General features: G+C 74.9%; 44 protein-coding genes, 1 tRNA gene and 1 pseudogene (2 of these 46 cut by a window edge). 10 read left to right on the forward strand and 36 right to left on the reverse strand.

The window, feature by feature from the left end; genetic code table 11:
* On the reverse strand, positions 1-47 hold the 5' end (the start) of the coding sequence (locus LG324_RS17820; RefSeq protein ID WP_404350106.1) for an NADPH-dependent F420 reductase. It extends 637 nt beyond the left edge of the window; the window shows 47 of its 684 coding nt (coding positions 1-47); its start codon is at positions 45-47; the stop codon falls past the left edge of the window.
* Between the two features lie 40 nt (positions 48-87).
* Positions 88-1,047, reverse strand: coding sequence for a GlxA family transcriptional regulator (locus tag LG324_RS17825; RefSeq protein WP_404350108.1), 960 nt, complete (start codon positions 1,045-1,047; stop codon positions 88-90).
* Positions 1,048-1,129: 82 nt separating this feature from the next.
* Here LG324_RS17825 and LG324_RS17830 point away from each other — a divergent pair, with 82 nt between their 5' ends.
* Positions 1,130-1,420 carry a hypothetical protein gene (locus tag LG324_RS17830; protein WP_030526776.1) on the forward strand — a complete coding sequence of 97 codons (291 nt, stop codon included), beginning with the start codon at positions 1,130-1,132 and terminating at the stop codon, positions 1,418-1,420.
* 24 nt (positions 1,421-1,444) lie between these two features.
* Here the strand turns inward: LG324_RS17830 and LG324_RS17835 are convergent, their stop codons facing one another.
* The 10 genes from LG324_RS17835 to LG324_RS17880 all read right to left on the reverse strand — a co-directional run bounded on the left by LG324_RS17835 (position 1,445) and on the right by LG324_RS17880 (position 10,827).
* Positions 1,445-2,212, reverse strand: a complete 768-nt coding sequence (locus LG324_RS17835; RefSeq protein WP_404350110.1) for an SRPBCC family protein — start codon at positions 2,210-2,212, stop codon at positions 1,445-1,447.
* A gap of 7 nt (positions 2,213-2,219) precedes the next feature.
* Positions 2,220-3,068 carry a xanthine dehydrogenase family protein subunit M gene (locus tag LG324_RS17840; protein ID WP_030526774.1) on the reverse strand — a complete coding sequence of 283 codons (849 nt, stop codon included), beginning with the start codon at positions 3,066-3,068 and terminating at the stop codon, positions 2,220-2,222.
* Positions 3,065-5,545 (reverse strand): xanthine dehydrogenase family protein molybdopterin-binding subunit, encoded by a 2,481-nt coding sequence (locus LG324_RS17845; protein ID WP_404350113.1) that lies wholly within the window; start codon positions 5,543-5,545, stop codon positions 3,065-3,067. Before LG324_RS17845 ends, LG324_RS17840 begins: the two co-directional genes overlap by 4 nt.
* On the reverse strand, positions 5,545-6,027 hold the full coding sequence (locus LG324_RS17850) for a (2Fe-2S)-binding protein (RefSeq protein ID WP_404350116.1): 483 nt from the start codon (positions 6,025-6,027) through the stop codon (positions 5,545-5,547). The genes LG324_RS17845 and LG324_RS17850 overlap by 1 nt, the downstream gene beginning before the upstream one ends.
* A gap of 212 nt (positions 6,028-6,239) precedes the next feature.
* On the reverse strand, positions 6,240-7,406 hold the full coding sequence (locus tag LG324_RS17855; protein ID WP_404350118.1) for an XdhC family protein: 1,167 nt from the start codon (positions 7,404-7,406) through the stop codon (positions 6,240-6,242).
* Positions 7,399-8,535 carry a VWA domain-containing protein gene (locus LG324_RS17860; protein ID WP_404350121.1) on the reverse strand — a complete coding sequence of 379 codons (1,137 nt, stop codon included), beginning with the start codon at positions 8,533-8,535 and terminating at the stop codon, positions 7,399-7,401. The genes LG324_RS17855 and LG324_RS17860 overlap by 8 nt, the downstream gene beginning before the upstream one ends.
* Positions 8,536-8,549: 14 nt before the next feature.
* The gene (locus tag LG324_RS17865; RefSeq protein WP_030526769.1) at positions 8,550-9,440 is read right to left on the reverse strand and encodes a MoxR family ATPase; all 891 of its coding nucleotides are present in this window, start codon (positions 9,438-9,440) and stop codon (positions 8,550-8,552) included.
* A gap of 44 nt (positions 9,441-9,484) precedes the next feature.
* Positions 9,485-9,832, reverse strand: a complete 348-nt coding sequence (locus tag LG324_RS17870; RefSeq protein ID WP_404350124.1) for a DUF202 domain-containing protein — start codon at positions 9,830-9,832, stop codon at positions 9,485-9,487.
* 7 nt (positions 9,833-9,839) lie between these two features.
* Entirely contained in the window at positions 9,840-10,214 is a 375-nt protein-coding gene (locus tag LG324_RS17875) for a DUF202 domain-containing protein (protein WP_404350126.1), read from the reverse strand.
* 7 nt (positions 10,215-10,221) lie between these two features.
* Entirely contained in the window at positions 10,222-10,827 is a 606-nt protein-coding gene (locus LG324_RS17880; protein ID WP_404350128.1) for an NTP transferase domain-containing protein, read from the reverse strand.
* A 90-nt stretch (positions 10,828-10,917) separates the two neighbouring features.
* Here LG324_RS17880 and LG324_RS17885 point away from each other — a divergent pair, with 90 nt between their 5' ends.
* On the forward strand, positions 10,918-12,039 hold the full coding sequence (locus LG324_RS17885; protein WP_404350130.1) for a DNA glycosylase AlkZ-like family protein: 1,122 nt from the start codon (positions 10,918-10,920) through the stop codon (positions 12,037-12,039).
* Positions 12,032-12,670, forward strand: coding sequence for a class I SAM-dependent methyltransferase (locus tag LG324_RS17890; protein ID WP_404350133.1), 639 nt, complete (start codon positions 12,032-12,034; stop codon positions 12,668-12,670). The genes LG324_RS17885 and LG324_RS17890 overlap by 8 nt, the downstream gene beginning before the upstream one ends.
* On the opposite strand, the gene LG324_RS17895 is transcribed toward LG324_RS17890, so the two are convergent.
* The 5 genes from LG324_RS17895 to LG324_RS17915 all read right to left on the reverse strand — a co-directional run bounded on the left by LG324_RS17895 (position 12,639) and on the right by LG324_RS17915 (position 22,225).
* Positions 12,639-13,436 carry an alpha/beta fold hydrolase gene (locus LG324_RS17895; protein WP_404350136.1) on the reverse strand — a complete coding sequence of 266 codons (798 nt, stop codon included), beginning with the start codon at positions 13,434-13,436 and terminating at the stop codon, positions 12,639-12,641. The two genes, LG324_RS17890 and LG324_RS17895, sit on opposite strands and share 32 nt — an antisense overlap.
* A gap of 61 nt (positions 13,437-13,497) precedes the next feature.
* Positions 13,498-14,940, reverse strand: a complete 1,443-nt coding sequence (locus tag LG324_RS17900) for a DUF222 domain-containing protein (RefSeq protein WP_404350138.1) — start codon at positions 14,938-14,940, stop codon at positions 13,498-13,500.
* Between the two features lie 150 nt (positions 14,941-15,090).
* On the reverse strand, positions 15,091-20,616 hold the full coding sequence (locus tag LG324_RS17905; RefSeq protein ID WP_404350140.1) for a carboxyl transferase domain-containing protein: 5,526 nt from the start codon (positions 20,614-20,616) through the stop codon (positions 15,091-15,093).
* A gap of 200 nt (positions 20,617-20,816) precedes the next feature.
* Complete coding sequence (locus LG324_RS17910; RefSeq protein ID WP_404350142.1) at positions 20,817-22,043, reverse strand: AI-2E family transporter; 1,227 nt, start codon at positions 22,041-22,043, stop codon at positions 20,817-20,819.
* A 98-nt stretch (positions 22,044-22,141) separates the two neighbouring features.
* Positions 22,142-22,225 (reverse strand) — tRNA-Tyr (locus LG324_RS17915).
* Between the two features lie 65 nt (positions 22,226-22,290).
* Between LG324_RS17915 and LG324_RS17920 the strand changes: the two genes are divergently transcribed.
* Positions 22,291-22,785 (forward strand): YajQ family cyclic di-GMP-binding protein, encoded by a 495-nt coding sequence (locus LG324_RS17920; RefSeq protein WP_030526761.1) that lies wholly within the window; start codon positions 22,291-22,293, stop codon positions 22,783-22,785.
* A 3-nt stretch (positions 22,786-22,788) separates the two neighbouring features.
* Here the strand turns inward: LG324_RS17920 and LG324_RS17925 are convergent, their stop codons facing one another.
* Entirely contained in the window at positions 22,789-23,595 is an 807-nt protein-coding gene (locus LG324_RS17925; RefSeq protein WP_404350144.1) for a hypothetical protein, read from the reverse strand.
* A 169-nt stretch (positions 23,596-23,764) separates the two neighbouring features.
* Positions 23,765-23,992: pseudogene (locus LG324_RS17930) on the reverse strand (hypothetical protein); the annotation flags it as partial.
* Positions 23,993-24,161: 169 nt separating this feature from the next.
* On the opposite strand from LG324_RS17930, the gene LG324_RS17935 reads away from it, so the two are divergent.
* Together LG324_RS17935 and LG324_RS17940 are read left to right on the forward strand one after the other, a co-directional pair.
* Positions 24,162-25,550 (forward strand): magnesium chelatase, encoded by a 1,389-nt coding sequence (locus LG324_RS17935; RefSeq protein ID WP_030526757.1) that lies wholly within the window; start codon positions 24,162-24,164, stop codon positions 25,548-25,550.
* Complete coding sequence (locus tag LG324_RS17940) at positions 25,543-27,567, forward strand: VWA domain-containing protein (protein WP_404350147.1); 2,025 nt, start codon at positions 25,543-25,545, stop codon at positions 27,565-27,567. The genes LG324_RS17935 and LG324_RS17940 overlap by 8 nt, the downstream gene beginning before the upstream one ends.
* 61 nt (positions 27,568-27,628) lie before the next feature.
* Here LG324_RS17940 and LG324_RS17945 read toward each other — a convergent pair whose 3' ends face one another.
* Together LG324_RS17945 and pepN are read right to left on the reverse strand one after the other, a co-directional pair.
* Positions 27,629-29,155, reverse strand: a complete 1,527-nt coding sequence (locus LG324_RS17945; protein WP_404350149.1) for a S8 family peptidase — start codon at positions 29,153-29,155, stop codon at positions 27,629-27,631.
* Between the two features lie 138 nt (positions 29,156-29,293).
* Positions 29,294-31,777 carry an aminopeptidase N gene (gene pepN, locus LG324_RS17950; RefSeq protein WP_404350151.1) on the reverse strand — a complete coding sequence of 828 codons (2,484 nt, stop codon included), beginning with the start codon at positions 31,775-31,777 and terminating at the stop codon, positions 29,294-29,296.
* Positions 31,778-31,834: 57 nt separating this feature from the next.
* Here pepN and LG324_RS17955 point away from each other — a divergent pair, with 57 nt between their 5' ends.
* From LG324_RS17955 to LG324_RS17965, 3 genes are read left to right on the forward strand one after another with little or no spacing between them, the layout of a single operon-like run.
* Positions 31,835-33,256 (forward strand): glycoside hydrolase family 3 protein, encoded by a 1,422-nt coding sequence (locus LG324_RS17955; protein WP_404350153.1) that lies wholly within the window; start codon positions 31,835-31,837, stop codon positions 33,254-33,256.
* A 10-nt stretch (positions 33,257-33,266) separates the two neighbouring features.
* Positions 33,267-34,055 carry a glucosamine-6-phosphate deaminase gene (locus LG324_RS17960; RefSeq protein WP_404350155.1) on the forward strand — a complete coding sequence of 263 codons (789 nt, stop codon included), beginning with the start codon at positions 33,267-33,269 and terminating at the stop codon, positions 34,053-34,055.
* A gap of 58 nt (positions 34,056-34,113) precedes the next feature.
* The gene (locus tag LG324_RS17965; protein WP_404350157.1) at positions 34,114-34,710 is read left to right on the forward strand and encodes a GNAT family N-acetyltransferase; all 597 of its coding nucleotides are present in this window, start codon (positions 34,114-34,116) and stop codon (positions 34,708-34,710) included.
* Positions 34,711-34,722: 12 nt separating this feature from the next.
* Here LG324_RS17965 and htpX read toward each other — a convergent pair whose 3' ends face one another.
* From htpX to LG324_RS18010, 9 genes are read right to left on the reverse strand one after another with little or no spacing between them, the layout of a single operon-like run.
* The gene (htpX, locus tag LG324_RS17970; RefSeq protein ID WP_030526750.1) at positions 34,723-35,610 is read right to left on the reverse strand and encodes a zinc metalloprotease HtpX; all 888 of its coding nucleotides are present in this window, start codon (positions 35,608-35,610) and stop codon (positions 34,723-34,725) included.
* A 47-nt stretch (positions 35,611-35,657) separates the two neighbouring features.
* Positions 35,658-37,118 (reverse strand): proton-conducting transporter membrane subunit, encoded by a 1,461-nt coding sequence (locus tag LG324_RS17975; protein ID WP_404350160.1) that lies wholly within the window; start codon positions 37,116-37,118, stop codon positions 35,658-35,660.
* A complete protein-coding gene (locus LG324_RS17980; protein ID WP_404350162.1) occupies positions 37,115-38,596 on the reverse strand; it encodes a NuoM family protein in 1,482 nt (493 codons plus the stop codon). Before LG324_RS17980 ends, LG324_RS17975 begins: the two co-directional genes overlap by 4 nt.
* On the reverse strand, positions 38,587-40,464 hold the full coding sequence (locus LG324_RS17985; protein WP_404350164.1) for an NADH-quinone oxidoreductase subunit L: 1,878 nt from the start codon (positions 40,462-40,464) through the stop codon (positions 38,587-38,589). The genes LG324_RS17980 and LG324_RS17985 overlap by 10 nt, the downstream gene beginning before the upstream one ends.
* Entirely contained in the window at positions 40,461-40,775 is a 315-nt protein-coding gene (gene nuoK / locus LG324_RS17990) for an NADH-quinone oxidoreductase subunit NuoK (RefSeq protein ID WP_207022517.1), read from the reverse strand. Before nuoK ends, LG324_RS17985 begins: the two co-directional genes overlap by 4 nt.
* On the reverse strand, positions 40,772-41,290 hold the full coding sequence (locus LG324_RS17995; protein ID WP_404350166.1) for an NADH-quinone oxidoreductase subunit J: 519 nt from the start codon (positions 41,288-41,290) through the stop codon (positions 40,772-40,774). Before LG324_RS17995 ends, nuoK begins: the two co-directional genes overlap by 4 nt.
* A complete protein-coding gene (locus LG324_RS18000; protein ID WP_157577315.1) occupies positions 41,287-41,916 on the reverse strand; it encodes an NADH-quinone oxidoreductase subunit I in 630 nt (209 codons plus the stop codon). Before LG324_RS18000 ends, LG324_RS17995 begins: the two co-directional genes overlap by 4 nt.
* The gene (locus LG324_RS18005) at positions 41,910-42,866 is read right to left on the reverse strand and encodes a complex I subunit 1 family protein (RefSeq protein ID WP_030526743.1); all 957 of its coding nucleotides are present in this window, start codon (positions 42,864-42,866) and stop codon (positions 41,910-41,912) included. Before LG324_RS18005 ends, LG324_RS18000 begins: the two co-directional genes overlap by 7 nt.
* The gene (locus LG324_RS18010) at positions 42,863-43,384 is read right to left on the reverse strand and encodes an NADH-quinone oxidoreductase subunit C (RefSeq protein WP_030526742.1); all 522 of its coding nucleotides are present in this window, start codon (positions 43,382-43,384) and stop codon (positions 42,863-42,865) included. Before LG324_RS18010 ends, LG324_RS18005 begins: the two co-directional genes overlap by 4 nt.
* 104 nt (positions 43,385-43,488) lie before the next feature.
* Here LG324_RS18010 and LG324_RS18015 point away from each other — a divergent pair, with 104 nt between their 5' ends.
* Complete coding sequence (locus tag LG324_RS18015; protein ID WP_404350169.1) at positions 43,489-43,944, forward strand: hypothetical protein; 456 nt, start codon at positions 43,489-43,491, stop codon at positions 43,942-43,944.
* A 287-nt stretch (positions 43,945-44,231) separates the two neighbouring features.
* Here the strand turns inward: LG324_RS18015 and LG324_RS18020 are convergent, their stop codons facing one another.
* The 6 genes from LG324_RS18020 to LG324_RS18045 all read right to left on the reverse strand — a co-directional run.
* Positions 44,232-46,664, reverse strand: coding sequence for a transglutaminaseTgpA domain-containing protein (locus tag LG324_RS18020; protein WP_404350171.1), 2,433 nt, complete (start codon positions 46,662-46,664; stop codon positions 44,232-44,234).
* Positions 46,661-47,860: a DUF58 domain-containing protein gene (locus LG324_RS18025; RefSeq protein WP_404350173.1), complete on the reverse strand. Its 1,200-nt coding sequence runs from the start codon at positions 47,858-47,860 to the stop codon at positions 46,661-46,663. The genes LG324_RS18020 and LG324_RS18025 overlap by 4 nt, the downstream gene beginning before the upstream one ends.
* A 5-nt stretch (positions 47,861-47,865) precedes the next feature.
* Positions 47,866-48,846, reverse strand: coding sequence for an AAA family ATPase (locus LG324_RS18030; RefSeq protein WP_404350175.1), 981 nt, complete (start codon positions 48,844-48,846; stop codon positions 47,866-47,868).
* A 41-nt stretch (positions 48,847-48,887) separates the two neighbouring features.
* A complete protein-coding gene (locus LG324_RS18035) occupies positions 48,888-55,076 on the reverse strand; it encodes an Ig-like domain-containing protein (RefSeq protein ID WP_404350177.1) in 6,189 nt (2,062 codons plus the stop codon).
* A 207-nt stretch (positions 55,077-55,283) separates the two neighbouring features.
* A complete protein-coding gene (locus LG324_RS18040; RefSeq protein WP_030526736.1) occupies positions 55,284-57,338 on the reverse strand; it encodes a PhoX family phosphatase in 2,055 nt (684 codons plus the stop codon).
* Between the two features lie 132 nt (positions 57,339-57,470).
* Positions 57,471-57,671 carry the 3' portion of a DUF2568 domain-containing protein gene (locus LG324_RS18045; protein ID WP_207022508.1) on the reverse strand. Its footprint extends 168 nt past the window's final position, so 201 of the gene's 369 nt are visible here — the last part of the coding sequence; the start codon falls outside the window, past its right edge; the stop codon is at positions 57,471-57,473.

Genomic DNA, 57,671 nt, shown 5'->3' on the forward strand with positions numbered 1-57,671 from the left:
AGGGTGCTCCCGATGTGTCCTGCTCCGACGAGTCCGATGGTGCTCATGGCGAGGAGAGCGACGGCGGGCGCGGGCCCATTCCGACCCTCAGGCACCCTCGGGGCAGCGGTACTGGCTGCGGAAGGCGGTGGGCGAGACACCGGTGCACTTCGTGAAGTGGTGCCGCAGGAGCGCGGCGGTGCCGAAGCCGGCGTCCCGGGCGACGTCCTCGACCGACAGGTCGGTCTCCTCGAGCAGCTCGCGCGCCCGGAGCACGCGCTGCTCGGTGATCCACTGGTGCGGCGTCGTGCCCGTCTCGGCGACGAACCGACGGGCGAAGGTCCGCTCCGACATCGCCGCGAGGCGCGCGAGGTCGGCGACGGCGTGCTGCTCGTCGAGCCGGTCCAGGACGTGCGTGAGCACCGGCCCGAGCGACTCGGCCTCGGTCGTGGGCACGGGTCGCTCGACGAACTGGCGCTGGCCACCGTCCCGGTGCGGCGGGACGACCATCCGCCGGGCGATCCGGCCCGCGACGGCGGCCCCGAGCTCGAGCCGCACCAGGTAGAGCGCGGCGTCGATGCCCGCCGCCGTCCCGGCGCTCGTCACGACGTTGCCGTCGTGCACATAGAGGACGTCGGGGTCGACGCTCGCCCGGGGGAAGCGGGCGGCGAGGTCGGCGGCGTGGCGCCAGTGGGTGGCGCAACGGCGGCCGTCGAGGAGCCCGGCGGCCCCGAGCGTGAAGGCCCCGGAGCACACGGACAGCACCCACGCCCCCCGCTCGGCCGCCGCGCGCACGACACGGACCACCTCGGGCGAGGGCTGGTCGGCGCTCGAGGAGGCGGGGACCGCGACGAGGTCGGCGTCGAGCGCCGCCTCGAGGCCGTGGGCCGCGGTGACGCTCGTGCCGTTGCCCGCGTCGAGGGCCCCGGGCCGCTCGGCGCAGACCCGGTAGTCGACGGGCGGGCACCCGTCGTCGGTGCGGTCGATGCCGAAGACCTCGGCGAGCACGGCGTACTCGAAGAGCTGCACGGGCTCCTGGAGGATCACGGCGACGGAGCGGAGGGGCACCCCCCAAGTATGGCAGGAAGTTGACGAGCAGCGACAGGTCTGCCACTGGTGGCGTGATCTGCATCAGGCACAAGATCGTGCCATGACCATCACGGAGATCCTCGACACCGCCACCACCCTCGCCGTCACCGGCGCGCTCGTCGCCCCGGTCGTCTACCTCCTCGAGCGGACCCACCGCCGCGCGTCGCTCGACGCGGGCGGCCGCGCCGACCGGTGGCTGCGGGCGCACGACGTCGACGACGCGGACGCCCGGCGCCTCGCGGCCGACCTGCGCGCCGCGCACCCGACCGTCGACACCCCGGCCCGGCGGACGAGCCCGAGCCGCGCGCGCCGCGTCGGCCCGCAGCCGGCGTGCGTCAGGCCGGCGCGCTGACCGCGACGCCCGCCGGCCGGGGCCTCAGCGGTTGCCGATGAGCCACCCGATGACGAGACCGATGACCCCGACGACGACGTAGGGCGCGTAGGACTTGACGAGGACCGGCAGCACGGTGGCCCCCAGGTCGATCGCGTCGTCGTCGTTCGCCGCCGGCCGGGGCGCCGGGCGCGGAGCGGGCGTGGGCGCGGGGCTCGCGGCCGCGGGGACCCCCGCGGTCGGCACCGCGACCGGCTCGTCCGTCGTGGGCGGCGCCTCGGCCGAGGCCGCCGCGCCGGCGGTCGACGCGTCGGCGGCCTGGGCCGTCGCGTCAGGTGCCGTCGCGTCCGGTGCGTCGTCGGCGGCGGACGCCTCGCCGAGCACGCCCTCGATGCAGCCGACGAACTGGCCGAGCAGCTTGTCCGAGACGTCCTGCATGACGCCGCGCCCGAACTGTGCCGGCTTGCCCGTGACGGCGAGGTCGGTGACGACCTCGACCCGGGTGCCGGTGCCGTCCGGGGCCAGCTGGATGCGGACCGTGGCGCCGGCCGTGCCGTTGCCGCGCTTGTCCTTGCCCTTGGCCTCGATGACCGCGTGCTTGGCCGCGTCGTCCTTCTCGACGAAGTGGCCGGTGCCCGCGTACTGGAGGGCGATCGGGCCCAGCTTGACCTTCACCGTCCCCGCGAACCCCTCCTCCGAGACCTCGGTGACGGTGGCACCCGGGAAGCAGCTGCCGACCCGCTCGAGGTCCATGAACGTGGCCCACGTCGTGTCGACGTCGGCGGGGACGGTGAAGTCGTGCGTCAGCTCCATGTGGTGATCAGCCCTCCATGGCCTTCTGGACGGCCCGTCGGGTGAGGACCGTGGCGAGGTGGCGCCGGTAGTCGGCGTCGCCGTTGAGGTCGCTCGGCGGGTTGGTGCCCTCGGCGGCGGCGCCGCAGGCGTCGGCCAGGGCGTCGGCGGACGAGCCGACGAGCGCCTGCTCGACCGCACTGGCGCGCAGCGGCGTGTTGCCCATGTTCGTCAGGCCGACCTTCGCCTCGGCGATGCTGCCGCCCTCCACGCGCACCGTCGCGGCGACCGCGACGATCGACCACTGGTGGGCGACGCGCACGAACTTCTCGTACGCGGCGCCCCAGCCGGTGTGTTTCGGGATGCGGATCTCGGTGAGCAGCTCGCCGTCCTCGACCGCCGTCTCGAAGAGGTCGCGGAAGAACTCCGTCGCGGGCACGGTGCGCTCGCCGCCGGACCCCGCGATGACCATCGTCGCGTCGAGCGCGAGGATCGGCGCCCCGACGTCGCCGGCGGGGTCGGCGTGGACGATCGCGCCGCCGACGGTGCCGCGGTGGCGGATCTGCGGGTCGGCGACGGTCTCGACGGCCTTGACGAGCAGGGCCGCGTGCTCGCGCACGAGGTCGCTCGCCACGATGTCGCTGTACGCCGTCATCGAGCCGATGGCGATGTGGTCGCCGCCGTCCCGGATGCCGCGCAGCGCCTCGATCCGGCCGAGGTCGACGACCGTCTCGGGGGCGTTGAGCCGCATCCGCAGGATGGGCAGGAGTGACTGGCCGCCGGCGAGGACCTTGGCGTCGTCGCCGTGCTCGGCGAGCGCCGCGAGGGCCTCGTCGACGCTCGTCGGGGCGAGGTAGTCGAAGGATGCGGGGATCACTGCGCTGCTCCGTCCGTCGTGCCGGCTGCCGGGTCCTGGTTGGGTGCGCCCTCACCGAAGTGGGCCTGGGCGTCGGCCGTCGGGGCCTTGTCCTGCTGGGCGCCGGCGGTCCGGATGGCCTTCCACACCCGCTCGGGCGTGCAGGGCATCTGGATGTCGTCGATGCCCATCGGCCGCAGCGCGTCGACGATGGCGTTGACGACCGCCGGGGTCGAGGCGATGGTGCCCGCCTCGCCGACGCCCTTCGTGCCGAGCGTGTTCGTCGTCGACGGCGAGACCGTGTGCTCGCTGACGTAGTTGATCGTGTCGGCCGCGGTCGGGAGGGTGTAGTCGACGAACGACCCGGACACGAGCGTGCCCTGCTCGTCGTACTCCGCGCCCTCCCAGAGCGCCTGCGCGATGCCCTGGACGAGGCCACCGTGGATCTGCCCCTCGACGATGAGCGGGTTGATGATCGTCCCGATGTCGTCGACGCAGACGTACTTGCGCATCGTGCTCTGCCCGGTCTCGGTGTCGACCTCCATCGCGCACAGGTGGGTGCCGTGCGGGAAGGAGAAGTCGACCGGGTCGAACGTGGCGTCGGCGTCGATGCTCGGCTCCACACCGTCGGGCAGGTTGTGCGCCGCGAAGGTCGCGAGCGCGATGTCCGTGATGCCGATGCCCTTGTCGGTGCCCTTGACCGTGAACTGCCCGGCCTCGAACTCCAGGTCGTCGACGCTGGCCTCGAGGAGGTGGGCCGCGATGGGCTTGGCCTTCTCGATGACCTTGTCGGCCGCCCGGACGAGCGCCTCGCCGCCGACGACGAGCGAGCGGGACCCGTAGGTGTCCAGGCCCTTCGGTGCGATCTGGGTGTCGCCGTGGAGGACCTCGACGTTCTCGAACGGGATGCCGAGGCGGTCGGCGACGATCTGGCTCCACGCCGTCTCGTGGCCCTGGCCGTGCGGGGTGGCGCCCGAGACGACCTCGACGGTGCCGGTGGCGAGCATCCGGATGCTCGCGCTCTCCCAGCCGCCGGCGCCGTAGCTCAGCGAGCCGAGGACGCGGGAGGGGGCCAGGCCGCACATCTCGGTGAAGGTCGAGACGCCGAGGCCGAGCTGGACGGTGTCGCCGGACTCGCGCCGGCGCTTTTGCTCCGCCCGCAGCTCGTCGTACCCGAAGAGCTCGAGCGCCTTGGCCGTCGCGGCCTCGTAGTTGCCCGAGTCGTAGGTCATGCCCGCGACGGTGGTGAACGGGAACTCGTCGTGCGTGATCCAGTTCTTCTCGCGGATGGCGATCGGGTCGACCCCGACCTCCGCGGCGAGCTCGTCCATGATCCGCTCGATGGCGTAGGTGGCCTCGGGCCGCCCGGCGCCGCGGTAGGCGTCGACCCACGTCTTGTTGGTCAGCACCGTCTGGCAGTTGAACTGGTAGGCCGGGAACTTGTAGATGCTGTTGAACATCCACGCGCCGAGGACCGGGACGCCGCCGCCGACGATCGCGACGTAGGCGCCGAGGTCGGCGAGGAGGTCGACCTTGAGCGCGGTGACCGTGCCGTCCTTCTCGGCGGCGAGGGTCATCTTCTGCCACTGGTCGCGGCCGTGGTGGGCCGAGACCATCGTCTCGCTGCGGGTCTCGGTGTACTTGCAGGGCTTGCCGAGCTTGCGCGCGATGGCGATCGTCGCGAACTCCTCCGGCGTCGTCTGCAGCTTGCCGCCGAAGCCGCCGCCCACGTCGGGGGCGATGACGCGGACCTTGGACTCGGGGATGCCCATCGTCGCGGCGATCGCGAAGCGCAGGATGTGCGGCACCTGCGTCGCGGACCAGATGACGACCTGCTCGCCCGTGGGGTCGACGACCGTGGAGCGCGGCTCCATGAAGGCCGGCACGAGCCGCTGCTGGCGGTACTCGCGCTCGATGACGATGCCGTCCTGGCGGGCCTTGGCGATGGCCTCCTCCACGTCGCCGCCGGTGCCGGCCGCCTTGGAGTCCAGCTGCCAGAAGGCCGACTTGTTCGTCCCGGCGTCGGGGTGCGCGAGGACCTCGTCCTTCATCGCCTCCTTGAGGTCGAGGACGGCGGGCAGCTCCTCGTAGTCGACGTCGACGAGCTCGGCGGCGTCGCGGGCCTGGGCGGCCGTGCGGGCCACGACGACGGCGACGATCTCGCCGGTGTGCGCGACGCGCTCGCTCGGGACGGGGAGGTGGGTCGGGGTGACCTGGTCCGGGGTGATCGGCCAGGCGTTGATGTTGACGCCCTGGCTGTCGGCGAGGTCGGCGCCGGTGAAGACGGCGTGGACGCCGGGGGCGGCCTTGGCCTCGTCGGTGCCGATCGAGAGGATCTTCGCGTGGGCGAAGGGGCTGCGGACCATCGCGAGGTGCAGCATCCCGGGCAGCTGGATGTTGTCGGTCCAGCGGGTGCGACCGGTGATGAGGCGCTGGTCCTCCTTGCGGCGGCGGTCCTTGCCGACCTCGGTCGTGGGGCGGTCGTCGACGGCGGTCATCAGGCGTTGCTCCTCTCGCTGCTCATCGAGCCGGCGGCGGCGGCCACGGCCTTGACGATGTTGTGGTAGCCGGTGCAGCGGCAGAGGTTGCCCTCGAGGCCGACCCGGATCTCCTCCTCGGTGGGTTCCGGGTTCTCGCGGAGCAGGTCGACGGCCTGCATGATCATCCCCGGTGTGCAGTAGCCGCACTGGAGGGCGTGGTTCTCGTGGAACGCGGTCTGCATCGGGTGCAGCTCGCCGTTCGTGGCGAGCCCCTCGATGGTCGTCACCTCGTGGCCGTCGGCCTGGACGGCGAGGACGTTGCAGGACTTGACGCTGCGCCCGTCCAGGTGGACGGTGCACGCACCGCAGTTGCTGGTGTCACACCCGACGACGGTGCCGACCTTGCCCACGACCTCACGGAGGTAGTGGACGAGCAGCATCCGGGGTTCGACGTCGTCGGCGTTGGAGACGCCGTCGACGGTGACGTTGATCCGAGTCATCATTGACTCCTTCGCGAGTGGATCCGTGGTCGTGTCCGTGATCTTGCTTCACCCATCGTCGGTCGGCAAGGGGTATGGACGAACCCGCCGACCGGACAGGTCGCTGCGGCTTTCCGCACAGGAAACGGCCGTCGGGGCACGCCGAATCGCGTTGCGCCACAACCGGGTCGCGACGCCACCGCATGGACGCCGCGGATGCGGTCGGATCCGCCTCAGACGGGCGCAGGTGCGGCGGTCTCGGCGTCCTCGCCGTGGTGGTGGATGGGACCGCCGACGTCCTGGAGCCGCTTGCCACCTCCGCCCCACTGCAGGGCGACGATCTCGGCGGCGATGGACACCGCCGTCTCCTCCGGTGTGCGAGCACCGAGGTCGAGCCCGATCGGGCTGGAGAGCCGGGCGAGCTCGTCGTCGGTGACGCCCGCCTCGCGCAGCCGCTCGAGCCGGTCCTCGTGGGTGCGCCGGCTGCCCATCGCGCCGACGTACGCGACCTCGGGCAGGCGCAGCGCCCGCTCGAGGACCGGCACGTCGAACTTGGGGTCGTGGGTCAGCACGCAGACGACCGTGCGACCGTCGACCGCCCCGGCCTCCTGCTCGGCCGCGAGGTACTTGTGCGGCCACTCGACGACGACCTCGTCGGCCGCCGGGAAGCGGGAGCGGGTTGCGAACACCGGCCGGGCGTCGCACACCGTCACGCGGTAGCCCAGGAAGCTGCCGACGTGGGCGACCGCCGCCGCGAAGTCGATGGCGCCGAAGACGAGCATCCGCGGGCGCGGGGCGAAGGCGTTGACGAAGACCCGCATCCCCTCGCCCCGGCGCTCGCCGTCCGGGCCGTAGGTGAGGGTCTCGGTGCGGCCGGAGGCGAGCAGGCCGCGGGCGTCGTCGGCGACGGCGGAGTCGGCCGGCGGGGAGCCGATCTCGCCGACGACCGGCACGTCGGCGTCCTCGGGGCGCACGACGAGCCGGCGGCCCAGCCACGCGGGGTCGGGGTGGTCGATGACCGTGGCGACCGCGACCGGGCGCCCGGCGGCGACGTCGTCGGCGACGTCCCCGAGCTCGGGGAAGGTCGCCTGCGAGACGGGCTCGACGAAGACGTCGAGGATCCCGCCGCAGGTCAGGCCGACGGCGAAGGCGTCGTCGTCGGAGACGCCGTAGCGCTGCAGCACCGGCGTCCCGCCGTCGACGACCTCCTGCGAGAGCTCGTACACCGCGCCCTCGACGCAGCCGCCCGACACCGACCCGACGGCCTCGCCGCCCGGGCCGAGCAGCATCGAGGCGCCCGCCGGCCGCGGGGCCGAGCGGAACGTCGCGACGACGGTCCCCACCCCGACGGTCTCGCCGGCCCGCCACCAGGTCATCAGCTCGTCCAGCACGTCACGCACGCGCGACCACCTCCGTCAGCTCCTCGAACGCCGCCATCGAGTGCCCGGCGACGAAGTCGTCGACGTGCGGCAGCACCGCCATGATGCCCCCCTGGACCGGTTCGTAGCCCGCCCTCCCCCGGTGCGGGTTGACCCACACGACCCGGTGGGCGACCGCGTGCAGCCGCCGCACCTGCTCGCCGAGCGCCTCCGGGGCGTCGCGCTCCCAGCCGTCGCTGAACACGACGACGACCGCGCCGCGGGCCATCCCCCGGCGGCCCCAGCGGTCGAGGAAGACCTTGAGCCCCTCGGCCAGACGGGTGCCGCCGGACCAGTCGGGGATCGCCTCCCCCGCCGCGACGATGGCGCGGTCCGGGTCGCGCTGCTGCAGCGGACGGGTGACGTGCGTGAGGCGCGTGCCGAGGGTGAAGACCTCGGTCGGAACGTCCGACACGCAGTAGGTGTGGCAGAGCCGGACGAGCGAGTCGGCGTAGGCGCTCATCGACCCGGAGACGTCGAGGAGGAGGACGACACGGCGGGACCGGCTTCCGCGCCGGCGCCACGCGACCTCTCCGGGCTCCCCCATCCGCCGGAGCATGGCGCGCAGCGTGCGGCGGGCGTCGACGGCGCCGCGGGGGGACTCCTCCCAGCGGTGCGCCCGGCGGCGCGGTGCACGGGGGCGGAGGCGACCGAAGAGCCGCGCGAGCTCCTCGCGCTCGCGGCGGCTGAGGGTCGTGACGTCCTTGCGGCGCAGGACCTCGGTGGCGGAGGCCTGGGCGTGGACGTCGTCCGGCTCGTCGCGGCCCTCGCCGGGCCCCGGCTCTTCGGCGCCGAGGGACGCGCGAGGGACGAGCCGGCTCAGGGGGTCGCGGGGCTTCGTGCCGGCCCTGGTGCCGCCGAACCACTCGGCGAAGACGAGGTCGTGGCGCTCGAGGTCGGCCGGTGACGCGCAGAGGGTCGCGCGGCCGGCGTGGTAGACGGCCGCCGGGTCCTCGAGCCCGACGGCCGCGACCGCCTCGAGGTAGGTGCGCTCGCGGTCGGCGGTGACGTTGACCCCGGCGGCGCGCAGCGTGCGGGCGAACCCGACGAGGACCTCCTCCGGGGTGCGGACGAGCTCGGCGGCGTCGAGGCGGTGCTGGGCGATGGTCATCGGCGTGGCGCGGGTCAGGGGGTGAGCATGACGTCGAGGGCGCGCTTGACCCGCTCGGCGTCCTCGCGGTACTTGACGGCGACGCCGAGGGTCGCGGCGGCGGTCTCGGTGTCGAGGGTGCGGGTGCCGAGCTCGTAGAGGGCGCGCGCCCAGTCGAGGGTCTCGGCGACGCCCGGAGGCTTGAGCATCTCGCGGTCGCCGCGGATGGCGTGCACCGCCCGGACCACCTGCGCCGCCAGGGCTTCGGGCACCTCGGGGGCGCGGCTGCGGACGATCGCGAGCTCGCGCTCGATGCCGGGGTGCTCGAGCCAGTGGTAGAGGCAGCGGCGCTTGAGCGCGTCGTGGAGCTCGCGGGTGCGGTTGGAGGTGAGGACGACCACCGGGGGCGTCGCCGCACGGACCGGGCCGAGCTCGGGGATGGTGACCTGCCACGTCGAGAGCACCTCGAGGAGGAAGGCCTCGAACTCGTCGTCGGCCCGGTCGACCTCGTCGACGAGGAGGACGGCCGGGGCGTCGCGCAGGGCCTGGAGGACCGGACGGGCGAGGAGGAAGCGCTCGTCGAAGAGGTCGGCCTCGAGCTCACGGACGTCCTTGGCCCCGCCCTCGACGGCCTCCAGCGCGCGGACGTGGAGGATCTGGCGGGGGAAGTCCCAGTCGTAGAGGGCCTGGCTCGCGTCGATGCCCTCGTAGCACTGCAGCCGGATGAGCGGCAGGTCCATCGTCTCCGCGAGCGCCTCCGCGAGAGCGGTCTTGCCGGTGCCGGGCTCGCCCTCCATGAGCAGGGGGCGCCCGAGCCGGAGCGAGAGCCAGGTGACCGTCGAGAGCGCGTCGTCGGCGAGGTAGCCGACCCCTCCCAGCGCGCTCGCGAGGTCGTCGGCCGAGGCGAACGTCGTCCTGGGGTCCATGGCCACAGCATCACCCACGACCGGCCCCTGTGGAAGGATGACGCTCACACGAGGTCGACGAGTGCGGCGACGGCGGCGGCCAGCTCGCCGACCGCGAGCACGACGACGACCACCGCGACGGCCGCGACGAGGCGCCCGTCGCGCAGCACCGAGAGGCGGGGGTCGGCCGGCCCCGCGACCCCGAGCCGGCGCTGCCGCACGGTCGAGAGGACGACGTACGCGGCGAGCGCGGCGACGAGCACCGTCGGCAGGACGACTGCTCCCCCGAGCCGGTCGAGGGTCAGGCGGCCGACGGTCAGCGCGCCGACGAGCAGCGCGAGCCCGGTGCGTCGCCACGCGAGCGTCGTGCGCTCCTGCTGCATCCCCGGGTCGCGGACGACCTGCTCGGTCACCCGGCGCTCACCCGACCCCGCGCAGTACGCTCGCCCCCGCGAGGACGACGCCGGCGACGACGATCGTCGCCACGACGACGACCATCGTCGGGTTGGAGGGCAGTGGTGTCCCCTCGCGCATCGCGCGCTCGGTGCGGGCCCACGTGCGCCACGCGGCCGCGGCGGTGACCAAGCCCGCGAGTGCGAGGAGGGCGGCGAGCAGCGCCTGCACGGTGTCCTGGAGGGGGAGGTCGAGGGCGTCGAGGGCCGCGGCGCCGGCGAGCAGGGCGAGGGCCGTGCGGGCCCAGGCGAGGAAGGTGCGCTCGTTGGCGAGCGAGAAGCGGGGGTCGGGGTCGGCGCCGTGGTCGTAGACGCTCGCCGGCCACCGTCTCCTGTCGCTCACCCGGCCATCATGGCGCGTGGGGGTGCCGACGCAGGGCCTCGGGGGTGTCGGCATCGGCGCCGCTCGCGAGGTCGCCGCACTCGACCGGGGTCGGCGGGTGCGTGGCGAGGTGGTCGCGGGCTCCGCGGTCGCCGCGGGCGGTGTCGGCCACGGCGGCCCAGTGGGCGCGCCCGAGGACGACGGGGTGGCCGGCCGTGCCGTCGTAGGTCGCACGCAGGAGGACCTTCGGGCCGGTGCCGCGGGTCGCGGACAGCACCCGCCGGTACACGCGGGTGCCGACGTCGGGCAGGTCGACGAGGGTCACGAGGGCGGCGTGGACCTCCGGTGCGGCGGTCGCCCCGAGGTGGCGCAGGCCGGCGCGCAGCGAGGCCCCCATCCCCTCGTCCCAGTCCTCGGCGACGACGACGGCGACGCCGGGGACGTCGGCCGTCGCGCGGGCCTCGTCGGCGGCGGCCCCGAGGACGACGACGACCCGCTCGAGCCCCGCGCCCACCAGCCGGTCGAGCGTGACCTCGAGCAGGGTCGGCCCGTCCGCCGTCGGCCGGACCAGCGCCTTGGGGCCGCCCATCCGGCGTCCCGCACCCGCGGCGAGGAGGAGCCCGACGGTCGTCACGCGCCCCAGCCTGCCACCGACGGCCTGGCCCGGGCGCCGGCAGCGGCATCCGGACGGCGACCGTCCGGATGGCCGGTTAGGTTCGTCGGCATGGTGCTGGAGCTCAGCCGACGCGACGCCCGGCGCATCGCGGTGCGCGCGCAGCTGCTGACGCGGGACCGGCCCGCGGACGCGCTGTCGGTGGTGCGCCACCTCGGGCTCGTGCAGATGGACCTCACCGCGCACGTCGCCCCCAACGCCGACCTCGTGCTGTGGAGCCGGCTCGGGTCCGCCTACTCCCCCGGGGTCCTCGACGACCTCCTCGGGTCGGGTCAGGTCGTGGAGCTCCTCGGCTACCTGCGCCCGGCCGAGGACACCGCCCTGTTTCGGGCCGAGATGGACGCTTGGCCCGGGGTCGAGCCGCTCAGCCCGTGGCGGCGTGAGCTCGAGGCGTGGGTCGAGGCGAACCGCGCCTGCCGCGACGACATCCTGACGCTCCTGCGCGCCGAGGGGCCGCTGCCAGCACGCGAGATCCCCGACACCTGCCTCGTGCCGTGGCGCTCGTCGGGGTGGACGAACAGCAAGAACGTCCAGCGGATGCTCGACATGATGGAACAGCGCGGCGAGGTGGCGGTGGCGTCCCGGGAGAACCGGGAGCGCACCTGGGACCTCGCCTCCCGCGTCCACCCGGACGACCCCGCCGTCCCCTACGCCGAGGCCGAGCAGGAGCGGGACCGACGCCGGCTCGCGGCACTGGGCATCGCCCGTGCCCGGGCCACCTTCCCCCCGGGCGAGCCGAACCACGTCGGGGAGCACGGGGTCGAGGCGGTCGTCGAGGGCGTGCGCGGTCGCTGGCGGGTTGACCCGGCGTACCTGGAGGGCGGGTTCGTCGGGCGCACGGCCCTGCTGTCACCGCTGGACCGGCTCGTGATGGACCGCAAGCGGATGACCGAGCTGTTCGAGTTCGACTACCAGCTCGAGATGTACAAGCCGGCGGCGTCGCGCCGGTGGGGCTACTTCGCGCTGCCGGTGCTCCACGGGGACCGGCTCGTCGGCAAGGTCGACTCGCACCGGGACGCGGCGGCGGCCGTGTTGCGGGTCGCGGCCGTCCACTGGGACGTCGAGCCGTCCGGGGCGATGCGCGCCGGTGTCGAGCGCGAGCTCCGTTCGTTCGCAGCCCTGCTCGACGTCGACCTGCAGCTGCCCGATGACGGGGTGGCGGCCGGTGCCTGACGTGCACGACGTCGAGCGGTGCCACCGTGCGTTCTACGACGCCGAGGCACCGGCCCGGGCGCCGGGCTGGCGCCTGGATCCCGACTGTCTCCGGGTGCGCGACGACTTCGTCGGGCGGCTGCGCGCTGCGGAAGCCAGGTCGGTGCTCGAGGTCGGTTGCGGCGCAGGGCGGGACGCCGCGGCCCTGGCGGGCGCCGGACTCTCGTACGTCGGCCTCGACCTGTCGGCCGGACCTGCTTCGGTGGTCCGGGCCGCCGGCCACCGGGTCGTCGTCGGGTCCGCGACGCACCTGCCGCTCACGGACGGGTCGGTGGACGCGGTGTGGTCGGCCAGCACCCTCATGCACCTTCCCGGCGACGGCCTGCGGGTGGCGCTCGACGAGGTCGCGCGCGTCGTCCGTCCGGGTGGCCTGCTCGCGTTGGGTGTCTGGGGCCACGACGTCGACGGCGAGTGGACCGACCCGCACGGCCGGTACTTCCGCCGACGCACGGTGAACGGCCTGCTCGCCGAGGTCCGGCGCGTGGCCGAGGTCGTCGGGGTGGAGACGTGGGGCCGCTACCCCGACGGCGGCCACTACCAGTGGGTCGTGGCCCGCCTGTTCAGGAGGCGGGTTCTTCGACGAAGGTCCTGAGGACACGGATCCAGCTGTCCTCGGCCTCCAGGTGCACGTCATGCCCTGCCCCGCGGATGCGGACGTGCCGAGCCGCCGGGTGGATGTGCAGCATCTGGTCGATCTCGGCGCTGGGGATCAGCCCGTTCGTCCCGGACACGAGCAGCGTCGGTTGGTGGACACGGTCCCACTCCGCCCACGCCTGATGCTCGTGGACCGCGCTCAGGCCGCGAACGAGCACGTCCACGTCGAAGCGTGGCCACAGACCGCCCGGCCTGGCCTCGAGACCGTCGGCCCACGCGTGACCCACCGGGCCTCCACCGAACCATCGAACGGCCGCGGGGTGGTCCGTGAACGGGACCGGCCAGCAGTCGAGCATGGCTGCCACGTCAGCCGTGAGCTGCGCTCCACCACCACCGCCGACGCCGGACTCGACCAGGACCAGCCGCTCGACGAGCGCGGGGTGCTGGGCGGCAACGAGCAGGGCCGTGTGACCCCCCATCGACTGTCCCACCAAGGTCACTCGGCTGATTCCGAGCCGGTCGGCGACGCCGACGACATCGCGGACGTGTGCCGCTCGAGAGACGTCCGCAGGCCGCCGCGAGCTGCCGCCGTGCCCCCTCTGGTCGAACGCCACCACCCGGTGACTGGGTTCGAAAGCGCGACGAGTACCCGCCCACTCCTCAGCGTGACCGGCCAGCCCGTGGAGGAGGACGACGGCAGAGCCGCCGCCTCCGGTGTCGTGGACCGACAGCTCGACATCGCCGACGGACATCACCTGGTGCATCTGCCGGATCCTCGCATGCACCCTCGGGCGCCGAGCCGGGCGACCCGGGCAGCCGCGAGCCTCAGGAGAAGAGGCGGTGGGCGGGTTCGGTGGTGCGGGTGGCGCCGTCCGGTCCGTGCCAGGTGACGGTGCCGTCAGGGTCGAGGCGGGGTCGCCACCGGCCTTGCTGCTTGAAGCGGTGGTGGCGCCGGCAGAGGTCCTCCAACCCGGTCGGCGTGGTCTGACCGGTGGGCCAGGGCCGGACGTGGTCGAGGTCGCAGTGCACGGCCGGGCGGGCACAGCCCCACATCCGGCACGTCCCGTCCCGCGTCTTGACGAACTCGGCGATCGCCTTCGAGGGCTTGTACGCGGCCGCGGTCAGGGAGGCCAGGGTCCCGGTCTCGGCCTCCAGCACGGCGCGGGCCACCTCGAACGGCAGCAGCTTCAGCAGGTTGGCCAGGGTGGCGGGGTCGACCCAACCCAGACCCGGCAGCTGCGTCCCCGACACCGCATACCCCGGCGACACGACCGCTTGCGTGTAGGCGAGGTCGCCGTCGAGCTCGGCCGGCTCCTCCAACCACGACAGCGCTTCCCGGCTGGCAGCGTCCAGGTCCCCGTAGCGCGTCTCCAGTCCGGTCACCGCGTCGATGACCGTCTCGTCGTCGTCCCACTCCACCCGGAACCTCGTCCCCGGCACCTGCTCCGGTGCGGGACGGTCGGTCACGACCGGCACCCCGAGGGTGACCTGCGCCGAGACGCGCACGTTGCGCAGGACGAGATCGGCCAGCGCGTCCGCCCGCGACTCCGGCACCGACAGCGCCTCGTCACTCTGCCGGTAGTCACCGGCCAGCTCCTCCACCGCCGCCCACATCGCGCTCGAGGTCGCCGTCGGCACGGACGCGAACCAGTCCGTCAGGCCGTCCTCACCCGGGCACACCTCCACCCGGCGCCCCTTGCGCGTCCGCGCCACGTGCGCCGCGACCTGGTCGGCCGCCACCCGCGTCGCGACCCGCCGCGCCTCACCCGCGACCCGCGCCGGGTCCATCCCCGCCAGCCGCGGCGCGAGATCGGCATCGACCCGCAGGCAGGCCGCCACGTCCAGCCCGGCGCACGCGTCGACCACCTTGTGCACGTTCACCACGGCCACCTCGCCCACGAGGAGCAGCTCGCGCACCCGCGGGAACCGCTCACCCAGCGCCGCACCCAACGCCGCCTTCCGGCCCGCCACCCCCTCGGTCAGCCCCGTCGCAAGCGACATCCGCGTCGGCGCCATCGCGTCGACGAACCCCACCGGATGCACCCGCTCCCACGACCCGGACCGCACCGTCGTCTCCACCCGCGCACCCCACGCGCCAGCCACGGAGACCACCGCGTCCGCAGCGTTCGCCACCCCCTGCGCCGCCCCCGCCAGCGCGAACGCCTCCTCCGACGACAGGACGTGACCACCCTCGACCAGCTCACGACCCAGCCGCGCGCACTCCTCGCGCAGCCCCGCAATGCGGCGGGAGAGGGTCTCGGTGTCCATGCCTCAGTCTATCGAACGTGAGTTCGAGAGGCAAGGTCTTGGTCAGTCCTGTGGATGACGAATCGAGCTGTGCCACAGACCTCCTCGCCCTCTCCCCGACAGCATGGAAGAGCCCCGTCGCCCTGGTGACGACGGGGCTCCTCGACGACCTCAGACGGTAGGGACCTCGCCCGGCGCGAGCTCCGCCTCGAGCGCGGCGATGATGCTCGGGCGCAGGTCGCGCGCCGCGATGACGGTGTCGACCGACCCGACCCGGACGGCGCGGTGGATGTCGTGGACGCGGTCGAACTCGGATGCGACCTTGCCGAGCATCTCCGAGCGGACCGACTGCCGGACGGTCGCCAGCTCGCTGGCCAGCAGCGGGCGCTCCCTGGCGGACGCCTCGCGCACCCGCGCCTCGAGGTCCGTGACCCGCGGGTCCGCGGCGGTCCGCGCGTCCACGTCCCGGGCGAACACGACGGCCGCGGCCGGCGCACCGCCGAGGACCGACGCGAACGACCCCTCGATGGCGAGCACCGTCATCCGCGGGTTGAGCGCCTTGGAGAACACGACGAACGCGCCTCCGTGGTAACGGGACACGACGACGAAGACGATCGGGCCCTCGAAGTTGACGATGGCGCGGCCGATCTCGGCGCCGTACTCGAGCTGCAACCCGCGCATCGACTCCGGCGACCCGTCGAAGCCCGACAGGTTGGCCAGCACGACGAGCGGGCGGTTGCCCGAGGCGGCGTTGATGGCCCGGGCCGCCTTCTTCGACGAGCGCGGGAACAGCGTCCCCGCCGTGTAGGTGTCGGGGCCGTCGGTGGGAGGGAAGCCGCGACGGGCGACCGTCCGCGACTCGATCCCCAACAGCGCCACCGGGATCCCACCGATACGCGCGTCGAACACCACGGCGGTCTCTGCGTCGGCCATGCCGGCCCAGCGCTCGAGCGTGTCGTGGTCCTGGTCGGCCACGGCCCGCATCACGGTGCGGATGTCGAACGCCTTCTTGCGGTCCGGGTTCATCGCCGACGAGAAGATGTCGCCGACGCTCGTGAACTCGCTGCCCTCCATGACGTGCGGGAAGACCGTGACGTCGCGGTCGACCGGGTCGGTCGTCGGTGCCCGCCGCGGGCCGGACTCGCTGGGAGCGGTCCACGTCGAGTCGTAGTGCGCGAGAAGGACTCCGTAGGCGTCGACGAGGTCCTTGGCCCAGTACTGCGCCTGCCCGTTGGGGCCCATGACGCGGTCGTAGCCGCCGATGCCGAAGTTGTCCTCGGCGCTGACGCCACCGGAGAAGTCGAGCGACTGCTTGCCGGTGAGCACCATGGCCGAGTCCGGCGTCATGACGAGGATGCCCTTGGTGTGCATGAGCATCGTCGCCTCGGCGTTCCAGTACGGCTGCGCCCCGACGTTGATGCCCGCGACGACGACGTTGACCTCGCCGCCGGCCTGCGTGAACTCGATGATCCGCTTGAGCGCCTTGGCGACCCAGTCCATGTTCTCGGTGCCCGAGTCCATCGAGATGCGCGCGCCGGCCGAGAGGGCGAACCACTCCACGGGCAGCCCGCGCTCCTCCGCGAGGTCGAGCGCGGCGATGACCCGCCGGCACTCCGGCTCGGCGACCGCGCCGAGGGCGCGCAGAGGGTCGCCGCAGAGCAGGACGCGGGTGACACCTTCGGGGTGCAGCGGGGTCGGCGTCGTGACGACGCCGCAGATCATCCCGGCCGTGTTCTGCCCGTACGGGCGGTCGACCGGCACGAGCGCACCGGACTCGTCGAGGTCGTACTCGACGGCCTCTCCCCCGCCGCCGGCGATCATCGACACGAGCTCGTACGGGTAGACCAGGCCGCGACGGCGCGCGCGGACCACCTTCTCGGCGTAGGAGTCCAGCGGGCGCAGCCGCTCGGTCGGCGGCTGCTCGACGGTGAACGCGACCCCCGAGCCCGGCTGGTAGGTGAACCGGGCGCAGATCGGCACCGAGTGGTCGCGCTCGGCCCCGATGGAGCCCTCGATGCGCACCTCCTCGATGCCCGCGCCGGCGGTCATCGGGGCGACCTTGCCCTGGAGGGCGGTCAGCTGGTCGAGGTCGCCCTCGACCGGCGGCCAGATGTGCAGCCAGACGTGGTTCATGTCGAGCCGGGCCCCGCCGCCCAGCGTGGCGCGGGCACGGCGGACGGCCTCGAGGCAGTTGGCCAGCGCACGCTCGACGTGCGGCAGCGCGGTGACCCTGCCCGCCTCGTCGCGCACGACGACGAGCTGACGGACCTGGGCCAGCGCGACGAGCCGCTGGTCCTGCGGGTTCTCCTTGGCGACCGCGTGCAGGAGGAGGACGTCCTCCGGCGCGTCGAGGCGGGTCAGCGCGAAGTCGCGCAGGCGCCAGACGTTGAGCCGGCGGCCGACCATCGGGTGCACGCCGCGCACGGGGTCGTCCTCGACGAGGCTGCCGTCGGGCTGTGCCCGGAAGGTGAAGTAGCCGACCTCGCGCTCGTCGTCCGGCACGACACCGACCGCCACGCGGCGGCACGCGTGCGCGAAGGCCATCCCGCCGAGGCGCTCCGCGAGCTCGGCCGACGCCGCCTCGGGGTCCGTCGGGAGCGCGGGCCAGTGGACGTAGAGGTCGACGACCGCGTCCTGGCCGTCCTCGCGCTCCGCGACGAGCCGCTCGAGCAGCGTGGCGAGGGACGAGCCGGCCGTCAGCTCGTCGACCGTGCCGACGGTGCTCACGAGGTGGGTGCCGGTGCCGTCGAGGCGGTAGTCCGCGACCGCGACCGACCGTCCCTCCTCGGCCCGCTCGCTCAGCCCGCTGAGGGCGTGCTCGCGGTAGTGGCGCTTGACGAGGACCTCGAGCATCGGCTCGCGCTCGGGCACACCCGCCCGCAGCCGCTCGCCGAGGAAGCGGACGATGCGCTCGGGGATGTCGGCCAGCGCGTCGACGCGCGCGGTGCGCTCCGGCCCGGGGGCCATCGCGTCGATCTCCTCGAGCTCGGCCCCGACGGAGCCGAGCACGCTGCGACGGTCCTCGTCGACGAGGGGCTGGTCGAACCAGCGGAAGCGGACGCTGCGCGCGAGATCGCCGACGACCGGGAAGCGCAGCTGGGTCGCGACGACGAGGCGGTCGAGGAGGTCGTGGGCGGCCTGGCCGGCGTCGCCCTCGGGCCGCGGCTCGCCGAGCCAGCGCTGGAGAATGGAGGTCGCCATCGCCACCTCGGGGGCGGAGCGCTGCTGCGAGAGGAAGATCCGGAAGACGGCGCCCTCGAGCTGCGGCGTGCGGTCCAGGCCCTCGACCTCGTGGTGGCGCAGCACGCGCTCGAGGCGGGAGACGAAGTCGGCCGGAAGGCCGCCGCGCTCGGCGTCGAGGGTCTGGAGGAACGTGCGGAAGTGCTCGCGCGGGCTGTGGACCCGGTTCTCGACGTGCGCCTCCTGCCCGACGGGCCGGTTGCGCGCGAGCTCGGCGAGGTCGGCGAAGACGGTCAGGAGGTCGATCTCGTCGCGGACCACGCCCTGCCCCCCGGCGGCGAGCTCGTCGCGCGCGGTGAGGTAGCCCTCGAGCGCGGCACCCTGGTGGGCGGCGTCGAGGTCGTAGCCGAGGAGCATCGCCGAGAGGTCGGCGCGCCCGCGGTCGGCCCGGCGGCGGGCGTCCCCGTCGGTCGTGACCTCGGGGAGGTCGAGGTCGACGACCGCGCCGGCGTCGGCGACGGCCTCCTCGGCGTCGCCCGTCGGCTCGAGGCGGACCATCGGGGCACCGGTCTCGACCTGGCTGCCCGTGGCAACCATGAGGTCCTTGACGCGGGCCGCGAACGGCGCCGGCAGGACGGTCTCCATCTTCATCGACTCGAGGACGAGGACGGGCGCGCCGGCCGCGACCTCGTCACCCACCGCGACCGGGGTGGCGACGACGAGCGCCGGTGCGGGCGAACGCAGCACGCCGCCCTCGTCGCGGCTGACGCGGTGCGTCACACCGTCGACCTCGACGAGCTGGACCGGGCCGTGGGCCGCGGTGACGAGGCGGTGCAGGCGGTCGCCGACGCGCAGGCGGCTGGCGTAGTCGCCGAGGCCCTCGAGCTCGGCGTCGACCGTGTGCTCGCCCGCCGCGTCGGCGACGGTGACCCGGAAGCGCGAGGGCCCGGTGCGCAGGACGGTGACCTTGTACGAGGTGCCGCGCAGCTTGAGGTCGACGGCTCGGCCGACGTCGTGCTGCACCTGCGGCCGGCCGCCGCGGGCCGTCTCCAGCAGGCGGGCCCGCTCGATCGCCTCGGCGTCGAGGTAGGCCTCGATGCCCGCGGCGACGAGCGCGACCCCGGAGTGCTCGGTCGTGACGAGGCGCCCCTCGCCGCGCACGCGGTCGATCCATCCGGTGTCGGCGGTGCCGTCGACGACCTCGGGCTGGGCGAGCAGGTCGAGAATGAACGACTTGTTCGTCGCGCCGCCCTCGATGACGACCGTCGTCTCGCGCATCGCCCGGCGCAGGCGGGCCAGCGCCTGCTCGCGGTCCTGGCCGTAGGCGATGATCTTGGCGATCATCGAGTCGAAGTCGGCGGGGATCGAGTCGCCCTCGGCCACACCGGTGTCGACGCGGATGCCGGGGCCGGCCGGCAGCTCGAGGTGGACGATGCGCCCGGGGGCCGGAGCGAAGTCGCGGTCGGGGTCCTCGGCGTTGAGGCGGGCCTCGACGGCGTGGCCGAGCTCGTCGGGTCGCTCGCCCTCGAGCCGCCCTCCCTCGGCGACGTGGATCTGGAGGCGGACGAGGTCGGTGCGCGTGACGACCTCGGTGATCGGGTGCTCGACCTGGAGACGGGTGTTGACCTCGAGGAACGCGAAGAAGCGCTCGCCCGGGTGGTAGAGGAACTCGACCGTGCCGGCGCCGGCGTAGTCGACGGCCACCGCGAGCCGCTCGGCCGAGGCCTTGAGCTCGGCGACCTGGTCGGCGTCGAGCAGCGGCGACGCCGACTCCTCGATGACCTTCTGGTTGCGCCGCTGCACCGAGCAGTCGCGCACGCCGATGGCCCACGCGGTGCCCTGCCCGTCGGCGATGACCTGCACCTCGACGTGCCGTGCCCCGGTGACGAGCTTCTCGAGGAAGACGACGCCCGACCCGAACGCGCGCTCGGCCTCGTCGCGGGTGCGCTGGTAGGCGTCCTCGAGCTCGGCGTCGGAGGCGACCTTGCGGATGCCGCGACCACCACCGCCGGCGGTCGCCTTGAGCATCAGCGGGTAGCCGATGCGCCCGGCGGCCTCGACGGCCTCCTCGAGGGTGTCGACCCCGCCACGGCTCCACGGCGCGACGGGGACGCCGACCTCCTCGGCGATGAGCTTGGAGCCGATCTTGTCGCCCAGGCGGCGCATGGCCTCCGGGCTCGGCCCGATGAAGGTGACGCCCAGCTCGCGGCAGAGCTCGGCGAAGGCGGGGTCCTCGGCGACGAAGCCCCAGCCGACCCAGACGGCGTCGGCGCCGGTCTCGCGCAGCGCCGTCGCGAGCTTCGCGTGGTCGAGGTAGGGGCGGCTCGACGCCGGCCCGAGGTCGTACGCGACGTCGCTCTCGCGGACGAACATCGCCGTACGCTCGGCCTCGGTGTGCAGCGCGACGACCTCGGTGCGGGGCTCCCCCGGAGCGCGCTCGGCGTTGAGGTCGCGGACGGCGTGCACGAGCCGCATCGCGGACTCTCCACGGTTGACGACGGCGATCCGCGAGAACATGCGCCGAGCCTGCCATCCGAGCGCGGTGACTCGCGAGTAATGGACGGCGAGCACCGATGTCGGTCTCTCAGCCCGCCCCGACCCGCCGGTGGTCCCACGCGTATCGGGTCACCCGATACGGGCGCGCTTCACCCGGGAACCGTTGTCGGGGGAAGCGCAGGTGTATCGGGTCACCCGATACGCGAGTGACTCGCGGGTGGTCAGCGGGGGGACGGGCGCTCCGGCGCGTCGGCGTCCTCGGCGGCCCGGCGGGCCTCCTCGAGGGCGGGCAGCTCGGGCTCGTCCTCCTCGGGGTCGACGCGCGGGGCGACGAGCGCGGCGACGCGCTCCTCGGTCTCGGGGGTGATCTCGTAGCGGCGCTGGTAGATCTCGAGCATGGCCATCGCGATCGCGGCGAGCGGGACACCCATGAGCGCGCCCGAGAGCCCGAACAGCTGCGCCCCGAGCAGCGCCGCCCCGAACGACACGGCCGGGTGGACGTCGACCGCCCGGGCGGAGATGCGCGGCTCGATCGTCAGGTTCTCGACCTGCTGGTAGGCGATGCCCCACACGAGCACCCACACGCCGAGCCACGGGTCGGGCGAGGTGAGCCCGACGACCACCGGCAGCGCGATGGAGACGTACGTGCCGATGTTCGGGATGAACTGCGCGACGAGGCCGGTCCACAGGGCCAGCGGCAGCCAGTACGGCAGGTCGAGGAGGAAGAAGGCGACGCCGCTCGCGACGGCGTTGAGCGAGGCGAGGACGACGCGGGCGGCGATGTAGTTGCCGACCTTGACCTTCGCGAGGTCCCAGGCGGTGAGGAACGGCACCTGGACGCGGGGGTTCATCCGGCCGGCGAGCCACCGGCGCAGGCGGGGCATCCCGGCCGAGATGTAGAAGACGAGGAACGCGACGACGAAGATGCCGAAGAAGGCGCCGAGCAGCGCGGTGAGGAAGCCGAAGACGCCGAACGCGACGCTCTGGGCGTACCCGCTGAGGTCCGACGGGGAGATGCCGGCCTGCTCGAGGAGGTCGTCGTAGGTGTACTGCGAGCCGGTGGCGCGGTTGACCTGCTCGAGCACGTCGGAGGCGATGCCCGGCACGGCCGAGACGAGCGCGGTCAGCTGGTCGACGAGGAGGCTGCCGAAGAGCCAGAGGAAGGCCCCGATGGCCAGCAGCGCGGTGAGCATCACCGTGGCCGTCGCGGCCGCGCGCGGCATCCAGCGGGTGAGGCGCGCGACGGCCGGCTCCATCGCGAGCGCGACGAACCAGCTCATGACGACGTAGAAGACCATCGAGCTGCCGCGCCACAGGACGAACCCGAGGACCGCGACGCCGATCAGGACGCCGACGACGGCCACGGTCCGCCGGCGGTCGGTGCGGTGGGCCGGGTCGAGGATGACGGGGTCGGTGCCCGCCACGCCGGTGGGCGTCGTCTCGCTCATGCGCCGCAGCCTAGGGCCGACCCGCACCGCCCGCCGGGACCCGGCGGGAACGACGGAGCCCGGCCCCGGCAGGTGCCGGGACCGGGCCTCGTGAGCACTGGTGGCAGGTGAAGGATTCGAACCTTCGAAGCTTTCGCGACGGATTTACAGTCCGCTCCCATTGGCCGCTCGGGCAACCTGCCTGGTGCGCATGGAAGGATAGCAAGCCGCACCCAGCCGACCCAATCGACCCCAGGAGGGCCCCTCGATGGCCGACAGCAGCTTCGACATCGTCAGCAAGTTCGACCGCCAGGAGGTCGCCAACGCCGTCAACACCGCGGCCAAGGAGATCGCCAACCGGTACGACTTCAAGGGGGTCGGCGCGAGCGTCGAGCTCTCCGGCGACGTCATCAAGATGGAGGCCAACAGCGAGGACCGGTGCAAGGCGGTGCTCGACGTCGTCGAGACGTGGCTCGTCAAGCGCGGCGTCTCGCTCAAGCACCTCGACGTCCCCGAGGCCGGCCCGCGCCTGTCGGGCAAGGAGTACAAGCTCGACGTCGCGCTCAAGGAGGGGCTCACCTCCGAGAACGCGAAGAAGATCACCAAGCTGATCCGCGACGAGGGCCCCAAGAGCGTCAAGACGCAGATCCAGGGCGACGAGGTCCGGGTCACGAGCAAGTCCCGCGACGACCTCCAGGCCGTCCAGCGCCTCCTCACCGAGGCCGACCTCGACGTCGCGCTCAGCTACACCAACCGCCGCTGACCCTCAGGGGGCGACGTACGTCGGCACGCCCAGCACCTCGCCGTACCAGAGTCGGGAGGTCGGGCCGCTGCTGCGGGTCACGTACCGCCCGGGCCCCTGCTCGTCGCTGAACCCGACGGCGCCGGCGTCCGTCGCCGAGCCGACGTCCTCGCCCCGCTCGCCCACGAGCAGGCGCGAGGCGCGCTCCTCGACCGGGTCTCCGGGGCGCAGGTAGGTGCCCGACGCGACGCTGCCGCCGAACCGGTCGCCGCCCTCGACGTGGCCGCCGGAGAAGGGGTAGGAGGCCTCGTTGAGGGCGCTCATCACGCCGTTCTGCTCGGCCCCGTCGTCGAAGGTCGTGACGGCCCCGGCCGCGGACCGGGTGCCGATGCCCTCGCCGGGGGCGCCGACGACGAGGGCCTGGGTGTCCCGGGCCTGCTTGCGCCAGCCGAGGGACCACCCGAAGTAGTCGTAGGCCTCGTCGCCCCCGGGGACGACCCGGCCGCGCCACGTGCCGCCCTGGGTCAGGGAGACGCTGCTGCGCACGGTGGCTCCGGTCACCGAGAGCGAGACCGCGCTCCCCACGTCCGGGGTCGACCCGATGTCCTCGCGCGGCACGCCGACGGTGAACGAGGTGCGCCCACCCGACGCCAGCGAGTAGCCGGTGACCGACCAGCCGAAGCTGTCCTCCTGCTCGGGCGAGCCCGGGACCCCGGCCGTGGACTGGGCGAACGTCGACCCGCTCCACCGCATGTCGCCGTCGAGGGTGAGCACGGAGACGGCGCCGGCGTCCCGCACGCTGCCGATGTCCTCCCGCGGGGTCCCGACCACCACCGTCCCGTCGCCGGCGGGGGCGAGCACCTGCCCGAAGAGGTCGCCGGACTCGGCGACCCCGGCGACGCCCGGCGTGTCCTCGGTCGTCGGCCCCGCGGTAGCCCCCCGGGCTGCCCAGGGCGATGACCACGGCCCCCGACGACCCGTGGCCCGGGACGCCGATGACGAGGTCGGCGCACCGGTCGCCGTTGAGCTCGGTCACGAGCACCGCGGCCCCGAACTGCTCGGTCGGGTTCGGCGTCCCCAGCCCGAACGTCGCCCCGGGCAGCTGCTGCCCGCCGCCGCGCGTGAACCGGACGTCGACGCCGCCACCCTGGGGGTGGAGGGTCGGCATCCCGACGACGACCTCGGGCACGCCGTCGCCGTCGAGGTCCCCCACGGCCCGGATATCCATGCTGTCGCAGCCCGCGACCGCGCCGGCAGGTGGTCCTCGTCGTGCGCGCCGTCGCGCTCGACGGCACCCTAGGGCCGTCGCGACCCCCTGTCGTGCCGGGTTGCGGGATCGTGCAGGCACCCGCGCCTCCGGGCTCCCGTCGTCGGCGATGCTGACGTAGCGTGAGGTGATGAGCGCCCCACCGGCCGTCAGCACCGTCGGCGAGCTGCGCGCGTCGGGCCACGAGGCCCGCGGCGTGCACGCCGAGATCCGCGAGAACCTCCTCGCCGCCCTCCGCGAGGGCCGCGACCCGTGGCCGGGGATGCACGGCTTCGGGACCACCGTCATCCCCCGGCTGGAGCGCGCGCTGCTCGCCGGCCACGACGTCGTCCTCCTCGGCGAGCGCGGGCAGGGCAAGACCCGCCTGCTGCGCAGCATCGTCGGGCTGCTCGACGAGTGGACGCCGGTCATCGAGGGCTCCGAGCTCGGCGAGCACCCGTACGAGCCGATCACCGTCGAGTCGCGCCGCCGGGCCGAGGAGCTCGGGGACGCGCTGCCGGTGGCGTGGCGCCACCGCGACGAGCGCTACGCCGAGAAGCTCGCGACGCCGGACACGAGCGTCGCCGACCTCATCGGCGACGTCGACCCGATGCGCGTCGCCGAGGGCCGCCGGCTCGGCGACCCCGAGACGATCCACTTCGGCCTCATTCCGCGCAGCCACCGCGGCGTCGTCGCCATCAACGAGCTGCCCGACCTCGCCGAGCGCATCCAGGTCGCGATGCTCAACGTCATGGAGGAGCGCGACATCCAGATCCGCGGGTACGTCCTGCGGCTGCCGCTCGACGTGCTCGTCGTCGCGAGCGCGAACCCCGAGGACTACACCAACCGCGGTCGGATCATCACGCCGCTCAAGGACCGCTTCGGTGCCGAGATCCGCACCCACTACCCGCAGGAGGTCGACGACGAGGTCGCCGTGATCCGGCAGGAGGCGAGCCTCGTCGCCGAGGTCCCGGACTTCCTCGTCGAGATCGTCGCGCGCTTCACCCGCGGCCTGCGCGGGTCGAGCTCGGTCGACCAGCGCTCGGGCGTCTCGGCGCGCTTCGCCATCGCCGCGGCCGAGACCGTGGCCGCCGCGGCCCTGCACCGGGCGACCTCCCAGGGCGAGACCGAGGCCGTGGCCCGGGTCGTCGACCTCGAGGCCGCGCTCGAGGTCCTGCGCGGCAAGGTCGAGCTCGAGACCGGCGAGGAGGGGCGCGAGCGCGAGGTGCTCGGGCACCTGCTGCGCACCGCGACCGCCGAGACCGCACGTCGCCGGCTCGGGGGCATCGACCTCGCCCTGCTCGTCGAGGCCATCGAGGACGGCGCGATGGTCGCGACCGGCGAGCAGGTCACCGCACGGGCCTTCCTCGACGCGCTGCCGGTGCTCGGCGAGTCCGACGTCTACGACCAGGTCGCCGAGCGGCTGGGTGCGACGACCGAGGGCGAGCGGGCCAGCGCGATGGAGCTCGCGCTCGAGGGCCTGTACCTGGCCCGCCGCATCGGCAAGGACAGCGACGGGTCGGAGACCGTCTATGGCTGACCGGGGCGCGCGGCGCTCACGCTTCACGCGCTACGGGGGCGGCGACCCGCTGGCCCCGCCGGTCGACCTGCGCGAGGCGCTCGACGCCATCGGCGAGGACGTCATGGCCGGCTACTCCCCCGAGCGGGCGATGCGCGAGCTGCTGCGCCAGGGCACGCGTGACCACCCCGGCCTCGACGAGCTCGCCCGCCGCGTGGCCGAGCGCCGACGGGAGCTGCTCCGGCGGCACAACCTCGACGGAACGCTCGAGGAGGTGCGTCGGCTGCTCGACGAGGCGGTCCTCGCGGAACGCAAGCAGCTGGCCCGCGACCTCGACGACGACGCGCGCTTCGCCGAGATGCGCATCGAGAACCTCTCCCCCACACCGGCGGCCGCGGTGAGCGAGCTGTCGGACTACGCGTGGCGCTCGTCCGAGGGTCGCGAGAAGTACGAGCAGATTAAGGACCTGCTCGGCCGCGAGCTGCTGGACCAGCGCTTCGCCGGGATGAAGCAGGCCCTCGAGAACGCGACCGACGAGGACCGCGCCGCCGTCGAGGAGATGGTCCGCGACCTCGGCGACCTGCTCGAGGCGCACGCGCGGGGCGACGACACCGAGCAGCAGTTCCGGGACTTCATGGACAAGCACGGGGACTTCTTCCCCGAGAAGCCCGAGTCCGTCGAGGAGCTCGTCGACGCCCTCGCCGCCCGGGCCGCGGCCGCCCAGCGGATGATGGCCTCGATGTCGCCGGAGCAGCGCGCCGAGCTCATGCAGCTGTCCCAGCAGGCCTTCGGCTCACCGGGACTCATGGACCAGCTCTCGCGCCTCGACGGCCTGCTGCAGGGCCTGCGCCCCGGCGAGGACTGGGGCGGCTCCGAGCGGTTCGACGGCGAGCAGGGGCTCGGGCTCGGCGACGGCACCGGTGTCCTCCAGGACCTCGCGCAGCTCGACGCGCTCTCCGAGCAGCTCTCGCAGGCCGGCCCCGGCTCGCGGATGGACGACGTCGACCTCGACGCCCTCGCGCGCCACCTCGGGCAGGACGCCGCCGTCAACGCCCGCGCGCTCGCCGACCTCGAGAAGGCGCTGCGCGACAGCGGGATGCTGACCCGCTCGTCCGACGGCTCGCTCCGCCTCTCGCCCAGGGCGATGCGCGAGCTCGGCAAGTCCCTCCTGCGCGACGTCGCCGGCCGGTTGTCGAGCCGGGGCGGCCAGCGCGACACCCGTCAGGCCGGGGCGGCGGGCGAGCAGAGCGGCGGGACTCGCCCGTGGGAGTTCGGCGACACCGAGCCGTGGGACACGACGCGCACGATGACCAACGCCATCACCCGCACAGTCGGCGAGGGCGGCGACCCCGCGCAGGGGATGCGCCTGGACATCCGCGACGTCGAGGTGACCGAGACCGAGGCGCGCACCCGGGCCGCGGTGGCGCTGCTCGTCGACACCTCGTTCTCGATGGCGATGGACGGCCGCTGGGTGCCGATGAAGCGCACCGCGCTCGCGCTGCACCAGCTCGTCTCGACCCGCTTCCGCGGCGACGACCTCCAGCTCGTCGCGTTCGCCCGTCACGCGCGCACGATGGACATCGAGACCCTGACCGGCCTCGACGCCGAGTGGGACAAGGGCACGAACCTCCACCACGCGCTGCTGCTCGCGAACCGGCACTTCCGCCAGCACCCCGACGCGCAGCCGGTGCTGCTCGTCGTGACCGACGGCGAGCCGACCTCGCACCTCGAGCCCGGCGGGGGCGTGTTCTTCGACTACCCGCCGCACCCCCGCACCCTGGCCCTGGCCGTCCGCGAGCTCGACGCCTCGGCGCGGCTCGGGGCGCAGGTGACGTTCTTCCGCCTCGGGGAGGACCCGGGCCTCGCGCGCTTCGTCGACTCGATGGCCCGGCGCGCGCACGGGCGGGTCGTCGCCCCCGAGCTCGGCGACCTCGGGGCCGCGGTCGTCGGGTCCTACCTCGACGGGCGTGCGCCCGGGCAGGCGGCGTTCGGGTCCTACCGCGACCTCTTCGGGGGCCGCGGCTTCTGGGCCGGCTGACCCCCGACCGCCCCCCACCACCACCAGCACCACCACTGGTGCTGGTGGTGGTGGTACGGCGTCAGCTCACCGCGTCGAGGGCGTCGACCATGCCCTCGCCGAAGTAGCTGTTGTCGCTCGCCGGACCGACACAGGGGACGCCGGCGGTGGCCGCCGAGCACGCCGCGTCGTCGGCCTGGCTGCGCAGCTTCTCGATCATCTGCGCCGGGGTCCAGGTCGGGTGCACCGACTTCATGAGGGCGAGGACGCCGGCCACGTGCGGCGAGGCCATCGAGGTCCCGCTCTTGAGGCCGTAGCCGTTGTCCCGCACGACGGTCGAGAGGATCGACGAGCCGGGGGCGGTGACGTCGATGACGCCGAGCCCGCGGTTCGAGAAGCTCGAGAGGCGGAAGTCCAGCGTGCCGGCCGGGAAGCGCTGCGCGGACGACACGGTGACGACGCCGTCGAGCTCGGTCGGGATGTCGTGGCACCCATTGTTGAGCGTCCGGGTGACCGACGTCGTGTCGTTCGGGCTACCGGTGTCGGTGAGGAGCGTCTTGTCGGCGAGGTCCTTGCCGGAGTTTCCGGCGGCGGCCGCGTGGACGACACCCTGCTTCGTCGACCAGGTGACGGCGCGACGCACGGCCTCCTTGGCGGCGGCCTGGTCGGCCTGGTCGCCGCACCAGAACTCGAACGGGTCGACGTAGTAGCTGTTGTTCGTGACGTCCATCTTCTTCAGGCCCGCCTCGACGAAGCCGCAGACGGCGTACTCGGGGTAGATGAACCCGTCGTCGTTGACGACCTTGACCGAGGCCATCCGCACGTTCGGCGCGACGCCGACGATGCCGACGCCGTTGCGCGCGGCGCCGATCGTGCCGGCGACGTGGGTGCCGTGGTCGCTCGTCGTCGGCTCCCAGCCCGTGCTGCTCGGGCGGCCGGAGTCGGTGCAGTTCACCGAGTTCCGCACGTCGAGGTTGGCGACGAGGTCGGGGTGGTCGGCGTCGATCCCGCTGTCGAGCACGCCGACGAGCACGTTGCGCGAGCCGTCGGTGATCCGGTGGGCCTGATCGGCCTTGATCATCTGCATGTCCCACTGCTCGGACTCGCGCGGGTCCGTCGTCGCGGCCGGCGTCGTGCCGGCCTCGATGTCGCCGTTCGCCGGCTTCTTCGCGCCCTTCTTGTACGCGGAGGCGCCCTTGCGCCACGTCGTCGCGAGGTCGGACGGCGTGCCCTCCGAGACCGGCGCGGTGCGCGTGGCGCCGACCGACTCGAGCGCGTTGCCCGCGGCCTTCGCGACATCGGCGCGGAACGCGGCCCGGTCGGAGTGGGCGACGACGACGCCGATCTGCGGCCAGGCCTGGACGACGACGCCGCCGGAGCGCTGGACCGCCTTGCTGACGACGTTGACCTGTCCTGGGTTGGCGTGCTTGGCGTTGAGGACGTAGCTGAAGACCTCGCCGTCGGGGGTGACGATCGGTACCGGGGTCGACGGGGGCTCGGCGGTCGGCGCGGTCGGCGCGGCCGCGGCGGAGCCGGCGAGCAGGGCGCCGCCGATCGCGACCGCGGAGGCCGCGGCGGCGAGTCGACGGGTGTGGGTGTGACGGGGCACGGGGTGTCCTCCTGAGAGATGCCTGCGGGCTCGGGTGGTGCCCGGCGATCATCACCCGGCCGGCGCGACCTCGCATCCTGAGAGCGCAACCACGCGGGTTCTCGGCTGTGCCACAACCCCTTCTCGCGAGCCGGGGCGTCAGGCGAAGCGGCGGTGGGACGCCAGCGCCTCGCGCAGCACGTGGTCCTCGTCGAGCAGCGCGCGGGTGACGCCGGGCGAGATGTCGCGCCGGGTCAGCAGCGCGGCGGAGGCCCGCCGGGTCGCGTCCTCGACGACCCACTTGGGGTGCAGGGCGGTCGCGACCCGCGACAGCGCGTCCTCGCCCATCCGCTCACCCATCCGCGCGAGGAGGTCGCCGACGCGGTCGACGTACGGCCGGACGAGCTCGGTGTCGGCGCCGACCCAGAAGCCGCGGGCGAGCTCGAGGGCGGCGTAGTTCGACAGGTCCGGGTCGTCGGCCAGCCGCGACCACGCCCACTCCTTGGCCTCGGCGGTCGGGCGCGCGGCCCGCACGCCGAGCGCGGCCAGCCGGCCGGCGAGGGAGCGGTCCCCCTCCTCCGCCCGGGCCAAGGCGGCGTCGTCGAGGGCACCGAGGGCCGCGAGGCGGCGCAGGACGATCCAGCGGAAGTCGTCGTCGTCGGTCAGCGCGGGCAGCAGTCCCTCGCCGGCGGCCCACCGCTGCAGCCGCTCGACGTCGGAGCCGGTGCGGCCCCACACGCGAGCGGCGACCAGGGCCAGGGCGTCCCCCGGCGGCCCCTCGGTGGCGGTGGCCCGGTCTGCGAGGACGTCGGCGGCGAGCGCGACCCGTTCGAGCGCCTCGGCCTGCTCCTCGGGGCGCAGGAAGAGCGGGATGACCGACGATGTCGCGGCGAGCGGGACGCGGGTGAGCACCGAGGCGTCGTCCTCGCGCGGCCAGGCGCTCTCGACGAGGTCGACGACGAGCCGGGGGTCGACCTCGGCGCGGGCCATCCCCCCGAGGAGGGAGGTCCAGACGACCGCGCGCGCGAGCGGGTCGGGGACGTCGGAGAACCCGCCGAGCAGGCCGTCGAGCGTCTCCTCGTCGAGGGCGACCTCGGCCCAGGTGAGGTCCGCGGCGTTGGGGACGACGAGGGCGTGCGCCGGCAGCTCGCGCACGCCGCCGACGCCGGCTGTGTCGCCGTCGAGGACGACCTCGGCGCGCAGGACCTCGCGGTCGCCGTCGAAGGCCGCGACGTCGAGGGTGTGCGGCCGGTCGGCCGGACGGTCCGCCGGGGCGCGCCGGGTCAGGGTGCCGTCGCGGCGCAGGGCGAGCCGGTCGGCACCGGAGGTGCGCAGCCAGGCCTGCGCCCAGCCGTCGAGGTCGCGGCCGGCGGCGCGGGCCATCGCGTCGAGGAACTCCGCGAGCTCGCCGTTGCCGAAGGCGTGACCGTGCAGGTAGTCCGAGACCCCCGCGACGAACGCGTCGTCGCCGATGTGCGCGATGAGCTGGCGCAGCACCGACGCGCCCTTGGCGTACGAGATGCCGTCGAAGTTCTGCAGCGCCGAGAGCGCGTCCGGCGCAGGCGAGCCCGCGACGGGGTGCGTGCTCGGCGAGCGCTCGGCCGCGTAGCCCCAGAGCTTGCGGACGACGGCGAACTCGACCCACGCCTCGTCGGCCCCGAGCGCCTCGGTCGACGCGCGGTAGGCCATGTACTCGGCGAAGGACTCGTTGAGCCACAGGTCGTCCCACCACCGCATCGTCACGAGGTCGCCGAACCACATGTGCGCCATCTCGTGGGCGATCGTGTTGTCGCGCTCGAGGACCTGGTCCGGGGTCGCGGCGCCGCGGAAGACGTAGGTGTCGCGGAACGTCACGCAGCCCGGGTTCTCCATCGCGCCGGCGTTGAACTCCGGGACGAAGACCTGGTGGTACTCGCCGAAGGGGTACCGGATGCCGAACATCCGGTGGTAGTGGTCGAAGCAGGCGCGCGTCGTCGCGAACATCTGCTCCGCCTGCTCGCGCAGCGGCCCGGCGAGCGAGCGACGGGCGTGCAGCCCGAGCGGGATGCCGTCGTGCTCGGCGGTGACCGACTCCCACGGGCCGGCGCACACGGTGACGAAGTACGTGGCGAGCGGCTGCGTCGTCGCGAGCTCCCAGCGGCCGGCCGAGACCTGCTGCGCCGCACCGTTGCCCACGACGCTCCAGTGCTGCGGGGTCGTGACGTGCACGGTGTAGGGGACCTTGAGGTCCGGCTGGTCGAAGCACGCGAAGACGCGCGGCGCGGCGTCGAGGAAGAGGTGGCCGTAGACGTAGTCCTCGTCGTCGGCGGGGTCGGTGGAGCGGTGCAGCCCCTGGCCGTCGTGACCGTAGGCCATCGTCGCCTCGACCTCGAGGACGTTCTCGGCGGCCAGGCCGTCGAGCGGGAGGCGGCCGTCGTCGAGCGCGGCGGGGTCGAGGGCGCGGCCGTTGAGCGTCACGCCGTGCAGCTCGACCGGGCGCAGGTCGACGAAGGTCGAGCCGCCGGCGTCGGCGCTCGTGAAGCGCAGGACGGTGCGGGAGCCGAAGACCTCGGCGCCGCGGTCCAGGTCGAGGTCGACCTCGACGGCGTCGACGGTGATCAGGGCGGCGCGGGCGACGGCCTCGTCGCGGGTCAGGGACGGCATGGGCCCACCCAACCAGACGCGGACGGCGCCGCCCAGCCCGGTGGCTAGCATCCGGGGATGGCCACCGTCGACCCGCGGGACGTCACCGCCGTCCTCCAGCCGGGGTTCGTCGGCACCGACGTCCCGCCGTGGGTGCGCTCGGCCCACGTTGAGGGGCTCGCGTCGGTCTGCCTCTACGGCGACAACGTCGGGCCGGCCGGCGGCGTCGCCGAGGTGTGCGCAGCGCTGCACCGCGACCTGCCGGGTGTCCTCGTCGCCGCCGACGAGGAGGGCGGGGACGTCACCCGTCTGCACTACCCCGGTGGCTCGACGTCCGTCGGCAACGCGGTGCTCGGACGGCTCGACGACCCCGCCCTCACCCGCCGCGCGGCGGCCGGCATCGGCGCCGAGCTCGCCGCCCTCGGCATCGGGCTGGACCTCGCCCCCGTCGTCGACGTCAACTCCTCGCCGCGCAACCCCGTCATCGGCGTGCGCTCCTTCGGTAACGACCCCGTGGCGGTGGGCCGCCACACGGCCGCCTGGGTGGAGGGGCTGCAGGGCACGGGGATCGCCGCCTGCGCCAAGCACTTCCCCGGCCACGGCGACGCCGTGGCCGACTCGCACCACGACCTGCCGCGCGTCGACGCGTCGCCGGAGGTGCTCCGTGAGCGCGAGCTCGTCCCGTTCCGGGCGGCGGTCGCGGCCGGCGTCGCGTGCGTCATGACGTCGCACATCGTCGTGCCGGCCCTCGACGCGGACCGTCCGGCGACGTTCTCGCCCACCGTCCTGCGCGTGCTGCGCGACGAGCTCGGCTTCGACGGCGTGGTCGTCAGCGACGCCCTCGACATGGCGGGGGCCAGCGCCGGGACCGGCATCCCGGAGGCCGCGGTGCGTGCGCTCGCCGCCGGCGTCGACCTGCTCTGCCTCGGGTCGGCCACCGGCCCGGAGCTCTTCGACGCGGTGCGCGACGCGGTGACCACGGCGGTCGCGGACGGCCGGCTGCCCGCCGCGCGGCTCGCCGAGGCGGCCACCCGTGTGCGTGCGCTCGCCGACCGGTGGGCGAGCCCGGCTCCCCCCGCGTCACCGCCGGAGCTGCCGCCCGTCGAGGCGGTCGCGCCCGCCCTCACCCTCTCCGCCGACGCACGCGCCTTCGCGGCCGACCCCGCCCCGCTCGCCGTCGTCCAGCTGGCGAGCGGGAGCAACCTCGCGGTCGGCGCGGTCGCGTGGGGCCCGGCCGCGCTCGGTGCGGCCGTCGCCGAGGACGAGGTGCCGGCCGGTGCGCGGGTGGCCGTCGTGGGCCGCTCGGTCGACGCCGAGCATCCCGCGCGCGCCGTCGCCGACCGGCTCCGGGCGCGGGGGCACCGGGTCGTCCTCGTCGAGTGCCGGTGGCCGCGCGCGGCCGTCGACGTCGTGACCTGGGGCGCCTCGCCGGTGCTCGCGCGGGCGCTGCTCACGACCCTCGGGGCGCCGGCCCCGCGCGTCCCGACCGTCAGCCCCTAGGCTGGCCGTGATGGAGATCCTCGTCAGCCCCGGACCCGACGACACCGCGTCCCGCGCCGCCGAGGTGGTGCTCGCCGGGCTGCGGCGCCCCGGTGGCCACGCGTCGGTCCTCGGCCTCGCGACCGGCTCCTCGCCGCTCGGCCTCTACCGCGAGCTGGGCCGCGCCGTCGCCGAGGGGCGCGCGGACTTCTCGACCACCTACGGCGTCGCGCTCGACGAGTACGTGGGGCTGCCGCCGGGACACCCGGAGGGCTACCGCCAGGTGCTGCTGCGCGAGGTGTGCGGGGTCATCGGGCTGGCGCCCGAGCGGCTCGAGGTGCCCGACGGATCGGCCACCGACGCCGACGCGCTCGAGGCCGCGGCCGCCGCGTACGAGGCGCGCATCGCCGAGCTCGGCGGGGTCGACGTCCAGGTCCTCGGCATCGGCGCCAACGGGCACCTCGGGTTCAACGAGCCGGGCTCCGCGCTCGCGTCGCGCACCCGCGTCAAGCGCCTCTCGGCCCGCACCCGCCGCGACAACGCCCGCTTCTTCACCGGCCTCGACGACGTGCCGACCCACTGCCTGACCCAGGGCCTCGGCACCATCCTCGCCGCGCGGCGCCTCGTGCTCGTCGCGACCGGGGACGCCAAGGCCGAGGCGGTGGCGGCGGCGCTCGAGGGGCCGCTCACCGCGTCCGTGCCGGCGTCGGTCCTCCAGTGGCACCCCGACACCGTCGTCTGCCTCGACGAGGCGGCCGCCGCCGGGCTGCGCAACCGCCAGTACTACGACGACTCCGCGGCCGGCCTGCCCGGCACCTGACGCGCTCCCGAGGGCAACCGGACGCGTTCCGTCCGGTCTCGCGGCTACCGTGGCGCCCATGGTCGACGTCGACACCTCACGCCTCACGGTCCGCCCGCTCGGCCCCGACACCTGGCCGGCGTGGGAGGCGCTCGTGGCCCGCCACGGTGGCGTGTTCGGCGGCTGCTGGTGCACGTGGTTCCACACGATGGCCGCCGAGAAGACCAGGGACGCCGACGACAACCACGCGCTCAAGGCGCGGCTGGTCGCCGAGGACCGCGCGCACGCCGCCGTGGTGCTCGACGGTGACGAGGCGGTCGCCTGGGCCCAGTACGGCCCGCCGGCCGAGCTGCCGAACATCCACCACCGCAAGGAGTACGAGAAGGGGCTCGTCAGCCCGCCCGACTACCGGGTCACGTGCTTCTTCGTCGACCGCCGCTACCGCCGGCAGGGCGTCGCCGAGGTCGCGCTGCGGGGCGTCGTCGACCTCGTCGCGCAGGCCGGCGGCGGTGTGCTCGAGGGCTACCCGCACGACCTGACCGGCGCGACGAAGAAGGTCAGCTCCTCGTTCCTCTACGCCACGACGCGCTCGATGTTCGAGCGCGTCGGCTTCGAGCTCGAGCGGCCGAAGGGGCAGCGCAACACGGTGATGCGCCTCGTCGTCCCGCCGGCCTGAGCAGCGACGGGGTCAGCGCGGGTCGATGCGGTGGCCGTAGGCCATCTGCTCGAGGCGGGCGATGCGCTCGGCCATCGGCGGGTGGGTCGACATCATCCGGCTGACGTCCTGGGCGCGGAACGGGTTCGCGATCATCATGTGGCTCGCGTTGACCAGCTGCGAGGTCGGCGCGAGCGGGGCGCGGGCGACGCCGAGCTCGAGCTTGCGCAGGGCGCTCGCGAGGGCGAGCGGGTCGCCGGTCAGGGCGGCGCCGTCCTCGTCGGCGTCGTACTCACGGGTGCGCGAGATCGCCATCTGCACGAAGACGGCGGCGATGGGGGCGAGCAGCGCGAGCGCGAGGCCGGCGATGGGGTTGCGGTCCTCGTCGTTGCTGCCACCGAACAGCGCGCTGAAGGTGAGGAACTGGCCGATCGAGGAGATGACCCCGGCGATGGCGGCCGCGACCGAGCCGGTGAGGATGTCGCGGTTGTAGACGTGCATGAGCTCGTGCCCGAGCACGCCGCGCAGCTCGCGCTCGTCGAGCAGGCCGAGGATGCCCTCGGTGCAGCAGACGGCGGCGTTCTCGGGGTTGCGACCGGTCGCGAAGGCGTTGGGGGCCTGCGTCGGCGAGATGTACAGGCGCGGCATCGGCTTGCCGGCGCGGGTGGAGAGCTCGCGGACGATCCGGTACATCGCGGGGGCCTGTGCCTCGGTGACCGGGTAGGCACGCATGGCCTTGATGGCGAGCTTGTCGGAGTTCCAGTAGCCGTACGCCGTGGTCCCGAGGCCGATGAGGGCGAAGACGAGGATGAAGATGCTGCTCCCCGTGCCCTGCGCGACGGCGAACCCGATGACGAGCAGGATGGCCCAGAGCCCGCCGAGCAGCCCGGCGGTCTTGAGGCCGTTGAAGTGGTTGTGCATGTGGGGTGAACGCCCGCGGCCCGCGTTTCAGTTCCGGGCCGTCGACGTCAGGACAGACCGCCGACGAGGAGCTGCGGCAGGGCGCTGACCAGCACGAGGACCACGGTGCCGGCGACGACGACCACGCGCGTCGAGCGGCCGTGCGCGGTGTCGCCGGCCTCCTCGCCCGGGCCGTCGGCGGGCTCCGGACGGGCCAGGAGGACGGCGACCCATCGCAGGTACACCGCGAGCCCGAGGACGACGGCGACGACGCCCGCCGCAGCCACCGGCCAGACCCCTGCCGCGACCGGCGCCGACAGCGCGAGGACCTTGACGACGAGCCCGATGACGCCCGGCGGCAGCCCGGCGAGGACGAGCAGGGCCAGGCCGAGGGCGCCGCCGGCGAGCGGGTCGCGGCGCAGCAACCCGCGGGTGCCGGCCAGCGTCCGGGCGCCGGTGCGGGCGACGACGGCGAGGGCCACGGTCGTCGCCGCGGCGTAGGTGACGACGTAGGCGGCCGCGGCCCGCAGGCCGGCCGCCGAGACCGCCGTCAGCGGCACGACGACCCATCCGGCCTGCGCGATCGTCGACCACGCGAGCAGGCGGACCGGGTCGTCCTGGCGCAGGGCGACGACGGTGCCGAGCAGGAGCGACGCGACGGCGGGCAGGCCGAGCAGGACGGCGACGGCCGGCCCCGGCGCCGCCCCGACGAGGGCGGACACGACGACGAGGAGCGCCGCCACGGCCGAGACCTTGGAGGCGGCGGCGAGGAACAGGGTGGTGCCGAGGTCGGCGGCGGCGTAGGCCTGGGGGGTCCACGCGTGGAACGGCACGAGAGAGAGCTTGAAGCCGAGCCCGGCGACGAGCAGGGTCACGGCGAGGACGAGGACGCGCCGGCGGTCGGGGTCGGCCCACGCGGCGGCGACCGCCTCGGACGAGAACGTCGCGTCGGCGGTCGCGGTGAGCCAGAGGGCCGCCCCGAGGACGAGGAGCGCGAACGACGCGAGGGACGTGACGAGCAGGCTCAGCGCGCCGTGCGCGGCGGACCGGGTGCCGCGCAGCGCGACGAGCGCGACGACGGGGACGGTGGCGAGCTCGAGCGCGACGAGCCACGACCCGAGGTCGCGGGCGGCGGCGACGGCGACCCCGCCGGTCGCGGACGCCAGGAGCAGGGTGGCGGTGACGGCGGTGTCGCGCCGGCCGGCCCGGCCGTCGTGCAGCAGGGCGAGGGCGGCCGCCGAGGCGAGGAGGACCGCGGCCTGGAGCGTCGAGGTGCGCGGGCCGGCCGTCCAGAGGCAGGCACCGTCGGGCGCCGGGAGGCAGAGGGTGCGCAGCGGCTCGAGCTCGGAGCCGAGGCTTCCGCGCAGCGCGACCAGCGCACCGGCGACCAGAACGACCCCCGCCAGCGGCAGCGCCCACCGCGAGCGCCCGGGTCGCACGGCGTCGCCGACGAGGACGAGGACGACCCCGAGGACGGGAGCCAGGGCCGGGGCGAGGACGACAGCGTCGACGGACACGAGCGAGGTCATCGCGCACCCCCCAGCGCGGCGACGGCGTCGTGCGTCACCGACAGCAGGAGCATCGGGGCGACCCCGAGGAGGACGACGAGCGCGGAGAGGCCGCCCAGCACCCAGCGCTCGACGCCGACGGTGTCGGGGGTGGCGGGCGACTCGGGGTCGGGTCGGTCGCCGGACCACACGAGGCCGGCGACGCGCAGGGCGTAGGCCGCCGCGAGCGCAGCGCCGACCGCGGCGACGACGGCGCACGAGAGGAGGACGGCACCGGGGCGGTCATCAGCCGGCCGCCAGGCCGCGTAGATCGCGAGGAGCTCACCCCAGAAGCCCGCGAGGCCCGGCAGGCCGAGGCTCCCGGCGAGACCGAGGAGGAGGACGAACCCGAGCCGGGGCGAGGTCTCGCGCAGGGCGGGCCGGCGGACCGTGAGGTCGACGCTCCCCCACCGGTGCTTGAGGCCGCCGACGAGCACGAAGAGCAGCGCCGAGACGACGCCGTGCGCGATGTTGGCGTAGAGCGCGGCCTGCAGCCCGGTCTGCGACCCGCTGGCCAGCGCGAGGACGACGAAGCCCATGTGCGCGACCGACGAGTACGCGACGAGCCGCTTGAGGTCGCGCTCGACGAGGCAGACGAGCCCGCCCCAGACGATGCCGACCGCCCCCGCGACGGCGAGCACCGGCGCGAGCCGGCCGAACCCGTCGGGAACGGTGGCGACGGGCAGCCGGACCAGGCCGTAGGTGCCCATCTTGAGCAGCACGGCCGCGAGCAGGACCGACCCCGCGGTCGGGGCCGTGGTGTGCGCCGGCGGCAGCCACGTGTGCAGAGGGAAGACCGGGACCTTGACGGCCAGCCCGGCGACGAGCAGGGCGGCGACGGCCAGCTGGGTACCCGGCGCGAGCGCCGCACCGGCCCCGCCGGCGAGCTCGCGCAGGTCCGCGGTCCCGGCCGAGACGACGAGCAGGAGGATGCCGACGAGCATCGTCGTCGACCCCACCGCGGTGTAGAGGACGAAGCGCTGCGCGGCCTCGGTGCGGGCGCGCGGGTCGCGGGCGTCGCCGTAGCGGCCGATGAGCACCCACATCGGGACGAGGACGACCTCGAAGGCGACGAGGAAGAGGACGGCGTCGCGGGCGGTGAACGTCGCGAGCGCCCCGGCCTCGACGAGCAGCAGGCAGCCGAGGAAGGTCGCCGGGGTGCCGCCTCGCGGCACCTCGACCCAGGCGTGCGCGGTGACGACGACGCCCATGAGGGCGGTGAGCAGCACGAGCGGCACCGAGATGCCGTCGACGCCGAAGGACCACCGGACCCCGAGCTCGGGCAGCCAGGCGCGGTCGACCCCCGGGCGGGTGACGGCGACGAGGACGGCGAGGGCGAGCGTGAGGCCGGCGGTCGACGCCGCGAGCAGCCGCGCCGGTCGCACGGGCAGCGCACGCCCGCCGCTGACCAGCCAGAGGCCGACCGCGGCGGGGAGCGCGAGGAGCAGGCTCACGACCACGCGAGGACCCCCACGAGGCCGAGGACGACGACCGCCGCCAGGACCAGCCCGACGCCGGCGCTCGGCCGCTCGCCACGGTGCAGGCGCACCCCGGTCCAGCCGGCGGCCCGCGTGGCGACGGCCGTGCCGCGCACGTAGGCGTCGACGACCTCGGTGTCGAGGAAGGCGACGACCCGGGCGAGGCGGACGACGGGGCGCGCGACGAGGCGGCGGTAGACGGCGTCGACCCCGAGGCCGCGGTCGGCGTGGGGGGTGAGCCGGCGGGCGAGGACCTCGGCGGGGTCGCGGTCGAAGCCGCCGCGCAGGGCGACGGCGACGCCGAGCCCGACGACGAGGACGGTGAGCAGCAGCCACAGCAGCGAGACCTCGCCGACGGCGAACGTGCCGGTGAGCAGGACGAGCCCGCCGAAGACGACGAGCACCGTGAGCACCCACAGCACGGCCGACGCGGCGGGCGTCACCCCACCAGCGGTGGGTCGCTGGCGCACGTGCGCGGTGAGCACGAGGTAGCCGCGGGTCGAGTACGCGGCGGTGACGGCGGAGGTGAGGACGAGGACGACGAGCACCACGATGCCCGGGCCGTCGTCCGCGACGGCGCCGTCCCAGGCGGTCGCGAGGACGTGCTCCTTGGAGACGCCGCCGACGACGAGCGGCACCCCGGCCAGGGACAGGAAGCCGACGAGGAACGCGGCGCGCAGCACCGGCGCGGCGGCGGCGCTGCCGCGCAGTGCGGTCGCGGCCGTGCCCCCGGCGGCGACCGCGGCCCAGCCGACGGCGAGGAAGAGCAGCGACTTGAAGAGTGCGTGCGACCACAGGTGCAGCAGACCGGCGTCCGGCCCGGCCCCGTCGGGCGCCGCGGCGACGGCCCCCAGCATGATGGCGACCTGGCTGACCGTCGACCACGCGAGCATCCGCTTGAGGTCGCTCTGCGCGAAGGCGAGGACGGCGGCGAGCAGCATCGTCACGGAGGCGGCCAGCCCGAGCACCCACCGAGCGCTCGGGCTGTCGGCGAGGAGCGGGAAGAGCCCGGCGAGGACGACCGTGCCGGCGGCGACCATCGTCGCGGCGTGGATGAGGGCGCTCGCCGGGGTCGGGCCCTCCATCGCGTCGGCGAGCCAGTCCTGGAAGGGGACCTGCGCCGACTTGCCGAGGACGCCGATGACGACGAGGACGAGCAGGACCGCTCGCAGCGTGGCGTCCGGGGCGCCGCAGGCCCCGAGGGCGTCGCCGAGGCTCGAGCCGCTCGCGACGGCCGCGTCGATGCAGGCCGTGGGCCGGTCCCAGGCGCGGACCACGGCGCCGAGGTCGGTGGAGCGGGCCCCGGCGGCGAGACCGACGAGGCCGAGCACGAAGCCGATGTCGGCCACCCGCGTCACGAGGAACGCCTTGAGCGCGGCGCGGCGGGCGGCCGGGCGGCGCGACCAGTGGCCGATGAGGAGGTAGGAGCACCAGCCCATGACCTCCCAGCCGACGACGGTGAGGACGAGGTCGGACGAGACGACGACGAGGAGCATCGCCGCGGTGAAGAGGCTGACGGTGGCGGCGAACTGGCCGTAGCGGTCGTCGGCGGCGAGGTACCACGTCGAGTACGCCTGCACCGCGGTCGCGACGAGCGCGACGACGGCCGCGACGGCGAGGCGCACGGGGTCGGTCGCGAGGGTGAGCGGCACCTGGAGGTCGCCGAGCGGGAGCGAGGGCAGGTGGCCGACGACGGTGCCGGACTGCGAGATCCACGCGACGAGGGCGAGCAGGAGGGTCACGCCGGTGCCGGTGACGGCGAGCGCGCCGGCCCAGCGGTCGTCGCGGCGGACGGCGACGCCGAGCCCGGCGGCGAGCACCGTCGGGAGGACGAGGAGCCAGGGGGTCACGGGGCGTCCTCCGGCTCGCTGCGCCGGTCGAGGTCGATGCTGCCGCGCTGCCGGAAGACCGCGAGCACGACGGCCAGGGCGACGACCACCTCGGCGGCGGCGATGGTGATGGTGAAGAGCGGCAGGACGCTGCCCGCGGCCCAGCGGTCGGCGCCCGCGGCCTGCGTCGCGACGAGGAGGACGAGCCCTCCGGAGAGGACGAGCTCGACGCCGACCAGGAGGAGGACGGCGTTGCGGCGCACCGCGATCCCGGCGACACCGAGCCCGACGAGCGCGGCGGCCAGGAGGTACGGGCCGACCAGGTGGATCACGGCGCCGTGGCCCCGTCGACGGCGCGGTCGCCCTTCGCGACCGCGAGCGCCCCGACGAGCGCGGCGAGCAGCAGCAGCGAGAGCAGCTCGAAGGGCCACACCCACGTGCCGAACAGCTGCCCGGCGACCTGGGTCGTCGTCACGTCGGCGCGCTCGACCGTGCCGTCGGCGAGCGGCACGAGCGCGGTGGCGAGCAGCCCCGCGGTCGCGAGGCCGAGCAGCCCGGCGCCGGTCGCCCGCCACCGGCCGGCCGCATGGGCGACGTCGGGGCCGATGGGGGCACGGGTGAGCATCAGGGCGAAGAGGACGAGGACGACGACCGCGCCGACGTAGACGAGGACCAGCACGAGCGCGACGAGCTCGGCGCCGAGCACGAGCAGCGACCCCGCGACCCCGAGGAGCGCGACGACGAGCCACAGCGCGGCGTGGACGACGTGGCGCGTCGTGACGGCGAAGAGACCGCCGAGCACGGCGAGCACCCCGCTCGCGGTGAACGCGGTGTCGAGCGCGGTCACGGGTCGTCCTGCGGTGGGGTGGAGGGCTGCTCGCGGACGACCTTCGGGCGGACGGTCCTCGGCGGGCGGGCCGCTCCCCCGCCGACGAGGCCGGTGCCGCGGGCGGGCCGGTTGGCGGCGGCGACCTCGGCCGGCTCGGCCGAGCGCTCGTCGAGCGCCGGCGGCGGCGGGACGGTGGGCATCCACGCTCCGAGCCGCTCCTTCTCGTGGAGCAGGTCGCGGATGTCGGTCTCGGCGTACTCGAACTGCGGGCTCCAGTGCAGCGCGTCGAAGGGGCAGACCTCGACGCAGATGCCGCAGTACATGCACAGCGAGAAGTCGATGGCGAACCGGTCGAGGACGTTGCGCTGGCGCTCGCGCCCGCCCGGCGTCGGGGCCGGGATCGTCTCCTTGTGCGAGTCGATGAAGATGCACCAGTCCGGGCACTCGCGGGCGCAGAGCATGCACGAGGTGCAGTTCTCCTCGAGCAGCGCGATGACCCCGCGGCTGCGCGGCGGCAGGCTCGGCGCGACGTCGGGGTACTCCGCGGTGTGGGTGGGACGCAACGCCGTCCGGGCGGTCGTCGCGAGCCCCTTGAGGACGCCCGGCAGCCCACCGGTCCGTCCGCGGTCGTCGGCGGTCACCATCCGAGCACCACCCCCACGCCGGTGAGCAGCAGCTGCCCGAGGGCCAGCGGCACGAGCCACAGCCAGGCCAGCCGCTGCAGCTGGTCCTCGCGCAGGCGCGGCCACGCGACCCGTACCCAGATGACGAGCAGCGCCACGACGAACCCCTTGAGCAGTGTCCAGAGCCAGCCGAGCGCGTCGGGGAGCGGGCCGTGCCACCCGCCCAGCCACAGCGTCGCGAAGAGCAGCGACATGACGACGATGCCCGCGTACTCGGACAGGAGGAAGAAGGCGAAGCGCAGGCCGGTGTACTCGGTCCACGCGCCCATGACGAGCTCGGCGTCGGCGACCGGCATGTCGAAGGGCGGGCGCTGCAGCTCGGCGACGGCGGCGACGAGGAAGACGACGGCGCCGGGCAGCTGCCAGAGCAGCCAGAGCGGGCTCCAGCGCTCGGTGAGGACGGCCAGCGAGAGCGACCCGCCGGCCAGGGCCACCGACGCGAGGGCGAGGACGATGGGCAGCTCGTACGAGACGAGCTGGGCGGCGGCGCGCAGGCCGCCGATGAGCGAGTACTTGTTGGCGCTCGACCATCCCGCCATCAACGTGCCGAGGGCGCCGACCGAGGTCGCGGCGAGGACGAGGACGAGCGAGCCCGGGACGTCGACCGCGGCGACGCCCGGGTGCACCGGGACGAGCGCGAGCGCGACGAGATAGGGCACGAGCGCGACGGCCGGGGCGAGCCGGAAGACCCAGCGGTCGGCCGCCCGCGGCGTGATGTCCTCCTTCTGGACGAACTTCACGCCGTCGGCGACGAGCTGCGCCCAGCCGTGGAAGCCGCCGGCGTACATCGGGCCGAGCCGGCCCTGCATGTGCGCCATCACCTTGTGCTCGGCCTGCCCGACGAGCAGCGGCAGGACGAGGAAGGCCGCGAGCGCCGCGACCGCGCGCAGCGTGGCCTCGAGGAGGGTCATCGCGGACCCCACTCCGGCGGCGGGACGCCCGGGGCCTGGACGCGGCGGCGGCTCGGCGAGCGCGCGCTGTCGTGACCCTCGCCCGGCTCCTTGCCGCCGGGCCAGGGCCGGCTCGCGCGGGCGGCGAGCTGGAAGGACTTGCGCAGCGGCGTGCCCTCGAAGCCGTCGGGCAGGAGGAGGGGGCGCAGGCCGAGGTCCGTGCCGTCGTCGAAGCCCTCGACGTCGATGCCGAACATCTCGTGCGTCTCGCGCTCGTGCCACGCGGCGCCGGCGAACACCGGGGTGAGCGACTGGACCGGCTCGCCGTCTGCGACACGGGTGCGCAGCAGCACCCCGCGCAGCGCGCCGGGGGTCGAGACGTCGAGGAGGTGGCAGAGGACGTCGAACCCCGGGGCTGCCTCGTCGTGGAGGCGGTCGACGGCGCTCAGCCAGTCGAAGAAGGTGTGGCCCTCGTCCCGGGCTGCGGCGACGGCGGACCGCCACCCGCCGGGCTCGACCTCACGCACCTCGTCCGCCACGTCGGGCAGCCTAGCGAGCGCGGCCGCCGGAGGGTCCGCCGCCGGGTCGGCGACCTGCGCCGAACCCCGGCGGGCGGCCCGTCGTCCTCCCTACGATGGACGGCGTGGACGGGCTGGACGAGGTCGACGAGACCACGATCCCCCGGTCCCGGCTCCGGGCGGTCGTCGAGGCGACGCGCGCCGAGCACGACGCGCCCGCGCCGCGGGTCGTCCGGGACGCGCCCGAGCCCCCGCGCGCCGCGGCCCGGCGCACCGGCGCCTCCCTCGACGTGCGCATCGTGCCGTGGGCGGTGCCCCCGGCCGACCTGCCCGCTCCGGCGCCCCCGGCGGCGCCGGCCACTGCGCCGGCCCCGACGGCCCCGGCGCCCGACCGGCCGCGCGGCACCCGCCCCTCGGAGGTCTCGGCCGCACCGCTCTCCCCCGCGGCCCGCCCGCGCCCGCAGCGGCACCTCGGCTACGCCCCGAGCGTCGGCGCCGTCGACCTCTCCCCGGAGCGCCCGACCCCGCTGACCGACCCGCCCCGCCGCGGCGTCCTCGCCCGCCTGCGCCGCCGCCGCTGACCCCATCCACCGCGGTCGAGGTGAAACCCGGCCACGAGACGGTCCTCTTTCACCTCGACCCGGCCTCCATCCCCCGGTTCGAGGTATTCCGCCGCCGTCAGACGGGGGTGAGATACCTCGAACCACGCGCCTGCGCCGCCGCCGCCGACCCCATCCACCGCGATCGAGGTGAAACCCGACCAACGGACGGTCCCCTTTCACCTCGACCCAGCCCCCAGGCCACCGGTTCGAGGTGAAACCCGACCACGAGGGGGCCCCCATTCACCTCGAACCGGCCTCGCGGACGCTCAGACGGAGGCGTGCTCCGGGGTGTCGACGGGGGACGGGGTCGGCTCCGACCGCGGCGGGCGGACGCCCTCGCGGTGGATGCCCGACGGTGTGCGCACCCGGCCGCGGCCCCGGTCGGGCGTCAGCGAGGTGAGCGAGACCGCACGCCGCCAGCGCTCGCGGAGGGTGCGCCCCTCGGCGAGCTCGTGGCGGGCCCGGCGCGCGAGGGCCCAGGCGCGGTCGGCGCCCGCGGCGTCGGCCCCGCCGGGACCGTAGAGCGCGTCGTCCACCGTCCGGGCGGTGTCGAGGAGGGAGGCGCCCCCCACCGAGCGCGCGACCTCGCGCCGGGTGTCGCGCCCGGAGACCGCGTACCCGGCGTCGCGCAGCGCATCGACGACGTCGGTCCACGCGGCACCGGTGCGGGCGGCCGGGGTGCCGCGGCGACGGCGCCATCCGCGCCGGACCCCCTTGAGCAGCACGAGCAGGCCCGTCCACAGCGGGATGCCGAGCGCCGGCACCGCCGCGACCGCCAGTGCGGCGACGGCCCAGACCGGCAGGCTGAAGCCGACCTCGGGCGTCGTCGAGCGGCTGCGGCCGCTCGCGCCCTCGTCGAGGGTGAAGCCGTCCTCGCTGCTCGGCGGCCGCTGCGCGGTGGGCGGGGGCACGGCCGAGGCCCGGTTCGGCTCCTGGTCGAGCACGGTGCGGGGGTCGGGCGCCCGGTCGCGCGGCGGCACGAAGTCCTCGGGGGAGATGAGCTGCCAGCGCGTGCCGTCGTGGACCTCGACCCACGCGCGGACGTCGCTGCCGAGGACGACCCCGCCCTCGCCGGGGACGGCGCCGAGGACGACGCGGGCCGGCATCCCGAGGTACGCAGCGGCGAGCGCGACGGTGGCCGCGTACTGCTCGTCGTCACCGGCCGGCTGGCGGTCGGCGACGAAGGCCGAGAGCCGACCGAGCGAGTGGCCGGGCAGGACGGTCGTCTGGCCCTCGCCGCCGTCGCTGTAGGCCCCGGTGTCGCGCAGGCGCGTCCCCACGGCACGCAGCCGGTCCATCGGGGTGTCGCCCGCCTCGACGCTCGCGGCGACGAGCTGGGCCACCGGCTGCAGGAGGGGCGGGTCGACGGGCGGGGTCGCTGGCGGCGTCGCGTCGGGCGCCCCGACCCGGGCCCGCAGCGCGTAGGTGTCACCGGCGTCCAGCCCCTCGGGGAGGACGGCGGCGCCGGTGTCGAGGTTGACGCGCAGGGCGTCGTCGAGGTCGCGGCCGCGCGGGCCGGTGAACGCCAGGCCCGTCTCGCCGCCGACCGTGGGCACCCAGATCCGCAGGTCCTTGCGCTTCGCCCAGTCTGCGCCGACCGTCACCGTCGCCTCGACCGGTGTGCCACCGGCCGCCCGGGGGATCTCGGCGCCGACCCGCAGGAAGGTGCCGGACTCCGGGCTCGTGCCCGCGCGGCCGTCCCCGGCGGCCCACACGGTGCCGGAGTAGGTGTCGACGGTCGCGAGCCGCAGCAGGGTGCCGGTCGGCAGCCCGCGGACGGTGAAGAGGACCTTGTCGGCGAGGTCCGCGTTGCTCGGTCGGAAGGCCCGGAAGGCCGCGAGCGGGCTCGGCCGGTCGGTCGCGGAGAAGGGCGGGGCCACGTACGAGCGCAGCACCTGCCGGTCGGGCGCCCCGACCCACGGCACCGCCCCGATGACGATGACCCCGACGATCGCGAGCAGCAGGGCCCCGGTCGCGGTCCGCTCGAGGCTGTGCGCGCTGTGGACCACGACGGCCCGGCGGGCGCGGTCGGCTCCCCAGGTGAGGGCGACGACGAAGAGCACGACGGCTCGCGCGACCATCCCGCCCGGCTCCGTGACGCCCAGCGCGGCGACGCCGGCGGCGAGCGCCGCCGGGACGACCAGCGGCAGGTGGGGTGCGCCGGTGCGGCGGGCGAGCATCGTCGTCGCTCCGCCGGCGACCAGGGCCAGGAGGAACGGCAGCAGCCCGAGCGGGCCGGCGCCGTCGACCGGCGGCAGCGTGGTGAGCATCCGCATCCAGCCGTCGACCGCGGTGCCGGCGAGCTCGCCCCAGGCGGTGGGGGTCGGCAGCGGCCCGGCCGCGGTGCCGCGCAGGACGAGGGGCGGACCGAGCAGCGCGGCCGCCGCGACGAGGGCCGGCGCGAGCGTCCACCACGGCGCGCGCGCCCGGCCCACGAGCAGGGCGAGGAGCACACCCGCGACGAGCCCGACCGCGGACGGGAGCACCCAGGACCAGCCGAGGTAGGTCCCCACGAACCCGCTGAGCGCGGCGGCGACGAGGACGAGCACCGCCGCGACGTCGACGACGACGTCGAGCGGGTGCGGCTGGCGGCGGCGCGAGCGCCGGGTCGGGCCCGGCGACGCCGGGTCCGGACCGAGGAAGCGGGCCGGGGCCGGGCCACGGTCGCGGGCGCGCGACGGCGCCGACAGGAGGCTCATCGGCCACCCACCACCCGGACCAGCCGCGTCAGGTCGTCGAGCGAGCCCATCGTGAGGAAGGTGAGGCCGGCGACGGTGGAGGTCGTGCTGCGCTCCCCCGGCGCGACGCGCAGGACGACGACGCGCACGTGCGGCCCGAGGTGGGTCGCGGCGCGCTGCGCCTCGGCCAGCGACGTGGCCGCGCCGGTGACGACGACGGTGATGCTCGTGCCGGGGGCGAGGCCGACGAGCCGGGTCGCGAGCGCCGGGAGGTCGGTGCGGTCCGGCTCGACCCGCGCGAAACCGTCGAGCGTCCGGGCGACGCCGACGCGGTCGACGGCGTGGCCGCCCGCGACGACGGTGACGTCCATCTCGTCGCGCAGGGCCCGCACCGCGACCGAGGCCGCGGCGGTCACGCCGATCTCGAAGGTGTCGTCGTCGCCGTAGCCGTCGAGCCGCGCGTCGAGGACGACCCCGAGGTGCGAGCGGCGGGTGTCGGTGTAGCCCTTCATCATCAGCGAGGTGGTGCCGGAGGCCGCCGACATCCGCGCCGAGGACTGCCAGTGGATGTGCCGGCGGTCGTCGCCGGGGAGGTAGCCGCGCAGCGTGTGGAAGTCGAGGTCCGACAGCGACGGGTCCTGGGTGGGACGACCCTCGAGGTCGCGGATGAGGCCGGCGTCGAGGGAGGGGAGGTTGACCGTCCGCGGGTGGACGAACAGCTCGACGGTCCGCGACGCGTTGAGCGTGCGACGGGCCAGGCCGAACGGGTCGCCGAGCACGGTCGTCACGGGTCCGACGAGCACGACGCCGCGGCGGGTCGTGCGGACCGGGAAGGGGAAGTCGATGCGGACGCCGGGGCCGAGCGACGGCATCCGGAAGGCCTCCACGCGCGACCCGACCGGCACCTCGAGGTCGGCGGGCGCGACGCGCCGGCTGCGCGGGTTGCTCACGAGCAGCGACCCGTCGGCCACCCCGCCCGGCGAGACCCGCACCGGGTGCAGCTGGAGGTCGAGGTCGACCCGCGACCCCCCGAGCGCCATGAGCACCGCCACCCCGAGCAGGACGACGAGCGCGAGGCCGATGATGCGCGCCTCCTCCCACGCGAAGGTCCACCCGACCAGCCCGACGAGCACGCCGACGACCAGCGCGCCCCAGCCGGTGCGGGTCACGACGGACCGCTCCCGGAGGAGCGCGAGGAGGTGGCGCGGCGAGGACACGGGCGTCAGCGCCCCGCGACCGGTGGCAGGGGGACGATGTCGAAGAGCTCGTCGACGACGTCGGGGACGGTGACGCCCTCGAACTGCGCGTCGGCGTCGAGGAGCATCCGGTGCTGCATGACCGGCACCGCGAGCTCCTTGAGGTCGTCCGGGACGACGTAGTTGCGCCCCTGCCCGGCGGCCCAGGCCTTCGCGGCGTGCACGTAGCCGAGCATCCCGCGCACCGAGAGACCGAGGCGCAGGTGGCGGTGGTCGCGCGAGCGCTCCGCGAGCGCCTGGACGAACTCGAGCAGCGGGGGCGAGACGTGCACCGAGCGCGCGACCTGCCGCATGCGCAGCACCTGCGCGCCGTCGATGACGGGGGTGACGCCGGCGGCGCGGTCGCGGACGGCGAGCCCGGACAGGACGCCGATGGTGGCCTCGGCGTCCGGGTAGCCGATCGCGGTCTTCATGAGGAAGCGGTCGAGCTGGGCCTCGGGCAGCGGGTAGGTGCCGGCCTGCTCGATCGGGTTCTGGGTCGCGATGACCATGAACGGGCTCGGCACGTCGTGGGTCGTGCCGTCGACCGTGACCCGGCCCTCTTCCATCACCTCGAGCAGCGCCGACTGGGTCTTCGGCGAGGCGCGGTTGATCTCGTCGGCGAGGACGACGTTGGCGAACACCGGGCCGCGCCGGAACTCGAAGACCTGCGCGCGGGGGTCGTAGATGGACGCGCCGGTGACGTCGCTCGGCAGGAGGTCGGGGGTGAACTGGATGCGCTGGTGCGTGCCGCGCACCGAGCCGGCGAGGGCCCGGGCGAGGCTGGTCTTGCCGGTGCCGGGCACGTCCTCGACGAGCAGGTGCCCCCCGGCCGCGAGGCAGGTGACGGCCAGCTGGACGACGCGCTCCTTGCCGACGAGCGCCTCCCCGACGGCGCCGACGACCGTCGTGAACGTCTCGCCGAACCAGGCGATCTCGTCGGCGTGGGCCAGGGGCTCGGTGCTCATCGCGTCCTCGTCGGTGCTGGTGGTGGGCTGGCGGAAGGGGCTCATCGGGCGGTCCAGGTGTCCTCGACGGGGGTGGCGGGATCTCGTCCGTCGTCGCACGAGATGGTGTACCGCGTCCCGGGCTCGGGGACGAGGTCGGTGCTCGGCGCGTCGGGCCCGAAGTCGCCCGATGCGTCGGTCGCGAAGGTGGCGCCGACGGGCTCGCCGCCCTCGGGGGTGATGGTGCACTGCATCGTCGCGCTCGCCGTGAGGTTGCGCGCCGTGAGGGTGAGGACCTCGCCCTCGGAGCTCCCGGTCAGCGTGCCGAGGCCCGTCGACGCGGTCGTCGAGCTGCTGCGGGAGTCGCCGCGACGGGTGGCGGTGGCCTCGATCGTCACGTCCCGCCCGTAGCCGACCTTGGTCCGGTAGCGCTGCGTCCACGTCCCGCTGCCGGTGCGGTCCGGGTCCGGGGACGAGGTGCCCTCGACCCCGCCCTGGACGCTGACGGAGACGTCGGCGGCCCGGCCGTTGGCGTCGACCGAGACGACGTAGGTGACGTACGCCCCGACCGTCGACTCGATGCTCACGCCGACGGCGCCGAGCGGGCCGTAGACGACGTCGGAGGTGGTCCGCGCGCTCGAGGTGAGGCCGGCGGAGTTCGTGGCGGTGAGGACGAAGGTGTAGTCGCTGCCGTTGTCGGGCACTGTCACGGTCTCGTCGAAGTCGGTGGGGTTGCGCGGCGCCGACCACTGGCCGCAGGACGTCCCGCCGACGCGGCACGTGATGGTGACGCCGTCGTCGCGCGCGGGCGGCGAGGTGAAGCTCAGCTCGACCTGGCGGTCGGTGCCCGTGGCGGCGGCCGCCACGCCGGTGAAGTCGCCCGGGGTGCCGACGGCCCGGCGCGACGTGGCCGCGCTGAAGGCCGACCGGTTGACGTCGTTGGCCGCCTGGACCCGGTAGTCGTAGGTCGAGCCGTCGTTGTCGACCGCGTCGGCCTCGCACCGCGTCGCGGGGGTGCCGGAGCAGATGGCGACGGTGCCGCCGGGACCGCTGCGGGTGACGGTGTAGGTGGTGTCGCCCGGGCCGTTGGGCGCGACCCCCGTCCACGAGACGACGACGACCTGGCGGGCACCGCCACCCACCTCGGAGGCGTCGACCGTCGGGGCGTCGGGGACGGCCGGCGTCCCCGCGGACTGGCCCTCGACGACGACCGCCGGCCCGAAGCCGGCCTCGTTGCGGGCCTTGACCGTGAACGGGGTGCGCAGCGAGTTGTCGAGCCCGGCGGCGGTGACGGAGGTCGAGGACGTCTCGGCCCGGCCGCCCGGCCACGTCACGAGGTAGCCGGTGACGGCCGAGCCGCCGCTCGGCGCCGCGTCCCAGGCCACGGTGACCGCGCGGTCGCGCGGGTCGGTGACGCGCGGCGCCTGCGGCGCGCCCGGCACCTCGTCCGCGGTGACCGCCGCCGACGGAGCGGACGAGGGCCCGAACCCGACGGCGTTGTGCGCCTTGACCGTGAAGCGGGTCGGGGTGGCGTTGGCCAGCCCGGTCACGACGCACGGCGAGGCGGCGCACCGCTGCGAGCCCCCGTCCCAGTCGACCTGGTAGTACTCGACGGGCAGCCCGTTGTCGCGTGGCGGCGTCCACGCGAGCCGGGCCGAGCGGCTGAGGGTGGGCCCGGTCTGCACCGGGGCCCCCGGGGCGTCCGGCGCGCCGAGGACGTCGACGGTGAGGATGCCGGTGCCCTGGCGGTCGGCGCGGTTGCTCGCGTCGACGTCGGTGAAGGTGACCCGGAAGGTCAGCCGGCCCTTGGCCCCGGCTCCCGGGGTCACCGCGACCGCGCGGGAGCCGTCGCGCCGCGCCGTCGACGCCACCCCGGACAGCTGGGTCACGCCGAGCACGTCGTAGCGGGGGTCGACGAGCGGCGAGCGCAGGTAGCCGTCGAGGGACACGACCTGCGTCGTGCCGGCGCGCACGCCGCTGACGGCCACGGGCAGCATCGTCGGCGGCTGCGCCGGGGCGACGCGCACGGTGAGCACCGCGGGGGCCGCCTCGGTGCCGTCGACGGTGACGAGGAGCCGGGCGGTCGTGCCCGGGACGGCCGCCGAGGAGGCCGAGACCGACAGCGTCGTCCCGCCCCGGCTGAGGACCGACAGCCCGGGGACCGGCGACTCGAAGGAGCCGGAGTAGCGCAGCGTCTCCGCGGTCTCGGGCCGGGCGGTCCAGACGTGGCACAGCTGCCGGATGCCGAGGGGCCGCGACGTGCCGCCGACGACGACGTCGACCGCGGTCGGTGGGCAGCGCAGGACCGGGGTCTCCGGGCCGACCTGCACCGGCACGGTGAGGAAGGCCCGGCGCCCCGCGCCCCCGCCGGGGGTGGAGGAGGTCGTCACCTCGAAGGCGACGGCGGCCGGCCCGACGTAGTCCCGCAGCGCGGTGACCCGCAGCTGCGAGGGCCCCTCGGAGCGCACGCGCAGCGCGCCGGCGGGCGAGGCGGCGAGCCGGTCCTCGGTCGTCAGCGTCAGGGGTCGCCCGGCCGGGACGTCGACGACGTCGGCGAGGTTGACCACGGTGGAGCCACCCCGGTCGACCCGGACGAGCGCGTCCGGCTTGACGCTCGGGACGCTGGAGCCGCCCGCGGGGATGTGGACGAGCCCGAGCGCGGCGGCCCCGCCCGCGTCGAGGACCTCGAAGGACAGCACCTGCGGCACCGGCTTGACCACGAGCGTCGCCCGGCCGTCGACGACGGTGGCCTCCGGCGCGTTGAAGACCCGGCTCACCTGCAGCGCACCGGTGGGGTCGTCGGGGTCGACGGCACCGGCCAGGAGGTCGACCTCGACGGTCTGGGCGCCGGCCGCGGGGCGCGCGAGCGCGTTGCGCGGCTCCGGCGGCAGGTTGACGCCCGCGCGGCCGCGGACGGTCAGCGTCGCGGTGGAGGACTCGCCGCTCGCGCCGGTGATCGAGTAGGGGATGCGCAGGGGCGTCGCGGCCGGCGGGCCCACGACCGAGATCCGGCCCGACGCGGCGTCGAGCCGTGCGCCCGCCCGCTCGACGACGTCGAGGTTCTGGAGCGGCTCGACGGTGGCGCGCTCGCCGATCGGCTGGATGTCGTTGGCCAGCACGTCGACCGACACGCGCCGGCCCGGGGCGACCGTCACCTCGTCGTCGACCGCGACGCTCGGCTGGGGGTCGCCGGGGGGCGAGACGGCGATGCGGATCGTGCCCGTGCCGACCTTGGTGTACCGGTCGCCGAGCAGGTAGGTGATGTCGTCGGTGCCGCCGCTCGTCGGGTACGCCTGGTAGGTGATGGACGACGGCGTCACCGCGAGGACGCGGCCGAGGCGCGGCGCGGACGCCAGCCCGACGAGGGTCGTCGAGTCGCCGTCCGGGTCGGCGCCAGAGCCCGCGATCGACACCGTGATGGTGTCGCCCGCGACGACCCGGCCCTCGAGCGTCGCCGGGGTCGGGGCGCGGTTGGGGCGTTGCGCGTCCGGCGGCGGGGTGACCGTGACGCGGACCGTGCCGGACGCCCGCGACCCGGCGGCGTTCTCGGGGACGTAGGTGATGGTCACGGTGCGCTGCTCGGTGACCACGGGTGCCTGGTAGCGCACGACCGAGCCGGCGACGTACGCCGCGCCGGTCGGCTCGTCGGTCGGTCCGCCGTCGGCGCCGCCCACCGGCAGCATGCCGCTGCGCGCGGCCCCCTCGACCTGCGGGGCGAGCCGGAGGGTCGTGCCGCCGGGGTCGAGGTCGTTGTCGAGGACGGGGATCGAGACCTGGTCGCCGGAGCGGACCGTGGCGGTGTCGTCGACGGCGACGGGGGCGTCGTCCTTCGGCGCGGGCAGCTGGAGGACCGACACCGAGCCGACGGCCGTCTTGCCGGCGCCGTTGGTCACCGTGTACCGGACGAGGATCGGGTTGGGCCGCAGCTCCGGGCGGTTCGGGACGATGCGCAGCCACCGGCCCCGCAGCACCGCGACCTGCACGGCGTCCGAGCTGTCGGCCTCGGCGCTCTGCACCGTGAGGAGGCCGCCCGAGGGGTCGACGTCGTTGGCGAGGACGTCGGTGACCGTCGCGGTCTGGCCGTGGACGACGGCCTGGTCGAGCATCGCGGTGATGTCCCCGGTGCGCGCGGAGGCGGCGCGCACGTCGACGCGCATCGCGCCGCGCGCGGGGTTCGCCGAGCCGTAGCGCACCGTGTACGCGAGGAGGTAGGTGCCGGGGGCGCCCGCCGTGACGGTCACCGTGCCGGCCTCGATGCTCGTCGCGACCGTCGTGCCGTCGGGGCCGGTGACGTTGCCCGCGAGCTGGAGGCGGGCCGAGGGATCGGTGGGGTCGGTGCCGGGGATGTCGTTCTCGAGCGGGCGCAGGACGATCGGCTTGTCGACCTCGCCGCGCCCGACGTCCGGCAGCGCCGTGGCCGGGGTCGTATGGTCCGCGTCGGGGGCGAGGACGTCGAGGCTCAGCCGCCCGGTGCTCTCGGCCGTGCCGTCGGTCACCGTGTACTCGAGCGTGCGCGGGCCGGTCTCGCCGGTCGCGGTGTAGCGCAGCCGGCCGTCGGGGGTGACGCCGACGGAGCGGTCGCCGTCGCTGGCGCCGGTGACCGCGACGGGGTCGGAGTCGGGGTCGCGCCAGTCGCCGGCGACGGGGATCGTGACCGAGCCGCGGTTGGTCACCGACGTCACGGTCGGCACGTAGTTGCTCCGCAGGACGGGGGCCCCGTTCTCGTCCGGCGCGCGGACGGTCACGGTGACGCGCGCCGTGGAGCGGTTGCCCCGGCCGTCGTCGATGACGTAGTCGAAGCCGGTGGAGCGCGCCGCCGGCGGGAGGGTCAGCTGGACGGTCTGCCCGTCGGGCGAGATGTCGAGCGCGCCGTCGCGCTCCGGCATCCCGGAGACCCGGGTGATGGACAGGACGCTGCCGCTGGGGTTCGCGTCGTTGTCGAGGACGTGCAGGACGCTCGTGCGGTTGGGCCGGGCCCCGACCTCGTCGTCGCGCGCCTGCGGCGGCTTGGCGGTGCGGTCGACGACCGACGACGGGTCGGTGTCGTCCCGGGGCGCCTGCGAGGACGGGGGTGCGACGGCCGCCCAGTCGTCGAGCCGCTTGCCGGTGTCGGCGTCCCAGACGGCACCGGTCGAGGTGTCGTTGAGCGCGACGGTGCGGTGGTTGACCCGCAGGCGGGGGGAGCTGAGCGTGCCGGCGTCGGTGAGGGTCACCGTCTCGGGGGCGGAGCCGCTGCAGACCCGGACGGCGCGGCCGGGCGTGCCCGACCAGGCGGCGTACGCGCAGCCGTCGAGCACGACGGGCGCCGTGCCGGGGCCGGGGCCGCCCGGTGTGAGCGACCGGGTGACCCCGCCGGCCAGGTCGACCGCGAGGAGGGCGCGCGGGGTGCTCACGAGCACCTCACCCGTCGTCGTGACCTCCTGCGGCACGCCGCCGGCCACCGACTCGCCGCTGAGGACGACCCGGGCGCCGCCGGGCCGCACGAGGACCCCGGTGACGGTGTCGAGGACGACCGGCCCACCGGGGGTGAGGACGATCTGCGTCTCCTGGAGCGGGCCGCCGAGCGAGCTGCGGACCGGCCGGAAGCCGCCGTCCGCGGTCGGGCGCAGGGTCGTCAGCCGTCCCCCGGACCCGGCGGCGTAGGCCGTGCCGTCGGCGCCCACCGCCACGTCGGCCGGGAACTCGGTCGTGGCGTCCTGGGCGATGGGGACGTCGTCGGCGGCGCGGCCGTCGAGGCCGTCGACCGCCGCGAGGGTGGGGTTCGTGGAGTGCGCGACGTGGACGCTGCCGGTCTCGGTGTCGACGGTGGCGGTGGTGCTCCCGCCGACGGCGAGCAGCGTCCGGTTCGGGAGCGAGACCGCGCGGTCGGTGACGAGGGCGCCGGTGCGGACGTCGACCGCCGCGACCCGGCCGGTCTGCCGGTCGCGGGTGAGGACCGAGCTGCCGGACTGGACGACGTCGAGCGCGTAGCTCTGGCTCGGCTCGTCGCCCGCGGGCGGGAAGGCGGCGTCGAGGCGGGCGGCCGGGCCGTTGAGCCGCCCGAAGAGGCCGGAGCGGTCGTTGGTCACCCAGAGGGTGCCGTCGTTGGCCTCGGGGTGGTCGGTCGTGTACCCCTCGCCCTGCGTCGCGGCCCAGCCGTAGCCGCCGAGGACGAGCGCGACGACGGTCGCGACGACCGTGCCCGTGCGGGGTCGCCGGAACCCGCGGCGGGACCGCTGGTCACGCCGCGACGAGCTTCGCACCTCGCTCATGAACCCTCGGTCCATCGGCCTCGGGCACGGACCGACCTCCGTGCCCGCAGTCATTGTGGGCCATCCCGTTGGGTCAGGTGTGCCGGTTGGGACAAAGCCGCCCCGGCGTTTCGCCGGGTGACGAACGTGGGCCCGGCCGCGCCGCCGGACCGACGGCGACGGGCCGGGGACGCCGTGCGGCGTCTCCGGCCCGTCGGGGGCGTGGGGTCAGGCGCGGTGCACCTGCACGACGCTCGGCCGGGGCCCGCCCCAGCGGCCGCGCGAGAGGGTCCCGGGCGCGACGTAGTCGGGGAAGTAGGAGTGCTGGTCGGCCCAGGACCCCTCCTCCCCCGGGTGCTGGACGGCCACGAAGACCGACCCGTCGCGGTCGTGGACGACCGGGCCGCAGGTCTCGGCCTCGCGCGGCACGGCGAGGAACTGCTCGACCTTGCCGCGCTGCCGCCCGGAGAGGGTGACGCGGTGCAGGGCGTCGTTGAGCCCGAGCGTGCCCGGCTGGCCGTCGGTCGAGATCCACAGGGCGCCGGTGGAGTCGAACGCCACGTTGTCGGGGCAGGAGATCGGCGAGACGGGGCCGTCGTAGCCGCCGAAGTAGGTCCCGGCCGAGCTCGGGTCACCGCAGACGAGCAGGAGCGTCCACGCGAAGCGGGTCGAGGTCGGGTCGTTGCGGTGCTCGGTCAGCTCGAGGACGTGGCCCTCGCGGTTGGTGACGCGGGGGTTGGCCTCGTCGACGCCCGGGTTGGAGCCGACACCGCGGTTGGTGTTGTTCGTCAGCGCCGCGTAGACCCTGCCGGTCACCGGGTTGGGCTGGACGTCCTCGGGCCGGTCCATCTTCGTGGCGCCGACGCGGTCGGCGGCCAGGCGGGTGAAGACGAGGACCTCGGCGACGCTCATTCCGGCCACCTTCGAGCGGCCGCCCTCGACGAGCGGGATCCACCGGCCGCTGCCGTCGAAGGCCTCGTCGGCGGGCAGGTCGCCGGAGCCGTCGATCTGCCCGGCCGGGCTGTCGCCGGTGAGCCTGGCGACGTAGAGGTCGCCGGAGGAGAGCAGGCGCTTGTTGGCCTCCCGCGCCGCCCGGGAGGAGCCCTTGACCATCGTCTTCGACGAGACGAACTTGTAGAGGTAGTCGAAGCGCTCGTCGTCGCCGGAGTAGGCGACGACCCGGCCGTCGGGGGCGACGCGGATGTTCGCGCTCTCGTGCTTGAAGCGGCCCATCGCGGTGTGCTTGACCGGGGTGGAGTCGGGGTCCTCGGGGTCGATCTCGACGACCCAGCCGAAGCGGTGGACCTCGTTCTCGTAGCCCGGCTGCCGGGCGTCGAACCGCGGGTCGACGGTCCACCAGGCGCGGCCGCCGGCGGTCGTCGGGATGCCGTAGCGCTTGTTCTCGGGGGTGTCGTTCGCGACGAAGTACTGGTTGAAGTTCTCCTCGCCCGACAGCACGGTGCCCCACGGGGTCGTGCCGCCGGAGCAGTTGTTCTGCGTCCCGAGGATGCGGCGGCCCAGCGGGTCGTCCTGGGTGCGCAGGAGCGGGTGGCCGGCGGCGGGCCCGTCGACGGCGAACTCGGTCTGCAGGTGGATGCGCCGGTTGAGGCGGGCGCCGCGCACCATGCTCCAGGGGCGGCCCCGGCCCGAGCGGCGCAGCTCGACGACGGTCAGGCCGTGCGCGGCCATCGCGACCCGCTTCTGCTCGGCGAGGGTCTGCTCGTCGTCGGTCGGCGGGAACATGATGTTCTCGTTCGTGTACTCGTGGTTGAGGACCGCGACGGCGCGCCGTCCCCCGCTGCCCTTGCGCTCGATGATGTCGAGGTAGTCGCAGTTGTAGCCGACCTGCTGCCGCTGCGCCGCCTCGGTCTGGTGCTCCGGGTCGAACTCCGGGGTGTGCCGGAAGAGCGGGTCGCCCCAGCGGATCACCGGCGTCCAGGTCCAGCCCTTCGGGACCGTCAGGTCGTCGACGTCGGCCGGCACCGGCGCGATGGGCGTGAAGCGCAGGCCCGCACCGTGGTGGGCGCTGCCGCGGCCGCCGGCGACGGCCTGCCCGGCCGGCGAGAGGGCGACCGCGAGCGCGCCGCCCCCGACGCCGCCGAGCATGCGGCGGCGGCTGAACGCCGCGCTCGCGATGTCGCGGAAGTAGCCGTTCTCGCTCGTGTTCGGGGCGGGGTGCGCGCAGGCGTTGCCGCACTTCAGCTCGCAGGTGACCGCGCTGCGCTTGCCGCGTGCGTGGGGCACGAGCGAGAGCATCCGGCGGTTCTCGGGGGCGATGGTCATGGGGTCTCCCGGGGCTCGGCGTGGGTGTCCGCGCAGGACGCTAGGTGCGCGAGGGGACCCTGCCGCCGACCTCCGGGGGAACAGCGGGTGACCATTGCGGGAGGCGCGGGTGACGCCCGGGTCAGGCGTCGGTCAGGACGCGGGGGCGCCGGGCTCCGCGGGGCGGTGGAGCACCGTCTGCGCCGCGACGACGACGAGCCCGGCGACGCCGACGAACCACGCCCACCCGGTCCACCCCGCGGCGAGCAGCCCGAACGCGACGCCGTAGACGAGCACGACCGCGGCCGCGGTGCGGGGACCGGGGGCGAGGCGCAGGCGGGCCTTCGGCGCCAT

The sequence above is a fragment of the Phycicoccus jejuensis genome, from assembly GCF_044797865.1.
GTDB lineage: Bacteria > Actinomycetota > Actinomycetes > Actinomycetales > Dermatophilaceae > Phycicoccus > Phycicoccus jejuensis.

Bases quoted from the DNA above. Each gene is read 5' to 3' on its own strand.
- LG324_RS17830 (WP_030526776.1), top strand. From the start codon at position 1,130: ATGACCATCACGGAGATCCTCGACACCGCCACCACCCTCGCCGTCACC.
- LG324_RS17835 (WP_404350110.1), bottom strand. From the start codon at position 2,212: ATGGAGCTGACGCACGACTTCACCGTCCCCGCCGACGTCGACACGACG.
- LG324_RS17845 (WP_404350113.1), bottom strand. From the start codon at position 5,545: ATGACCGCCGTCGACGACCGCCCCACGACCGAGGTCGGCAAGGACCGC.
- LG324_RS17850 (WP_404350116.1), bottom strand. From the start codon at position 6,027: ATGACTCGGATCAACGTCACCGTCGACGGCGTCTCCAACGCCGACGAC.
- LG324_RS17860 (WP_404350121.1), bottom strand. From the start codon at position 8,535: ATGACCATCGCCCAGCACCGCCTCGACGCCGCCGAGCTCGTCCGCACC.
- LG324_RS17865 (WP_030526769.1), bottom strand. From the start codon at position 9,440: ATGGACCCCAGGACGACGTTCGCCTCGGCCGACGACCTCGCGAGCGCG.
- LG324_RS17885 (WP_404350130.1), top strand. From the start codon at position 10,918: ATGGTGCTGGAGCTCAGCCGACGCGACGCCCGGCGCATCGCGGTGCGC.
- LG324_RS17895 (WP_404350136.1), bottom strand. From the start codon at position 13,436: ATGCACCAGGTGATGTCCGTCGGCGATGTCGAGCTGTCGGTCCACGAC.
- LG324_RS17900 (WP_404350138.1), bottom strand. From the start codon at position 14,940: ATGGACACCGAGACCCTCTCCCGCCGCATTGCGGGGCTGCGCGAGGAG.
- LG324_RS17905 (WP_404350140.1), bottom strand. From the start codon at position 20,616: ATGTTCTCGCGGATCGCCGTCGTCAACCGTGGAGAGTCCGCGATGCGG.
- LG324_RS17910 (WP_404350142.1), bottom strand. From the start codon at position 22,043: ATGAGCGAGACGACGCCCACCGGCGTGGCGGGCACCGACCCCGTCATC.
- LG324_RS17920 (WP_030526761.1), top strand. From the start codon at position 22,291: ATGGCCGACAGCAGCTTCGACATCGTCAGCAAGTTCGACCGCCAGGAG.
- LG324_RS17935 (WP_030526757.1), top strand. From the start codon at position 24,162: ATGAGCGCCCCACCGGCCGTCAGCACCGTCGGCGAGCTGCGCGCGTCG.
- LG324_RS17940 (WP_404350147.1), top strand. From the start codon at position 25,543: ATGGCTGACCGGGGCGCGCGGCGCTCACGCTTCACGCGCTACGGGGGC.
- pepN (WP_404350151.1), bottom strand. From the start codon at position 31,777: ATGCCGTCCCTGACCCGCGACGAGGCCGTCGCCCGCGCCGCCCTGATC.
- LG324_RS17955 (WP_404350153.1), top strand. From the start codon at position 31,835: ATGGCCACCGTCGACCCGCGGGACGTCACCGCCGTCCTCCAGCCGGGG.
- LG324_RS17960 (WP_404350155.1), top strand. From the start codon at position 33,267: ATGGAGATCCTCGTCAGCCCCGGACCCGACGACACCGCGTCCCGCGCC.
- LG324_RS17965 (WP_404350157.1), top strand. From the start codon at position 34,114: ATGGTCGACGTCGACACCTCACGCCTCACGGTCCGCCCGCTCGGCCCC.
- htpX (WP_030526750.1), bottom strand. From the start codon at position 35,610: ATGCACAACCACTTCAACGGCCTCAAGACCGCCGGGCTGCTCGGCGGG.
- LG324_RS17975 (WP_404350160.1), bottom strand. From the start codon at position 37,118: ATGACCTCGCTCGTGTCCGTCGACGCTGTCGTCCTCGCCCCGGCCCTG.
- LG324_RS18000 (WP_157577315.1), bottom strand. From the start codon at position 41,916: ATGGTGACCGCCGACGACCGCGGACGGACCGGTGGGCTGCCGGGCGTC.
- LG324_RS18005 (WP_030526743.1), bottom strand. From the start codon at position 42,866: ATGACCCTCCTCGAGGCCACGCTGCGCGCGGTCGCGGCGCTCGCGGCC.
- LG324_RS18020 (WP_404350171.1), bottom strand. From the start codon at position 46,664: ATGAGCCTCCTGTCGGCGCCGTCGCGCGCCCGCGACCGTGGCCCGGCC.
- LG324_RS18030 (WP_404350175.1), bottom strand. From the start codon at position 48,846: ATGAGCACCGAGCCCCTGGCCCACGCCGACGAGATCGCCTGGTTCGGC.
- LG324_RS18035 (WP_404350177.1), bottom strand. From the start codon at position 55,076: ATGAGCGAGGTGCGAAGCTCGTCGCGGCGTGACCAGCGGTCCCGCCGC.
- LG324_RS18040 (WP_030526736.1), bottom strand. From the start codon at position 57,338: ATGACCATCGCCCCCGAGAACCGCCGGATGCTCTCGCTCGTGCCCCAC.